At 61.4% G+C, this 57,671-nt stretch carries 38 protein-coding genes and 2 pseudogenes (1 of these 40 only partly in view); 29 read left to right on the plus strand and 11 right to left on the minus strand.

The annotated features are described in order from the left end of the window. The first annotated feature begins 193 nt into the window (after positions 1-193). From ABQJ48_RS12480 to ABQJ48_RS12490, 3 genes are all read left to right on the plus strand, one after another. Entirely contained in the window at positions 194-718 is a 525-nt protein-coding gene (locus tag ABQJ48_RS12480) for a PRC-barrel domain-containing protein (RefSeq protein WP_367838326.1), read from the plus strand. A gap of 57 nt (positions 719-775) precedes the next feature. Further along, positions 776-877, plus strand: a complete 102-nt coding sequence (locus tag ABQJ48_RS12485) for a tautomerase family protein (protein WP_367838327.1) — start codon at positions 776-778, stop codon at positions 875-877. 62 nt (positions 878-939) lie between these two features. Next, entirely contained in the window at positions 940-1,353 is a 414-nt protein-coding gene (locus ABQJ48_RS12490; protein ID WP_367838328.1) for a VOC family protein, read from the plus strand. 600 nt (positions 1,354-1,953) lie between these two features. On the opposite strand, the gene ABQJ48_RS12495 is transcribed toward ABQJ48_RS12490, so the two are convergent. Continuing rightward, entirely contained in the window at positions 1,954-3,735 is a 1,782-nt protein-coding gene (locus tag ABQJ48_RS12495; RefSeq protein ID WP_367838329.1) for an HAD hydrolase family protein, read from the minus strand. A 12-nt stretch (positions 3,736-3,747) separates the two neighbouring features. Then, a complete protein-coding gene (locus ABQJ48_RS12500) occupies positions 3,748-4,797 on the minus strand; it encodes a glycosyltransferase family 4 protein (protein WP_367838330.1) in 1,050 nt (349 codons plus the stop codon). A 745-nt stretch (positions 4,798-5,542) separates the two neighbouring features. Here ABQJ48_RS12500 and ABQJ48_RS12510 point away from each other — a divergent pair. Further along, positions 5,543-6,983, plus strand: a pseudogene (locus tag ABQJ48_RS12510) (PQQ-binding-like beta-propeller repeat protein); the annotation flags it as partial. A 2,634-nt stretch (positions 6,984-9,617) separates the two neighbouring features. Here the strand turns inward: ABQJ48_RS12510 and ABQJ48_RS12515 are convergent. Both ABQJ48_RS12515 and ABQJ48_RS12520 read right to left on the minus strand, forming a co-directional pair. Continuing rightward, the gene (locus tag ABQJ48_RS12515) at positions 9,618-10,595 is read right to left on the minus strand and encodes a ParB/RepB/Spo0J family partition protein (RefSeq protein ID WP_367838333.1); all 978 of its coding nucleotides are present in this window, start codon (positions 10,593-10,595) and stop codon (positions 9,618-9,620) included. Next, positions 10,592-11,800 carry a ParA family protein gene (locus tag ABQJ48_RS12520; protein WP_367838334.1) on the minus strand — a complete coding sequence of 403 codons (1,209 nt, stop codon included), beginning with the start codon at positions 11,798-11,800 and terminating at the stop codon, positions 10,592-10,594. The genes ABQJ48_RS12515 and ABQJ48_RS12520 overlap by 4 nt, the downstream gene beginning before the upstream one ends. Before the next feature lie 1,016 nt (positions 11,801-12,816). Here ABQJ48_RS12520 and ABQJ48_RS12525 point away from each other — a divergent pair. Beyond that, positions 12,817-14,175: a replication initiation protein gene (locus tag ABQJ48_RS12525; RefSeq protein WP_367838335.1), complete on the plus strand. Its 1,359-nt coding sequence runs from the start codon at positions 12,817-12,819 to the stop codon at positions 14,173-14,175. A gap of 304 nt (positions 14,176-14,479) precedes the next feature. On the opposite strand, the gene ABQJ48_RS12530 is transcribed toward ABQJ48_RS12525, so the two are convergent. Then, entirely contained in the window at positions 14,480-15,628 is a 1,149-nt protein-coding gene (locus ABQJ48_RS12530) for a branched-chain amino acid ABC transporter substrate-binding protein (protein ID WP_367838336.1), read from the minus strand. A 458-nt stretch (positions 15,629-16,086) separates the two neighbouring features. Here ABQJ48_RS12530 and ABQJ48_RS37835 point away from each other — a divergent pair, with 458 nt between their 5' ends. Continuing rightward, entirely contained in the window at positions 16,087-16,347 is a 261-nt protein-coding gene (locus tag ABQJ48_RS37835; RefSeq protein WP_473094130.1) for a hypothetical protein, read from the plus strand. Here the strand turns inward: ABQJ48_RS37835 and ABQJ48_RS12540 are convergent. Then, entirely contained in the window at positions 16,338-17,297 is a 960-nt protein-coding gene (locus ABQJ48_RS12540) for an AraC family transcriptional regulator (RefSeq protein WP_367838337.1), read from the minus strand. The genes ABQJ48_RS37835 and ABQJ48_RS12540 overlap by 10 nt on opposite strands. Before the next feature lie 176 nt (positions 17,298-17,473). Between ABQJ48_RS12540 and ABQJ48_RS12545 the strand changes: the two genes are divergently transcribed. The 13 genes and pseudogenes from ABQJ48_RS12545 to ABQJ48_RS12605 all read left to right on the plus strand — a co-directional run bounded on the left by ABQJ48_RS12545 (position 17,474) and on the right by ABQJ48_RS12605 (position 41,011). Continuing rightward, positions 17,474-18,883, plus strand: a complete 1,410-nt coding sequence (locus ABQJ48_RS12545; RefSeq protein WP_367838338.1) for a dihydrolipoyl dehydrogenase — start codon at positions 17,474-17,476, stop codon at positions 18,881-18,883. Positions 18,884-19,314: 431 nt separating this feature from the next. Beyond that, on the plus strand, positions 19,315-20,619 hold the full coding sequence (locus ABQJ48_RS12550; protein WP_367838339.1) for a cation:proton antiporter: 1,305 nt from the start codon (positions 19,315-19,317) through the stop codon (positions 20,617-20,619). 644 nt (positions 20,620-21,263) lie between these two features. Beyond that, positions 21,264-21,575, plus strand: a complete 312-nt coding sequence (locus ABQJ48_RS12555; protein ID WP_367838340.1) for a hypothetical protein — start codon at positions 21,264-21,266, stop codon at positions 21,573-21,575. A 960-nt stretch (positions 21,576-22,535) separates the two neighbouring features. Further along, complete coding sequence (locus tag ABQJ48_RS12560) at positions 22,536-23,306, plus strand: response regulator transcription factor (protein ID WP_367838341.1); 771 nt, start codon at positions 22,536-22,538, stop codon at positions 23,304-23,306. A 730-nt stretch (positions 23,307-24,036) separates the two neighbouring features. Then, positions 24,037-26,820, plus strand: coding sequence for a winged helix-turn-helix domain-containing protein (locus tag ABQJ48_RS12565; protein WP_367838342.1), 2,784 nt, complete (start codon positions 24,037-24,039; stop codon positions 26,818-26,820). Positions 26,821-27,537: 717 nt separating this feature from the next. After that, entirely contained in the window at positions 27,538-28,926 is a 1,389-nt protein-coding gene (locus tag ABQJ48_RS12570; RefSeq protein WP_367838343.1) for a class I SAM-dependent methyltransferase, read from the plus strand. A 22-nt stretch (positions 28,927-28,948) separates the two neighbouring features. Then, positions 28,949-30,283: a sensor histidine kinase gene (locus tag ABQJ48_RS12575; protein WP_367838344.1), complete on the plus strand. Its 1,335-nt coding sequence runs from the start codon at positions 28,949-28,951 to the stop codon at positions 30,281-30,283. A gap of 7 nt (positions 30,284-30,290) precedes the next feature. Further along, the gene (locus ABQJ48_RS12580) at positions 30,291-31,394 is read left to right on the plus strand and encodes an ATP-binding protein (RefSeq protein WP_367838345.1); all 1,104 of its coding nucleotides are present in this window, start codon (positions 30,291-30,293) and stop codon (positions 31,392-31,394) included. 17 nt (positions 31,395-31,411) lie between these two features. After that, on the plus strand, positions 31,412-32,407 hold the full coding sequence (locus ABQJ48_RS12585; RefSeq protein ID WP_367838346.1) for a response regulator: 996 nt from the start codon (positions 31,412-31,414) through the stop codon (positions 32,405-32,407). Positions 32,408-33,455: 1,048 nt separating this feature from the next. After that, a pseudogene (locus ABQJ48_RS12590) lies at positions 33,456-34,544 on the plus strand (aldehyde dehydrogenase family protein); the annotation flags it as partial. 135 nt (positions 34,545-34,679) lie between these two features. After that, a complete protein-coding gene (locus ABQJ48_RS12595) occupies positions 34,680-35,609 on the plus strand; it encodes a Gfo/Idh/MocA family protein (RefSeq protein ID WP_367838347.1) in 930 nt (309 codons plus the stop codon). Between the two features lie 259 nt (positions 35,610-35,868). Beyond that, positions 35,869-36,489, plus strand: coding sequence for a Tar ligand binding domain-containing protein (locus ABQJ48_RS12600; protein ID WP_367838348.1), 621 nt, complete (start codon positions 35,869-35,871; stop codon positions 36,487-36,489). A 466-nt stretch (positions 36,490-36,955) separates the two neighbouring features. Beyond that, entirely contained in the window at positions 36,956-41,011 is a 4,056-nt protein-coding gene (locus ABQJ48_RS12605; RefSeq protein ID WP_367838349.1) for an SET domain-containing protein-lysine N-methyltransferase, read from the plus strand. Between the two features lie 93 nt (positions 41,012-41,104). On the opposite strand, the gene ABQJ48_RS12610 is transcribed toward ABQJ48_RS12605, so the two are convergent. After that, a complete protein-coding gene (locus ABQJ48_RS12610; RefSeq protein ID WP_367838484.1) occupies positions 41,105-41,914 on the minus strand; it encodes a DNA-binding transcriptional regulator in 810 nt (269 codons plus the stop codon). Positions 41,915-42,032: 118 nt separating this feature from the next. Here ABQJ48_RS12610 and ABQJ48_RS12615 point away from each other — a divergent pair, with 118 nt between their 5' ends. The 10 genes from ABQJ48_RS12615 to ABQJ48_RS12660 all read left to right on the plus strand — a co-directional run bounded on the left by ABQJ48_RS12615 (position 42,033) and on the right by ABQJ48_RS12660 (position 53,821). Beyond that, complete coding sequence (locus ABQJ48_RS12615) at positions 42,033-43,853, plus strand: bifunctional 3-(3-hydroxy-phenyl)propionate/3-hydroxycinnamic acid hydroxylase (protein WP_367838350.1); 1,821 nt, start codon at positions 42,033-42,035, stop codon at positions 43,851-43,853. A 1-nt stretch (position 43,854) separates the two neighbouring features. Then, on the plus strand, positions 43,855-44,832 hold the full coding sequence (locus ABQJ48_RS12620) for a 3-carboxyethylcatechol 2,3-dioxygenase (protein ID WP_367838351.1): 978 nt from the start codon (positions 43,855-43,857) through the stop codon (positions 44,830-44,832). Further along, positions 44,825-45,634, plus strand: a complete 810-nt coding sequence (locus ABQJ48_RS12625; protein ID WP_367838352.1) for a fumarylacetoacetate hydrolase family protein — start codon at positions 44,825-44,827, stop codon at positions 45,632-45,634. Before ABQJ48_RS12620 ends, ABQJ48_RS12625 begins: the two co-directional genes overlap by 8 nt. Before the next feature lie 24 nt (positions 45,635-45,658). After that, on the plus strand, positions 45,659-46,600 hold the full coding sequence (locus tag ABQJ48_RS12630) for an acetaldehyde dehydrogenase (acetylating) (protein ID WP_367838353.1): 942 nt from the start codon (positions 45,659-45,661) through the stop codon (positions 46,598-46,600). Positions 46,601-46,613: 13 nt separating this feature from the next. Beyond that, the gene (gene dmpG / locus ABQJ48_RS12635) at positions 46,614-47,630 is read left to right on the plus strand and encodes a 4-hydroxy-2-oxovalerate aldolase (RefSeq protein WP_367838354.1); all 1,017 of its coding nucleotides are present in this window, start codon (positions 46,614-46,616) and stop codon (positions 47,628-47,630) included. Between the two features lie 118 nt (positions 47,631-47,748). Continuing rightward, positions 47,749-48,981 carry a 3-(3-hydroxy-phenyl)propionate transporter MhpT gene (mhpT, locus tag ABQJ48_RS12640; RefSeq protein ID WP_367838355.1) on the plus strand — a complete coding sequence of 411 codons (1,233 nt, stop codon included), beginning with the start codon at positions 47,749-47,751 and terminating at the stop codon, positions 48,979-48,981. Between the two features lie 70 nt (positions 48,982-49,051). Then, complete coding sequence (locus ABQJ48_RS12645) at positions 49,052-49,933, plus strand: alpha/beta fold hydrolase (protein ID WP_367838356.1); 882 nt, start codon at positions 49,052-49,054, stop codon at positions 49,931-49,933. A gap of 332 nt (positions 49,934-50,265) precedes the next feature. Next, positions 50,266-51,660, plus strand: coding sequence for a spinster family MFS transporter (locus ABQJ48_RS12650; RefSeq protein ID WP_367838357.1), 1,395 nt, complete (start codon positions 50,266-50,268; stop codon positions 51,658-51,660). A 68-nt stretch (positions 51,661-51,728) separates the two neighbouring features. After that, a complete protein-coding gene (locus ABQJ48_RS12655) occupies positions 51,729-52,871 on the plus strand; it encodes a porin (protein ID WP_367838358.1) in 1,143 nt (380 codons plus the stop codon). Between the two features lie 209 nt (positions 52,872-53,080). After that, the gene (locus ABQJ48_RS12660; RefSeq protein WP_367838359.1) at positions 53,081-53,821 is read left to right on the plus strand and encodes a GntR family transcriptional regulator; all 741 of its coding nucleotides are present in this window, start codon (positions 53,081-53,083) and stop codon (positions 53,819-53,821) included. Positions 53,822-53,951: 130 nt separating this feature from the next. Here ABQJ48_RS12660 and ABQJ48_RS12665 read toward each other — a convergent pair whose 3' ends face one another. The 4 genes in view from ABQJ48_RS12665 to ABQJ48_RS12680 are tightly spaced (at most 44 nt apart) and all read right to left on the minus strand, a layout consistent with a single transcriptional unit that may run on beyond the window. Beyond that, positions 53,952-55,286 carry a 3-hydroxyacyl-CoA dehydrogenase gene (locus ABQJ48_RS12665; RefSeq protein WP_367838360.1) on the minus strand — a complete coding sequence of 445 codons (1,335 nt, stop codon included), beginning with the start codon at positions 55,284-55,286 and terminating at the stop codon, positions 53,952-53,954. A 13-nt stretch (positions 55,287-55,299) separates the two neighbouring features. Beyond that, positions 55,300-56,103: a crotonase/enoyl-CoA hydratase family protein gene (locus ABQJ48_RS12670; RefSeq protein ID WP_367838361.1), complete on the minus strand. Its 804-nt coding sequence runs from the start codon at positions 56,101-56,103 to the stop codon at positions 55,300-55,302. Positions 56,104-56,147: 44 nt separating this feature from the next. Beyond that, positions 56,148-57,134 carry a PDR/VanB family oxidoreductase gene (locus ABQJ48_RS12675; RefSeq protein WP_367838362.1) on the minus strand — a complete coding sequence of 329 codons (987 nt, stop codon included), beginning with the start codon at positions 57,132-57,134 and terminating at the stop codon, positions 56,148-56,150. Between the two features lie 15 nt (positions 57,135-57,149). Continuing rightward, a protein-coding gene (locus tag ABQJ48_RS12680) for a Rieske 2Fe-2S domain-containing protein (RefSeq protein WP_367838363.1) crosses the window boundary here: on the minus strand, positions 57,150-57,671 show its final stretch. 717 nt of this gene lie beyond the right edge of the window; 522 of the gene's 1,239 nt are visible here — the last part of the coding sequence; the start codon falls outside the window, past its right edge — the gene reads right to left on this strand; it ends in the stop codon at positions 57,150-57,152.

Here is a 57,671-nt window from a genome sequence, read left to right on the forward strand (position 1 = left end):
CCGCAAAAGCGCAAGCCAGCACAGCGTCATGCAGGTCAGCGACCTGCAGACCAGGCATGTGTACGCTCGGCGGTGTCGCGTGGGCGGTCTCAGCCAGACGTCGGGAGTTCAGTCGTGGTTGCCGGATGACTTACGTCATGCACTGAAGCCGCGTAGTTTCATCGAGCATCGTCGATCAGCGAGGAGCCGTATCATGAACCTGGCCAATCAGTCCTCCACCCAGAGCGGCGCACAGATCGCCGGCACAACCAACGACCCCTCCGACGGACCGGGTCCCGATGTGATGGCCGCGGCGACGCTCCACGGCAAGACCGTGCTAAGCGCGGACGGCGACGACGTCGGCAAGATCAAGGAGATCATGCTCGACGTGCGCACCGGCCGCATTGCATACGCGGTACTGGCAAGCGGCGGCTTTCTCGGCATCGGGGGCAAACTCCTCGCAATCCCGTGGGACGCGCTGACGCTCGACACGTCGCGTGAATGCTTCGTGCTGTCGGCATCCTCGGAGCAGATCAGGAATGCACCGGGCTTCGACAAAGATAACTGGCCGGCGATGGCCGACCCGAACTGGGCCACTAGCATGCATACGTACTACGGCCGCAAGCCCTACTGGAAGCGCCGCACGGAATTGCCAGTCGACGAGCGTGGCGACATGCGGATCGGTGAAAGCCTTGGTGACTCACCGGCGTCGCCGGAGCGAGGGGACGTCAAACTTTGAAGAGCACGACGCTTATTATTGAGGATGTCAGCGTGAGGATGTCAGCGGCGCGCGAGCGTGCAGCCAACCTATGTGGTCATCCAGGAAGTGGACACGGAGCATTGGGGCTGGGGCGGTCTACCGACCGACGTGTATCGCAAGCAGCCAGGCCTGAAATAGGGGTGTTCACATCGCCGTAATCCGGTGGCGCCATCGTTTGATGACAAATGGAGAAAATGACAATGGACGGCAAGCCTCTAACGCAGGGAATCGACCATCTTGGGCTGACGGTTCCCAACCTGAGCGTCACGCGCGACTTCTTCATCGAGTGCCTCGGCTGGAAACTGGTTGGAGAGCGGCCCAGCTATCCCGCGGCCTTCGTGTCTGACGGCCACATCATGCTGACGCTCTGGCAGGTGGCGAACCCGGACAGGCTGGTCGAGTTCGACCGCAAGACGAATGTCGGTCTGCACCACCTCGCGTTACGGGTCGACAGCGAAGTAGCGCTCAACGAAATCTTTGCGCGCGTTTCTCGATGGCCCGGCGTCGTGCCGGAGTTCGCACCCGAGAACCTGGGTGAAGGACCGAAGCGGCACGCAATGGTGTACGAACCCGGCGGTATCAGACTCGAGTTCGATTTCGATCCGCGCAGATGACGGTCGGCCTTCATCGGCTCTACACATTGCTGGCCTTTGTCGCGGCGATGCCTGGTGCCACCGGCCCACCCATGTGAACGGCGAGGGCCGCCTGTCCCCGGCATCAGCCGTTTGCAACTGCAATTCTTCGCCTCGTCCTCCCCCGATAGATCCGTCCGTGCATCATTGGCGTCGCATCGAGCCGACCAATCCCGATAGTGGGCGCAATAATCAGCGAGTCTCCCGACACTCGCCGAGAGCGGCTGCGCCAGAAGAGACATGTCTTGAACTTGCTGTCGGCTGTCGCGAGCGGCGGCAAGATATGCGTATTGCCCCCAAGGCTAGCCACACTTCTCGGCGCATTCGTTACCTTATCGGTACGCGCTATCAGGCTGGTGAGCGTCGAACAGTTGCGAGAGGCCTTGACGGCACAGGACGAGAGGCAGTTGCCGCGGCCATCCGCAGAATGAAACGCGCCCTCGATCAATTTCTCGAGTCCCTTTAGTGTCCGCACCCGTCGGTACGTTCCGTAAACGCTTCGGTGTACTATCGAAGCCGGCTGCGCGGCTAATGCCGGGCGGCAGGTGCTGCTGCGCTCCGTTACAGGCTTTGCGCAAACCGCTATTGCTCACGCAGTCGCGGCAACGTGGGGTTCTCCGGCTGCGTATAGCGCTGGTATATCGCCTCCCGAATCCGCGCGAGACTGTCTTTTGCCGAGAGCGATTCATCCTGTTCGACCGCTCGCACCTCGCTCGCCAGATCGTCGTCGCCGATCGTGTTCTCGAACCAGCGCGAATAGTCGCCTTGTTTCAGGTGAAAACGCCACGTTTGTTCATCGACGCCTTCGGCAAGTTCGACGAACAGCACGAGGTTATGCGCACGCAGGTTGAGCTTGCCGTCGGGACCGCGGAAATAGAAACTGCGTTCGGGAATCAGCAGCCCTTCGGCATACTTGCGCTGATGGCGGCGCTGCTGCTTGCGCCCGCGCTCGATCTTCACCACGCAGGGTTGCGCATGGGCGGGCGTCGCGCCATCCTGCCCGCCTCCGAGCGGCTGCCAGAAGAGCGCCTCGCCACGGGCGATACGGCGGCTCGGCGCATCCGGGGCCGCAATGCCCACCGCGGCGGCGAACGAGTTTAGCTTCGCCGCTGCATCTTCGCCCGTCGCCATGACGACGTTGACCGTGCGTAGCAATGCAGGCGCAAGCTGTGCCGGGTCGACGCTAATGATCAACGCCGATTCGAGGCGCTGCGGGACCGCCGTGTCTGCGGAGGCCCAGTCCGCTGGAAACAGATGATGCGCCTCCTCGAAAGCCAGCCAGTTCGGCCGGCCCGTCTTCGCGCGCAGCGCCTGGAGCCGCAACTGCAACTGGGCGCCATACTGCGGACGATCGGCTGGCGCCACGCGCATCATGTTGATCGCGACGACGCGCTGGTGCGTCGATTGCAGCAGCTGCAGCACCTCTTCTTCGGCGGGAACATTGTGCGCACTGCCCACCACAGTCGTGCGTTCGTCGTTGCTCCAATCGCCTTCCGGATCGAAGATGCAAAGCTGGTAGCCCGCGTCGGCCAGCCTCTCCAGCAACGCAGAACTCGCGGTTGACTTGCCGGAACCGGAGCCGCCCACCAGCAGGATCACGCTGCCATATGCATCGACCGCAACGGGCGCGGCTTCGGGTGCATCGGGGCGCTTGCCCACCGTGAGCTTGCACTTGTCGAGCGATGCGGCGACGCGGTGCATATCGTCGGCGATCATCGTATCGATCAGCGACGCCACGCCGCGGCCATCGGGATACTTGGTGATGAAGTCCGCATGCTGCTTCAACGCAGGCAGCGCGTTTTCGACCGCCACCGACAGTCCGCATGCGCGTATCAACGCATGGTCGTTCTCGGCGTCGCCCACGCCCACTACATTGAGCAGCGACAGATGCAATGCGTCGGCTGCGGCGAGCAGGCCCGAGGCTTTGCTCACGCCGGGGTTCAGTATCATCACGGCGTCGCCATTGAAGACGACGTGCAGTTCGAGCCCAAGCTCGCGTATGAGTTCGAGTGCGATCTCGTCGTTCGGCTTCATCGTTGCGACGAGCGTCTGACTCACACTGAAGTGTTCGAGGCCGCGCTCGCGCAATGCATCGACGAACGCTGGCGGCGGCGGGTCCGTCAGCAGCGTTCGTTGTTTCGTCGCAGGGTCGTACAACACGCCGCCGTTTTCGGCGACCACGCGTGCGAACATGTCGGTGCGCGGACAGACCGACAGCAGATCGTCGAGTTCACGCCCGGTCACCAGAATCGCATATCGGCCCGAAGCGCGCAGTCGATCCAGCGCGTCCCACGTCGCCTGCGCGACGCGGCCATTTTCAGCGAGGGTGTTGTCATAGTCGGTCGCCAGAGCGAGGTAGCGCATAACACGTCTCCATCATCGCGCGCCGGACGCGTATAGCGTCTGCTGGCACAGCTTCGCGTAAATGTGCAGATAATCGTCGGCCATCCGCGAGGCCGTGAAGCGTTGCTCGAATGCGGCCCGGCAACGGGTCCGGTCGATATCGTCGATGTGCTTGATCGCCTCGACCGCTTCGTCGATATGGTCGACGACAAAACCGGTCACGCCGTGCTCGATGATCTCGGGCACGGACCCGCGACCGAACGCAATCACGGGCGTGCCGCATGCGAGCGCTTCGACGAGCACGATCCCGAACGGCTCGGGCCATTCGATCGGAAACAGCAGCGCGCGCGCTCGTCCGATGAATCCGTTCTTCTCGCAGTCTCCCAGCTCGCCGCGGTAGTGCACATGCGCTCGCGTGAACAGCGGTGCGATCTCACGCTCGTAATACGCACGATCGCTCTCGTCGATCTTGGCGGCGAATTCAATGCGCATGCCGACCCGTTGCGCGATCTCGATTGCGGCGGCGGGGCCTTTCGAAGGCGCGATGCGCCCTACGAACGCCAGGTAATTCAAGGGCTGCGCGCAAAAGCGGTACAGCTCGCGTGGCAGCCCGTGATAAACGGTGCCCTGCCATGCGAGGTCAGGCAACGGCAAGCGCTGCGCATTGGAAATCGACACGACTGGCATGTCGGCGAACTCGCGATACATCGTTTTGAGGCCAGGGATGTCGAGCCGCCAATGCAGGGTCGTCACGTTTGCGCAATGCAGGCGCCGCGCGAATGGAAAACTTGCATAGTCGGTATGAAAATGAACGATGTCGAATTCCCCGGAGTGGCGCACCACCTGTTCCAGCATTGCGACGTGGAACGCATGCGAGTCGGCGGTGTTCTCGATTTCGCACAAGGGTCGCGGAACGACGGAGACCAACCGCGCACGCGTGACGGAGTCGCCGCTCGCAAATAACGTGACGTCGTGCCCGCGGGCCACGAGTTCTTCGGTGATCCATGACACGACGCGCTCGGTTCCGCCATAAGCGACAGGCGGCACGCGTTCGTAGAGCGGCGATACTTGAGCGATGCGCATGGGGTTCGGCTAGCAGATGGGTCTGCGCTCAACCCAGCATCAACTGTTCCCGTCATCCGACGAAGGGTGGGGCCAGCCAAGGTGAGGCGTCGTCCGATGTCGGGGAGTCAATGTCGGACCATAAGCTCTTCCGTGGGGTAGGCATCGCGCCGGTATTTGCCGGCGGGACGAGCGCGCGCAGCGACCGTCGAAACGCGGGCACGCTGCCTGCGTGGTCGCGCGCAATTCACCCCTTTCGACCCGCCGATCGACCTACTCGTTCGTCGAGGTTCTCGCCATGCAGACGCCGAGTCGTCACCGCTTGCCCGCCGCGCTGGCCGTACCAGCGATCGTTTTGCTGGGCATCGGGCTCGCGCTGCTGCCTGGCGGCATCCGGCTCGCCATGCTGGGCGGCTCGTGGTACTACATGCTGGCGGGTGTGGGCATCGCGGCGACTGCCCTCCTCCTGGGGATGCGTCGGCGCGCTGCGCTGCTGCTGTTCGCGCTGATCCTGTTCGCGTCGGTGATCTGGGCGGTCGTCGAGGCGCGCTTCGACTTCTGGCAACTGCTGCCACGCCTGTGGTTGTGGTTCGTGCTCGGGCTCGGGCTGCTTGTGCCGCCCGTCACGCGCAAGCTCGTTTTCGGGCCGCCGTCCATGCCCCGCGAAGGTATCGTGCCGCTGGCATCCGCTATCGTGCTGACGGTCCTGCTTGGCCTCGTTACCCCTTTCAATCCTCCGTATGACCAGGCGGGTGACATCCAGGTGAGCGCAGCGAAACCGACCGCCACGGCGCTCGCTGGCGAGGCGAACCGGCAGGCGGGCGACTGGACCGACTATGGCGGCTCGCAGCTGGGCCAACGCTACTCGCCGCTCGCCCAGATCACGCCGGCCAATGCCGCTCAGCTGAAGATGGCCTGGCGATACGAAACCGGCGACAAGCCAGGATCCGGCGACCCGACCGAAACCACCGACGAGAACACGCCGATCAAGGTCGACAACAAGCTGTTCTTGTGTACGCCGCACAGCATCGTGATCGCACTCGATCCAGCGAGCGGCAAGGAAATCTGGCGCTACAACCCGCGGATACAAAGTCCGGTGGGCTTCAGGAATTGGGCGCATATGACGTGTCGCGGAGTGTCTTACCATGACGACGGGCTGTATCGGGCGGCACCCGCTGCGGCTGCGGCGGCAAGCAGCGCTGCCGGAGCCGGCAGCGCAAGCGAAGCGAGCCGCAAGGCAGCCAGTGGCAGCGCATCGCGGTCAGCCCACGCTGGTCGACCTGCCAACGGCGAGCGGTGTGCAGCCCGCACTCATCGCGTCCACCAAGCAGGGCAGCATCTACGTGCTCAATCGCGAGACGGGCAAGCCGATCGCTCCCATCACCGAAAGGCCGGTGCCGCAGGGTGCAGCGCCGGGCGATCACACATCGCCCTCACAACCGTTTTCCGCCCTGGATTTCGCCCCGCCGACACTGCGCGAACGCGACATGTGGGGTACCAATCCGTTCGATCAGCTGTGGTGCCGCATCAAGTTCAAATCGCTGCGCTACGACGGCATGTTCACGCCGCCTTCGGAGCATGGTTCGCTGGTGTTTCCCGGCAACTTCGGCGTGTTCGACTGGGGCGGCATCGCTGTCGATCCGGTGCGCCACGTCTTGCTTGCCAACCCCAGCTACATGGCGTTCACTTCCAGACTCGTGCCGCGCTCGCAGATTCCGTCGAACAACGGCGAGAAAAAGGGCAGCGAGACGAGCGGCATGAACCTGGCGCTCGGTACACCATTCGGCTTCGAACTGAGCGCGTTTCTTTCGCCGCTCGGCATTCCGTGTCAGTCGCCGCCGTGGGGCTATGTGGCCGGCGTGGATCTGCGCACCATGCGCATTGTGTGGCAGCACAAAAACGGCACGGTCCGCGATACCGCGCCGCTGCCGATTCCGCTGCCGCTCGGCGTGCCGAGCCTGGGCGGAATGATGACGACGGGCGGCGGCGTGGCATTCCTCTCGGGCACACTCGACTATTATTTGCGCGCCTACGACGTGCGCACCGGCGATCGACTCTGGCAGGGCCGCCTGCCCGCCGGTGGCGAGGCTACCCCGATGACTTACGCCGATAGCAGCGGCAAGCAATACGTGCTGGTGACGGCGGGCGGACATGGAACGCTGGGCACGAAGCAGGGAGACTTTGTGATCGCGTACACGTTGCGTTAGATCGTCGCAAGTTGAGGGGGGCGTGCTCGTTGACCAAGCGACACGCATTCCATTTCGTCCAAAAAGCGAGGACAGTGCAAATGGGGCGAAGGGGTGCGGCTCTAGCTACAAATTACGTAACGTTTGATACGCGCATCTCGAAATTACCGAAAATTCGCCGCGTGTCGGCTTTTCGGATCAAATGCGCCGCGCGACGTCGCTCATTTCGTGAAACATCACCCCCGTAATTCGCCAGACTCCGCGCCGGACAAGGGCTCGGGGTGGGTGGCAACGGTTGGCCCGATGTTTCACGGCGGCTAGCTGGTTGCGTGCCTGGATACATCCATATTGAGGCGTTCGCGTGTGGATGGCGCGAATGCCGCGGCTGTTCGTTAGGTTTCCTAAGTGACTTTGACTGCGGCGGCACCGTGGCCAGCGTTGGCAGCGGTCGCGCGAAGCATGCACGCGCGGACCTCTAACCTGTCGGTGGTTTGCGGCAAAGTGCGACAGAACGATGGTCACCGAATGACTCGCGGCTCGGGCGGGCCCGGGCGGTCTCCATAGGGGAATCGAAAGACAGGGCCCGATCACCCCGAACCGCACCGCCAGGACACGGAACGCCGCGCAGACAGCCCGGTGTGGGCGAGAGCTGAGAGGACAAAAGAGGACGAGCAGGCCCAAACCGCGAAGACGCGCGCTAACTCGCATCGGCGAGGTACGGACGCAACGGGAGTTCGCTGGCCGCGCCAGAACACCGCGCAGCTGCTCGTCCGGCAGGTGGTGGCGATCCATCACATGGCGCGCTCGTTGTCGACGAGCGGGAACGGCTATCTGTATCGCTCGGCTGGTTCGTCGCGTGGTTACGCGCGGGGATCACCGGGATGGGCAGGCCCGTCGCGACGATAAATGCCGTCGATGGTTGCTCGTACGGCAAGATGCCTGGCTCGGCGGAAGCGCGTTTGCGGGATCGACAAGTGCGCCGCATTACGGCCACGTCGACGCTCCTTGACCGATCTGCACGCCGACGCACGGTCCGGACCGGGTCTACCGAACGAGGGAGATCATCGGAGGCGCTGACCGGCTTCCCGGTGGTTGGCTGCTTCCGGGTCCCTGCCTGGGTCGCGGCGGCCGGGTCGCAACCGCGCGTCTGATCAAGAACCGCCGCGGTACCGAAAACGACCTACGGGTGATCGTGTCGTTACTTGCGCCCCGCCATCTGGCCGCCGCCCCGCACCGCAACCACAACACGTTTTTGCCAAAGCCATAGTGCTTAACCTGAGACAGCGCGACGCGGCGGGCAAAGAGCCCGGGAGCGCCGAGAACCAGCAGATCCAAACGGATATCGGCCAGAGAGAGAGGAGGCCGGGGCGCCTGTGCTTGGCGTGCTTGGCGTGCTTGGCGTGCTTGGCGTGCTTGGCGTGCTTGGCGTGCTTGGCGTGCTTGGCGTGCTTGGCGTGCTTGGCGTGCTTGGCGTGCTTGGCGTGCTTGGCGTGCTTGGCGTGCCGCCCGACTCTGGCTCGGCTGCCGCATCCCCTACACACTCGCCGCCGCGGAAGAACCGGTTCCGCCGCGGAGGTCTGCTTTCACCAGAATCTCACCTTCACTGCACCCATGTGCTTGGCGTAGCCTCCTGATGCACGTTGTTTGCAAGAGCGCGAGCCAACCCTCTATCGCACTCGCGTCGGCCGTGCTGGAAGCGCGTGGCGATATCTTTGACCGCGCACTTGACGCCCCTTCGCTTGCGTGACCAGTCGGCGCCTCGTCCATTCCGGCTTCTTGCCAGTGCAACTGCCGACGTTCGCCGTGGAGCGGCTGGGTCGGCTCGACAGCTGGCAGCGTTTGCCGCCCTCGCCCACCGTGTAGCCGGCCCACTTTCTAGCGCACCTTCGGCCGGGAAGGTGGTCTTGCTGTCGAGGCCTGTCGTTCGCGCTGCGGCGCGCCTCGGGCACGATCGGCCGTTCGACGGCTGACTTGCCTGTTGTTATCGCATGCGCTCGCCAACGCGATCAGCAGGAAAAGCCGCATGTGTTCGGACGCACGATGGCCTCGATCCGACATCTATCTACGGGACTGCCAACCGCCCTCGTGCCTTCCTGGGGGCAAATGGTTTCGAGGTAATTTGGCGAATCGGGTCGCGCCGGTCCTATGCGTGAGCACTGTTGGGCGCATCGCGGAAGCGCTCGCGTGATGTCGTTTTTCGTGCGCGTCACATTCATCGTCGGCTCGCTCGATGACTGTGCTACTAGCACAGTGTTTCAGCGTCTTCGTTAAGTGTTCGGCTAGGACGATTGGTCAAAGGCGGGTTAAGAAATGACACTGCATGGGAAGGCGGTCCGCGCGCCCACCCAGAATGCGCCGAAAAGTGTGCCTAGTAGCACACCTTGGCTGTCCCAAGTCGATGCAACGGCCGCTGCGGCCCGCGCCCAAAGCAAATACGGCTGGTTCCGAATGCCCATCAACCTCGTAGCCACCGTGGCTCGGGAAACAACTGTGCTACTAGCACACTCGCTCGCGCACCACAGTTGGCCGGGCGACCACAGCAGCCACGCGCTCGGAAGCGCATCCGCTCGCCTGCACGACCTCCGTACGCACTGAGTTCGTAGGCAAAAAAAAGCCCGCGGCAAGGCGGGCGTCACACATTTGCTACGACTTCACTTAAGCGGGATCGCCATTGAACAACTCGCTAATGACCTGACGAATCCGCACTTCCTGTGCATCGGACAGCACGCCCGTTTTGATTTTCACGGTAAAACTGTTGACGTCCTTGGTAATGCTTCCGGCGTGAGTATTGCCAGCAAAGAACTTCTCGATTGAACGCTCGCGTGCTGTTGTGCTCGACGCACGACGGCCGATCAGTGCCGCAATCGCCGGCGCGAACTTCCCTTGGTCCAGGCTTCCCGACACGACATCCGGCCAGAGTTCACGCGCCGCCGCTATGGCTTTCTCGCCGTGCTTCTTGATGACATTCGCAATTGCGTCTGCGGCGTTCCCACCAATCAGCGTCGGATTGATATCGAGGTCACTCGTGATGAACGCGGGCAGGGCGTCAAATGCAAGATACCTATATAGCCCACGCCGGCTCATGCCGACCGCCTCGGCCAATCGCGTTCGATTCGGAAATTCCTTTTCGGTACGGCGGATCGAAATGGAAACCTCGTAGTCAGCTAGATCGTCCCGGCCGATGTTCTCCACCAGAGCCAGCACGGCCATGTCCTGGTCCGTGCAATCCACAACGAGGACTTTGATTTCCTCAAGGCCAATCAGCTTGTGGGCGCGCCAGCGCCGTTCACCCGCCACGATCTGATAGGAGGACTCCGCTCGTCGAACCACGATGGGTTGCAACAGCCCGACCTCACGAATCGACTCGGCGAGTTCCGACAACTTCGCTTCGTTAAAAACTCTCCGCGGCTGCCAGGGGTTCGGCACGATCTCGGACACCGGCAGCACCGATTGCGCACCGCGCGATTCCAACTCCTGGATCTTGATATTGGCCGCAGCCAACGCGGCAGCCATGCCGGGCCCGGTCTTCGGTTTATCGTTGGGTTGGCGGGCGGCCGCGACCTCGTCCTTCGGTATTTCTGATGCGGCGCGCAGATTAGCGGTCTGCTCGGCCATTCGGGTACGGATATTCATTTGCCGAGCCTCCACTGTTCGACGTACATATCGTCAATCCATTTGCAGTATTCCCTGAGCGGCTGACGAACCCGCTCGACCGTCTTCGAACTTGCGTCCTTCTTACTCAGGTCGAATACCGTCGACAACGCGAGCGCGCCGCTGCTCATGGCCGAGCTTGCAGGAATTTCGGTTGTCGTGAGCCAGTCGCCGTACGCCCGCTGAGTCCATGGACGAACCACGGACGCCGATGAAGTCGGGCTGTTATCGACCTTCGAAAGGATCACCGAGATGAAGTCATACGCCTTGTTGGCCTCTTTCTCCATGAAGTTACGCGCGATGTCGGAGAACAGACCCCAGAACGACACCGAACTGATGAAGTCGAGGCTTTCCGGAACGAGCGGCATGACCATTGCATCGGCGGCCATCAACGCATTGAGCGTCAGGTAGGACAATGAAGGCGCCGTGTCGAGGATGATGTAGTCGTACTGGCTGCGAAGCGACGCAATACCTTCGCGCAGTATGGCCCAGAACTGAAAGCTGGGCTTGGACTTAAGCATCGACGGGATGTAGAACTCGGCACTGAACAGCGAGGGATGTGCTGCGATCACGTCCAGCCCGTCCCAGTATGTCTGCTTGATGAACGATGACAGCCCGCCGTCGATCGTCTGGTCGTAGATAAACGGCAAGACCGTCGAATCTTCATCGACCTCTTTCTCTGCATACAGGCCGCACAATTCGGAAAGTGAGGCCTGCGGGTCCAGGTCGATCGCCAGCACCCGGCGCCCGCGAAGCGACAAACCCTGCGCAAGACACATGGAGGTTGTCGTCTTGGTCGACCCCCCCTTGAAGTTGGCGACGAGGATGACCTTCCCATCCGCACCCCGCGAACCCGTGACCAGCGGCGACTGGTATATTTCGGAGAGCTGCTGCACGTAGGTCCGCGCCTCCGCCAGCGTGAAATGTCGGCTACGACCGGTGCCGGACGCCTCGCCCGCTGGCAATGTACTCCCGTCCCTTGTGGCCTGGTAATGGATCTTGCTGCGGTCCAGTCCGCACAGTTCGGCAACCTCGGCCGTTGTGAATGATGGCGCCGATTTCCGGGGCTTCGGCGTGAGGATACTGTTACGCAGGTCGTCCGTGAGCGTGCTAAGCGTCTCCGCGAAACCGGCAAGTTCACTCAAGGTTACTCTTCGCGTAATTGCGGGGAATTCTGCTTTGGACATGGATTTTAAGGTTTGGTCCGAAATTGTGACGAAGCGTAGAATACCGGAGAAATACAAAAAAGTGCGAGACAGGTTAAGGCGGTTTCTCAGAAACAACTGCTAAGTGCATATTTTCCCTAGAAAAAATCACCGGTGATTTCACATCGTGGGAAAACGCAGCGGGTAGCGCCCTACAGAGCGAGGCCACATTAATATGCTTCAACGGGGTCATGGTGAGAGAAATTGTTGAAATACGAGCCAGCAACTGTGCGAAGGTGGGTGAGAAGAATTGTTGAATCGTCGAAGAGAAAGGGCAAACGCGTCACCCTCAACGAAGCGCACGCCAAACGGGCTTATATCCGCTCACCTGCCAGACCGGTATCCACAATACTTCTCACCATCGCGCTAGCAAAACCGCGTCACAGGAAGGCGCGAGCATCGCGAGCCGTCGTCTTTTCTAGCGGTTTGAGTCCGTTGCCGCCGCGGGCCACACTTTTGCTCACCTAGCCAACAAAACACCTCACCACCCAGCAGCCCGGATAACCGCAAAGCGGCGCAGCATGGGCATTTTGGGGATCGCGGCCCACTTTCAACAATTCGTCTCACCACCGTTCGCGGCGGCAACAAGACAGCTCACTTTGATCGGGTAAACATTTCACCTTCCGGACGGAATTCTGTTCACCTTTGCCTACAAAAGGACTCACCTTTGACACAAAACGACTCACCTTCGTAGGCATAACCCTTTGTTTTTATGCGAATCTCAGCGGCCTGTATGTTGGTCAGTCTGTTCTTTTAAGATCTTTAAAAACACTAACCCACAGAGTGAGAGAAGCCCTCGCCAATGGTGTTGGTGAGCCAAATTGTTGATCCTTTTCTTGCCCCATGGTGGGTGAGCCAAATTGTTGAACTGGCGTTTCGATGGTGAGACTTTTTGTTTTGACATCTCACCTACGGATGTTAGAGTCTCCCGCGGCGACAACCACCAGAAGAGGGCCATGATGTCAACGGACGTATCGACGCGCGCCACGTCACGGCAGATGTCGCTCGAATTGTTTGAAGAGATGCTGGCGACCGACACGCCTATCCATAAGTCAACCAAAGAGATCGGCTATCAGCGCAACAACGTTTTCGTTGACGTCACGGACGTCGGAGTCACGGCGCGGCGACTGCTCGACGCCGCGCACTTCATCGTCGCACAGGAACCGACCACACCGAAGTACTATGACGTCGAGCTAAGCTACTTCAGGTGGCTCATGCGTTACGACAGCTACAACTATAAGCATTTGCGAGCCGTCGTATCGGAAGCACAAAAGGCGCTGATCCAGGTGTCCGCGGCTCCGCAGGGAAGCATCTCGCCGGAAAACGAGAAATGGGTCTCGGTGCAGTTGCTGGGCATTGTCGGTATCGACAAGGGGCGCATCACGTTCGAAGTCCCGCAACCGCTGATCCGCCACATTAAGGACCCCGAAAAGTCGCACTGGTTGAGCCTGCGCATCACGTCGGCCTTCACGCTCACTTACGCACGCGCAATCTATGACCACGTCATTGCGTACGTGATGGAGGGCATCACGGATTGGTTTGAAATTGATGTGATTCGAAACTGGCCAGGCAAAGCGGGTTCCAGCGCGACAGTCTTCAAGTATTTCAAGCGAGACAGCCTCGAGCCTGCGGTCAAGCAAATCAACGAGGTCTCCGACATCGAGCTGAGCTACGAGACGCGCACCGAAAGCCCCAAGTCCAAGAAGATCGACCGGATACGTTTCAGGCTTTCCAGGAAGGAGGGGGCAGACGCCGTCCGCGCGAGCCTGATGGGGCTGAAGGAGACGTACACGACGTTGAAAACTGAGTTTGGCTTCACCGAAAAGCAGTTCAATGTGATCTCGCAGAACCGGGCAATCTGGACCGATGAGCGCATCCTCGATGCAATCGAATACACCCGGGCAAAGATCGACGACGCGAAGGTCACGAAGAGTCCCGCGGGCTATTTGATGAAGGCCATCACTGAGGGTTACAAGCTTTCCGAGGCTGAACGTCGGATGAAAACCGTGCTGGCGCAGAAAGCCACCGAAGAGCAGGCCGAGGTCACTTCCCGAGCCACCACGAAAATTGCAGTCGAAGCGAACACCGCAGCGCGTGAAGAAGAAGTCAGGCTGCGCCTGGCCGACGAGGTCCGCGCCGGTCGCGAAGCTTTCGACCAGGCAGACGCACGGGCCAAGAAAGACTTCATGCGTGCGTACATCGGGTCTCCGTCTGGCAAGCTGGCCATCAAGCGTCTCAAGTTCAACATCGCGACCATTACGGAAGCGGACGTGCTGAACCACGCGGACCTTTCGTTCGCTTTCTACCATTTCGTGTATCTGCGCAACAAACCCAAGACAGCCCGAACGCGCGCCTGACTTTGCGGAAGGTGAGGAGAAGAGGGGTAGGGCTCGGGCGCGTCAACCAGGCGGTTGATTGGATGACTGAACGCGAGTTACGCCGATGGGGAGGGTCTTGGCATGCCGTCGGTCACGCGTGGTAGCCGTTGCTTGACCCCTTCGTAGAAGCGGCCATCATGCTGCCGCCTCACACGCCACCGGATGACGACCGAGACCGCATCATTAGGACTGCACGACAATCCGCAATGGGGGCAACGCTCATAACAGCGCGGCGCCCCAGAAGGCGCCGCGCTGTGGGGCTCGCGCGCAGGCGAACCGGCGATCAGAGGCCGCTCACCGTCTTGAGTGTCACCCACTGACCGTTCTTTACCTGATAGACGGTCGATGAGCCGTTTTTCAGCGAGCCGTCCGGATTGAACTCGATGTGGCCGGTGATCCCGTCGAAGCTGATGCTTCGCAGCTTCGGGCGATAGTCGTCGGGCTTGGTCGAATTGGCCGCCTGCATCGCCTTGATGGCGGTCCACGCCGCGTCATAGCCGAACGGCGCGTATGACAGAACATCCTCGCCGAACTTCTGCTTGAAGCGTTCGGCGAACTTCGCGCCTACCGGGGTGCTGTCGAGCGGACGGCCGTATTCCCATGCCATCGCGCCTTCGGACACATCGCCCGCGAGCTTGATGAAGTCGATGTCCTTCACGCCGCCTCCGCCCACGTACTGCGCTTTGATGCCGAGCTGGTTCATTTGCTTCATGATGCCGGCTGCCTGCGGGTTGAGAGCGCCCACGAAAATCAGATCGGGGTTCTTGCCCTTGATCGTCGTGAGCTGCGTCTTGAAGTCCGTGGCATGGTTCGTCGTGTATTCACGATCGATGATGTCGCCGCCGTGCGCCTTGACCGCCTTCACGAACTCGTCGGCTTCGCCCTGGCCGAACGCGGTGCGGTCGTCGATGACGGCTATGCGTTTGGCCTTCGTCGTCGTGACCGCATAGGCGCCCGCCGTGCCCGCGTTTTGCGCGTCGCTGGAGATCACCATGAACATGTTCTTGAAGCCGCGGCCGCTGATGACCGGGTTCGTGGCGGCCGGATCGATGTTCGGCAGGCCCGCCTTTTCGTAGAGATCGGAAGCGGGGATGGTCGTGCCCGAGTTGAAGTGGCCGACAACCCCCGAGACCCCTTCGTCCACCAGCTTTTGCGCGACTTGCACGCCGACGCGGGGGTCCGCCTGATCGTCTTCGGCGATCAGTTGGAACGAGACCGGCTGACCATTGATTTTGACGCCTTGCGACTTGGCGTCGTCGAGCGCCATTTTGACGCCGTTCTGCAGGTCCTTGCCGTAATTGGCGTTAGGTCCCGTGAGCGGCGCGGCAAAACCGATTTTTACGACCGTATCGGCACGAGAGGCGAGCGGTGCAACAGCGAGAAGTGCTCCAACTGCAACTGCGATAGGGGTCAAAGTCTTCACAAAGCGCATGTTGTTTCCTTTGTCGGCGAGCATGATTTCACTGGTATGGCGTGCATGCCGGCTTTCTGATCCGCTTCTCGCGCTGTGCGTGCTTGGAGCGGCGGCCGGTGCACGGCTCTTGTTCGTATCGACTGCGTGTGAGGCACCTCCTGAATAGGCGTGGTATCGATCGAACCGCTGCGCTTGGGACATGCCGCGACGATCGCTGGGAGCGACTATAGGAAGCCAATATCGATACGTCTTGGCCTTTCGCGGCGATTCCTATGCGCATTTCGGCACAGCAGCCCGGAATAGGCAATCAGGAGAAGTACGCGTGCCTGTGCGCCAGGCAACAATCCACTCCGTGGTTTTTTGCCGGGCAGCGGGGCTACGGCACGTTCATCGTCATGCCGGACAAGGTCATGCTCGCAGGTGTCATCGCGTCGGCCGTCAGGCGGTGTGCATGATCGGCGGGGTAGGACCTGTCATTGTCGCGTTCCCGTTCTTCTGGCTACTCGACGCGAAGGTCCCGTCGTCGCACGCCCGGTCGCAGGCACAGGCTAACCACGGGTAACTACTTCGAGATTTCGCTGCTGGCCGCCCTGTGCTTTTGCGGCGAGAAGCTCGACAACGAGCGTATCTACCGGGACCAGGCATCGGTGCTCGTCCAACCCGGTGGACTGAGCAAGCTCGTCGAGATGGGTAAGATCAGCAGTCCTGCGTATCCGCTCGAAGCGTCTCACGCATGAAGATTGCCGCCGGACGCACGCCAGCGAGCCGGCGTCACGCCGATCTGTCGCTTGAAGACCCGCTGGAACGCGGCGTCGGATTGGTAACCCACCGCTTCACCGATCGCGGCAACCGGCGAGCCAGTCTGCAATAGCATGCGACCCGCGAGCGTCATACGGACCTCCGTCAGCACGTCCGTCGCGGAGCGGCCGATGGCCTCCTGAAACTGCCGCACGAACGTGGCTTTCGACATATGGCACAGCGCTGCGAACCGTTCGAGGGTCCAGGCTTCGCCGGGCGTTTCGAACATCGCCGATATCGCCGGTTGCAAACGCGGTTTGCGCGCGAGCGCGAGCAAACCGCGCGGCGCTTGCGCGCCTTCAGTCGCGAAGCGAAGCGTCAGCGCAAAGAGTGCCGCCGACAGGTGATTCACCAGCATTTCGCTGCCCGGACCTGGGTCCAAAGCTTCCTGATTCATCAATTCGATCAGGCGCGCGAGCCGGGGGCGAACCAGAGATTGCCCGGTACCGTTGCCGTCGGCTCGCGCTTTCGATGGCGCGCTACGCACCACCAGTCGACCGGGCAGATGATCGCGCAATAGCTGATCCGGCACCGCGCCCAGCAGAAAGCGGCCGCACAGAAGGTCCGCGGTCTTGCCGGCTCCGTCGTTTTCGACCACGCCCAGCGAAGCATGTTGGCTTGTCGTCGCGGGCTTCGCGGGTTTGCCGCTGCCGTCGTGAATCAGGTGGGCGCCGCCGGCGGGGAAAAGAATGATGTCGCCCGCGACGAGCTTTTCCGGTGGCCCGTGCGCATCCTCCAGGATGGCGTGGCCTGAGAGCAGCACATGGTAGGGGATTTCGCGCACGCCCGCGACGCTCTGATCGATCTTCCAGGGCGCGCCGAAATGACATCGCAACTCGAGTCGCCCAGTGACCGGAATCAGCGAGAGAAGTCGACTTAGCAGATCCATAAATGAGCCGCGTGAGCATGTTTTTGCGTCGTTCGGGAATTCGCTTCGCGACACGCCGCACATACATTAGAGGTCAGCAATGAAGCCGGATTCTACTTGATTGACGTGCGGCGCTCGGCCTGACCTCTCCCAAGGCGGTCACTCTACGGGCCTCGCAAACCGTTTCGAGGTGTGGGATGAGAACAGTAAAGGTCGATGTCGCGGTGATCGGCGCGGGCAGCGCGGGACTGTCGGCGTATCGGACGGCCAGGGCGGCCGGTGCTTCGGTGGTGCTGATCGAAGGTGGCGCTCACGGCACGACGTGTGCCCGCGTGGGCTGCATGCCGTCGAAGCTGCTGATCGCGGCGGCGGAGGCCGCGCATGCCGCGGGGAGAACGGCGCCCTTCGGTGTGCACGTGGACGGCACGGTCCGGGTCGACGGGCGCGAGGTGATGCAGCGAGTCAAGAGCGAGCGCGACCGTTTCGTCGGGTTCGTCGTCGAGGGGGTGCAGAGCATGCCGGAAGCCGACCGTCTGACCGGTTACGCGCGATTCATCGACGATCGCCTGTTGCAAGTCGGCGATCACACCAAGGTCCAGGCGCGCAGCGTGGTCATCGCGACGGGATCGTCGCCGGTGGTGCCGAGCTTGTATCGGGCGCTCGGCGATCGTGTGGTGGTCAACGACGACGTGTTCGCGTGGACCGATCTGCCGCGCCGGGTCGCCGTGATTGGCGCCGGCGTGATCGGCCTCGAACTTGGACAGGCGCTGTCGCGGCTCGGCGTGGACGTGACGGTGATCGGCGCACGCGGAAAAGTGGGTCCGCTGAGCGATCCCGAGATCACGGCCTACGCCGCCAAGGTATTCGGCGAGGCATTGCGCTTCGAATCGCGCGCCGAGGTCGAAGCAGTGTCGCGTGAAGGCGATGAGGTGCATTTGCGCTATCGCACCGCTGCGGGCGAATCCCGCGAAGGCACGTTCGATTATGTGCTCGTGACTGCGGGGCGCAAGCCGAACGTCGGCTCGCTCGGCCTCGAGAACACCTCTCTCGCGCTGGATGACCAAGGCATGCCCCTCTACGATCCGCTGACCTTGCAGGCGGGCGCGCGTCCCGTCTTTATCGCCGGCGACGCCAATGGCGTGTTGCCGTTGCTGCACGAGGCGGCGGATGAAGGCAGGGCCGCCGGCATGAACGCCGCGCGGTTTCCCGACGTGACGCCGCTCGTGCGCCGCGCGCCGATTTCGGTGGTGTTTTCGGATCCGGGCATTGCGATGGTCGGCGCGCGCCATGCCGATCTGGCGCCGGGCGCGTTCGTGACCGGGGAAGTCAGCTTCGAGGACCAGGGCCGCAGTCGCGTGATGCTGCGCAACCGCGGACTGATGCACGTGTACGTCGACAGGGCGAGCCGTCAGTTTGTCGGAGCGGAGTGGATCGGGCCGGACGCGGAGCACATCGCGCATCTTCTGGCGTGGTCGCTGCAAATGAGATTGACCGTCGACGCGATGCTTGAAATGCCCTTCTACCATCCGGTCGTCGAGGAAGGGCTGCGGACTGCGCTGAGATCGGCTGCGCAGAGGCTCGGCGCGCCGCAGCGCCGGCCGGTATAACGGCGGTGCAGCACGCCGCCTCGTGGCTCACCAGGTCGGGCCCATCGACCGTACTGTACGGCGGCAGGTAACCTCCGCGATTGCCCATCGAGGCTTGCCGATCGCCTGCATGAACCCTCCGTCTATCGAAAGCTTTGCGCAGCAGCACCCTGGACTGCTCACCGGCGATTCCGCAACGCTCATGCCAGCGCGCGAGACACCCGCCGCGTCCCCCAGATATTTCTGGCGCCACGAATGCGCGGGGTGCGTTCTTCAAAGAGCGTGGAAATTTTTGCGACTGCAGGCATCAGCCGGCCCAGCGGCCCAAGGGCGAGCAAGTTGCCGAGCGCTGACGCGAACGACCGTTTGGACATAACATCGGCAGACGAGGGGCATTCGCCGTTTCGACGGTGTTTGCCAGCCGCCCGAAAACTGACCTCGAGGAGCCTGGTTTGACGATCGAAGCCGTCTGGTTCTTGATAGTCGGGGCGTTAATGATCTGCATGGCAATCGGCCGGAAGATCATCGAGCGCTTGCCGATGACTGGCGCGATGGTCTACCTCGGTGTCGGCTTCGTGCTCGGGCCAGCATGCGCCGGGTGGCTGAGAATCGACGTGGAGCAGCACGTCGCGCTCTTGCGCACGCTGACCGAGGCAGGTCTCGTCGTTTCGCTTTTCGCGATCGGCATGTATCTGCGGGTTCAGCTTTCCGATCCGCTCTGGCAATTGACTTTGCGCCTGGCCGGTCCGGCAATGCTGATCACCATCGCCATCATGTTCGTCGCGGCGCGCTGGGGCTTGGGGCTAGCCGTCGGCCCAGCGCTGGTCCTGGCGTCCTGTCTGGCACCGACCGACCCAGTGCTCGCCAACGAGTTGCGTGTTGAACACGCGGGCGACGACGAACCGCTTCGCTTCGCCTTGTCATCGGAGGGCGGGATCAACGACGGCGCGGCTTCCCCGATGGTCTACATGGGCCTAGCGCTTTGCGGGGTCGAGAGCCTGGGCAGCGGCAATCCGTGGACGTTTGGTCTGGCGATCGTCTGGGGACTGGCTAGCGCGTTCGTCATCGGATGGGCACTGGGCACAGGCGTCGTGGTCCTCGTGACCTGGCTGCGTACCCGCTATGACCATGCGCTGGGTCTAGAGGGCTTCCTCGCGCTGGGACTTGTCGCGCTCGCTTACGGGGCGACGCTGATCGTTGACGGCTACGCTTTTATTGCGGTGTTCGTCGCCGGCGTCGCACTGCGGCGTCGGGAGATGAAGGCGACCGGCGAGAAGCCGCCGAGCGAGACGCTGAGTTCGGTTCAACGTGGCGATGGGGAAGAAGCCGCCAAAGATCCTGAATTAGCGCACGCCTATATCGCCGAGAAGATGATGGGCTTTTCCGTCGAGGTCGAGCGATTCATCGAGCTGGGGTTGATGGTGATCATTGGCGGCGTCGTGTCGGCGCACTGGCGCGCGTTGCTTCACTGGTCGGCTATCTGGCCCGTTCTCGTTCTTTTCATCGTCGCTCGGCCGGTGGGGAGCAGTCTCTCGCTCATCGGCTCATCGATGGATCGGCACCAACGTGTCCTGTCGGCATGGCTAGGCTTGCGCGGTGTGGGCGCGTTCTACTACCTTCTCTTTACGTTGGAAAAAGCCGGAAGCGCATCGGTCGCCCCACTGATGCCGATCGTCCTTTGCGCGATCGTTCTTTCAGTGATTCTGCACGGAGCCACTGCGACGGTACTGCTTGACCGCTATCTGCGTACAAGATAATTTCACTTTAGCGGTGGAATTTAGAAGCCATCCGACAAGCGTTAGGACGGGAGACTTTCCCGTCGGCGATTGCCGTCGTTGAAACTCGCGGGGCGCTTTGTGTCAGCGGCGACGCAATCAGCACCGGCTGCGATTCATGCATCGATGTGCCGATTCACCTGGTTCAACTGATGAACGGTTGAATCGGCAAGGCGGAAGTTGCCCGAAATGTCGTTGCCCCATATGGTTCACAAACGTTGACAACCTGGTTCGTGTTGCGCTGATAGAGTATGCGCATTCGCGCGAGAGACGACTGCGCTTGATGACTCATCGACGGCCAGCGAGGCCATCGTAGCTTTGAAGAACACACGTAATTCCAACGTCAGCTAGCTTGCAAACTGAATTCGCTAGTCGGGTCTCGCATGCCATTGCCACATAGGTCGACTCGTGGCACCGGCGGGTTGGCTCGCGCCACTTTCCGTTACGGCAATCCCGCTTTCAACGTTGTTCGTCGTGTTTGCGAACCCGGTCGTTGGTCGTTAGTTGTTGCGATGCGTCTTCTTCGACCGTGCGATTCCGATTGCAAAGCGAGCGCGGATGCGGCTGACGAGGGACAGCATTGACTGGTCGTGGCTTGTCTGGAAGGCGACGGTTAGAAGCGCCGGATGATGACCGGCGAGCATTTCATCGGACCAACTGATGGAGGCTGGTATATGCGTATGGAAGCCCTTTTACATTCCGCAGTCGGCGGGGAGTGTCCCGCACGGGACGCGTGGCCGTTTTACTACGACTGCGAACAACAGGCGATGTTAAGTCAGATTCGGGCAGCATGGGGCGAGAGCTGCGTGATTCAGATCGTTGGTGGACGGCTGCGGATTTTCACCGACGACGGGCGGCTTGAACTCTGCAGCAACAGTGAACTGTCGGTCGCAATCGCTGCAAAGTTGCGGGGCAGGGTGAATCCGCGGCGTCAGTAGAGTAGCGCCGCGAGAACACTGGCCTTGCGCATTTAGGGGCTGGGTCCACGAGCGTTGTTTGATCCGCGCTCAGGGCCGCTCAATGAGCGCTGCCAGCGCATCGCTGTAGATCCGCATGTTCTCCTCGTTCTCGCGACCCGGTCCGCGCAGCAGAGCTTACGCCGTGGACAGCCGGTGTCTGCGCAAAGCGTCCGCGAAATGCGTCCAGCACATGCCGGCATGCGCAGAAAACACGCGCGCCAATCAATCTCGCTCGTGCCGGCGCGAACGTGCGCCCGGCCAGCGCCCCGAGGGCAATCGTCCAGCGACGATGCAAACTATGTATTAGGGTAGTCATTGCCGCCGCTCCGGGTGCCCCGCCATCCATCCTCATGACACACCAGCCAACACAAAAAGGCCGGCTACCCCACATGCCGTGATTCGCGGCCAAACCCGGCACGTCGACAAGCCCCGCAGCGCGGCCAATATCAATTCGTGCACCGGCATGAATCGGAGTGAACCGTTTCCGGATGATCGCAAACGTACGCGTGCAGCGGAATGTGTCGTATGCGTTGGCAGACGCTGTCTGACGATGGCCGGGTTAGGCTTTCGTGCCGCCGCGACAATGGGTGCGACCCGGGGGGGCCGATCGGCCAGGCCGTCGAAGCGAGCAGCCGTCTCCATCTTCACTACCGCTCGGCAACTCTTACCACCCGCCAGAAGTTCGGGAGCCCCCCATCCAGGGGGGCTGTGTTGCGGCACGATAACGCTTATCTTAAATTTACGAAGTTCACAAAATATCCGTGGACTACGTATCGAAGGCGCAAGCCTGATCATTTGTCAAATATCAGTCTTGCAGCGGCATCTAGCCCGTCTGACTCGGCTATCGGTATGACTGCGGTCCGAATCGAGCACTCCTTTCTATCGTTTGTCGGGTGCTGCATTCGCCGGGCTGCTGGTTTGGGAACAAAGAGGTTATAGATGAATATTTTGTTGGTTGAAGACGATCCTGCGCAAGCTGCCGCTGTCGAAAGAGCCATGCAGCATTCCGGACACAAAATCAGCAAAGCTGACCATGGGGAGAATGCAATACGTTTTCTCAAGGCTAACGAAGTCGATCTCGTGATGCTGGACTGGCAATTGCCTGGAATGACCGGGCTCGAGCTCCTGTACTGGATACGTGGCAATCAAGGTCGCCAACCCGCAGTGCTGTTTCTGACGAGCAGGGTGCTGGAGGTCGACATTGTGCGTGCGCTGGAGGCGGGCGCGGACGAATATGTCGTCAAGCCGTTCAGGACCGTCGAGTTAGTCGCTCGCGTCGGTGCATTATTGCGCCGAACGAAGCGCCATAAGGCGATCGAAAACACCCTGACGGTTGGGCCGTATGTTCTCGATAGGATGCGGCGCAGCGTAACGCTTCATGGCAACCCGATCGAGTTGACGGCGAAGGAATTTGACGTCGCCGCCCATCTTTTCGCCAACGTCGGGCGAGTGATTTCCCGAGATCTTTTGGCAAAGCTTGCCTGGGGGCGCGAACTGGGCAGTACGTCTCGTACGGTCGATACACATATCTATCGGCTCCGGTGCAAGCTGTCTCTACGTCCGGAGAACGGCGTACGACTGTGCACCGTCTATACGCACGGGTACAGGCTGGACGCGGTCGTTTCGACCCATGCTAAAAACGGAGCGTCGGCGGATCCTGATGCGGATGATTGCCTCGGGCAGACCCCTGCCCTGACGCGGGCGGTCTAAATCGATTCGGTTTGCACGCTCGCTTTCAGGCATTTAACGTTTGTGCCGACCGAATATCAATTGTGAACGGGACCGGCAACGGCATCGTCGCCTTGAAGTAATTACATCAGACGCATGACGTTAAAAGCGCCGGAAAATACCAGCGAACGCACCGTTGGAATGTGAACATCTGAAAACTCGATGGATATTTCATCCATCCAGTTGCGTCGATGCACACTGGCATTGCCCTGGAGCTGTCGCAAACGCTATTATTCGTGACCACCGCAAGTAGCAATTCGCGCAACTAACGATTTAGCGGCCTGGTCGCCGCACAATGGGCACTGACGGTTCCGGCCCAATTCGCTCAATGGGAACCTCTGATGGCACTGCTCCGAAACGCCCGTGAGGCGCGCGCCGACGAGTCTCCTGCGACCAACGTTTCTTTTAATCAGGTTATGAGGACCTTCCGCCATGCGTCGCTCCCCAACGTCTATGCAAATGTTGTGGGCAGTGCCGCTCTTCAAAATCCTGGGACATCACCCAATGGTGTGAATCGGGCATCGGTTTTACCGCTTGCTGATTCAGTACCCATCGCCGAAACAAAGGGTGGCACCACGGCTGAAGATGCGTTTCCTTACAAAAAGGGGCGCCGCCTTTCAGTGTTGACCAACAACAGGGTCCAGCGTATAAATACATGGCCACCCCAGAGACAGCGTCTCAAACGGGTGGTCGTCGGGTGGGCAGGAAAATAATGATCGACGCAAGTTCGGGCAGCACTGATCGCGAGTGGAGTGTATCGCTGATCAAGACCAAGATGGTTTCGCCACGTCTTCCGTCCGGCTGTGTGCAACGCGATCAATTGCTTGGCCGAATCTATGAGTCGCAGCCGTACAGCATAGTGGTTGTGAGCGCGCCTGCGGGTTTCGGGAAGACAACGCTGCTCGCAGGATGGAGCGAAGCGCTGTCGAAGCAGAACCACCCGGTTGCATGGCTCAGTCTTGACGAAGAAGACGATGATCCTCAGCAGTTCGTCGCGTATCTGGTGGCGGCTTTCTCCCAAGCGTCCGAGCACATCGCCTGGCAAGCGCAGAAACTCCTGAACAAGGATGCGATGCCGCCTTTGCGAACAGTCGTTTCAGTGCTGCTCAATGGGATCGCTGCGTATGGCAAAAGCGTCTTCCTGATTCTCGATGACATCGACCGCCTGGCCGATAAATCCGTTCTTGCAATTGCGTCGCGTCTGCTTCGCTATGCCCCGGAAAACCTGCACATTCTGCTCGGCGCGCGCAGTGAGCCTGCGTTGACGCTGGGTCAATTCATAGCACCCGAGAAGCTGATGCGCATCAGCGTCGATGACCTCCGTTTTTCGGTCGACGATGCACAGGCGTTTTTTGATCAGACGGGCACAGTGCCGCTCGACCGAACCAGCGTCAAACTGCTGAACGACGCGACTGAAGGATGGGTGGCGGGCCTGCAGCTGGCTTCTCTCGCGCTGCGACAGGTGGGTGATGCGGCTAAGGTTGCCAACAACCTTGCGGGAACCGGCGCGGGGATAGATCGTTATCTGAACGATACGCTGCTCGCGCATTTGCCGCTACCTATACTGAAATTTCTGCTGTGCACGTCGATTTTTGAACGGTTCTCCCCTGCGTTGTGCGATGCGGTCATGGGCGACGGAAATGGAAGCGGGGAAAAGATTGACTGGCTGGAGCGGCATAACGTCTTTATTCGGCCACTGGATCAGACACAGGAATGGTACCGTTATCACGCACTGATGGCCGACGCGCTGCGGCGGCGTCTTGTCCGTCAGTTACCGCAAAAGATTCCTGTGCTGCATCGTCGCGCATGTCAATGGTTTGCGGGCGCACGTCTTTGGCCCGAGGCCGTCCGACACGCTTTGGCCGCAGGAGAACTTGCGCATGCAGCGCAATGGGCTGAGAACTGCGCGATGGAGATGCTGGAACGCGGTGATCCCTATGCGTTGCAGCATTGGATCGGGAAACTTCCTCCAGATGTCGTAGAGGGGCGCCTACGTTTGCGCCTCGCGAAAGCATGGGCACTCGCGTTCTCGCTCCGAACGGCTCGCGCCGCGGAGGAAATCTCGGCTGTTGCTGATGAGTTTAGTCAGGCGCGTGGAGATGATGGTGACGAAGGCCAGCAAGCTGCATTGGCGGAAATTAACGCGATCAGCGCATTGATCGCCGCCATTACCGACGACAGCGAACGTGCTTTTGAACTCGGGCGTGCCGCGGAGGCCTCAACGGCGCGGGCATTACCGTGGGTCAAGCGTTACGCGCAAACAGCGCAATTTTTCGGCTTGATGTATAAGGGGAGGTTCGAAGAGATACGTCGCATCTGGGAGGTCGCTAGCGCGAAAGCGGAGCTGCGTCAGGAGCTGAACTACTCAGATATGCTTCGAGACGCAATGTACGGCCTTGCTGCACTTGTGCACGGCGAACTGCGGGAAGCAAGGCGGATTTTCGAGGTAACGTATCGGTGTGCCGAAGAAACGTTAGGTCACTCGTCAGCCGGTGCGGCCGCGGCCGCTGGCTGCCTTGCATCGATCTACTACGAGTATAACGAACTGCCGGAAGCGCGGAAAATCATCGCGGATCGTGCGACCATTGCTTTAGAGACGGCAACACTAGGCGCTCTAGTGCGATTTACGCTTTGCGCCGCACGCCTGCTGTGGCGCGACGGGGCGATGGGGCCGGCGCTGGCCATTCTTGAAGACGGTCGACAAGTCGCTATCAATCGGCAGTGGTTACGCCTCAAGTTGGCTTGTGACGCTGAGACGGTAAGACTCCTCATTCACAGCGGTAACGTTAGCAAGGCGAGGCAGATCGCAGATGAACTCAGTGCGAGCATGCCGATGCCATTCGAAGGACGCAGGGGGTCCGCCATGGAAACCTGGACAAGCTACTGTCTCGTCCAGGCCCGTGTTTTGATTGCCGAAGACCTGGCTGACGAAGCCGTGACTTTTCTCGCGCGTTCACTTGATACGCTTACCACGATGGGCTGGCGTCACTCCGAAGCCGTGATTTCCCTGCTGCTTTCGGTAGCGTTCGAACAATGCGGCGCGTTCGAAAAGTCGCTTGCCGCGCTCAAACAAGCGTTGCGTCTTGGGCGGGAAATTGGCCTGATCAACAGCTTCGTGGACGAAGGTCAGCGGGGGCGCGCATTACTGCTCAGATTTCGTCGAGCCTCAACGGACATCCCTAGCGCGGAAATCGCTTATGTCGACACATTGCTGGCGGCTTTCGATGCGCTCGACAATTCGCCGGGTGCATCTCTTGGCACCGTTCGGATGATGACAACGTCATCGGACGTTTTGAGTGCAAGAGAACTCGAGGTCGTTAATTACGTTGCCCGCGGTCTTTCGAATAAGGAAATTGGTCGGTCGTTGAAAGTCGCGCCCGAGACGGTCAAATGGCACTTGAAAAACATCTTCGAAAAGCTCAACGTTAGTTCGCGTACTGAAGCCGTTCAGATCGTTTTCGGCTCGGGATTAGGAGAGGGCCGCGCCGGGATGTAGAGCGGGCGAGGTCGAGCTTCATCGCCCGAAGGAAATTGCGATCCCGGACGGACCGTCGCAAACACGAACTGTGTTAAGCAGGTCGGATGCCACTTGTCTACCGGAAGAATTCGGACACGGCAGCCTTGATCAGTGCGGTCGAGGGTAGCGGCGGCAACCTGGATACACTCACCATCTTACCGGCGACGACACTCCGCAAACGTCGGCGGCGGCAACTTGCCAGCGTTCAACAGGCCGACGGTGCTGCGCTGGCAAGTGGAACACCAGACTACGGAAGTGTGCCAGTCGAGCGCGGCCGCGGAGCTTTTGTTGCCCCGCGCATTCGCCGAAAGCGACCGTTCGGCAAGCGCGAAACCTGCCGTTTCGACCGCAGTAGCACCCCGGAACCTGACCGGCGAACTACCGGCGCAATGCCGTCAAAGCCGACATTCATCAATCGGCGCTCAAATAGCCGTTCCCGCAGGTAGATACCGTGCATTGGCGGATGGGAGTCCCGCCGCAGGCGTGTCCTCGCGATTTTGTATGGTTCTGAAGCAATCATTGTTGATGTTACACTGCGACTCGCCAGAGCCGTCTGCCAAAGGTTTGGTGTTTCGAATTCATCACTGGCTCGAGCCATATCCACGGCTCAAAGCCGATGTCGTACGTGCGGTAGCCAACTATGGGTCTTGATTTAATACCCAGCTGCGTTTTTCAGATTCCTCAGGTTCTTATACCGTGTACTCTCAAACGCAAATCGATCCGGTGGTCAGTTTTCGTAACTCGCAGCGCGAGCAGGTGCGTGGGACAATCATTAACCTCCAGAGAAAGTCTTTGGTGATGGAGGTTTATAACCCATACTCCATCGTGCAGGTCAGCGAGGTGTTGAGCGAACTCAGCGTGCGTATGGGCAGCAAGAACGCGTATCTGGGTAAAGCGGTGGTCGTCAGCCTGGTGAATACCGGGCTCACTGCGGTGGTTTCCGTGGCGCTGATTGACGAGTGGCGCGAGCTTAGCGTACTGTCGAATGAGCCAAGGTCGGTCGGGCGAGAAGCCGAACTCTTCGTCAGCGATTGGGACGCGCGCTTTAGTATCCGGCGCGACTATCAGATCGTCGTCAACGAGATGCGCGCGTTCCTTTCCGAAGTATCGCGCTGGGTTGAACAGGTCGATCTGACCGAGAGCCTGCCAAAGACCGACGGCAAGTTGCGCGAGGATCTGTTCTACGAACTCGCCACACCCATCATGCACAAGGTCAAGTCCTACCTCGTGCGGCTCGAGGATGAGGCCGAACGTGTCGATGCCGAGATTGCGCCCATGCATCGTACCTATGCTCAAGCGGCACTACATCCGTTGCTACTGCGCGCCCCTTTTGTCTACCGGACGTTCACGAAGCCGCTGGGCTATGCCGGCGACTACGAGATGGTCAACCAGATCTTGAGCGATCCGCAACAGGGACCGACCACGTACTTTCAGATCGTCAATACGGCATTCCTCAAGGCGGCCGTGGCGAGCGCACACCGCAACCGGATCATACTGCTGATCGACTTCCTGACGCGTCAGGCCGAGGCGGCGCGCACTGCCGGCAGGCCATTCCGGATACTCAACGTCGGTTGCGGACCGGCATTCGAGATCCAGCGCTTCGTGCGCGAACATCCGCAGCCCGATTTACTGTCGTTCCAGCTGGTCGACTTCAGCGAGGAAACGCTGGCTTTCACTAAGGCCGCAATCGAACGCTCGGCGGCAGAGAAAGGGCACAAGGTCGCGGTGGAAATGGTGCATCAATCGGTGCACGACCTGCTCAAGCGCAAAATCTCACCTAACGCGGCTTTGCGGGAATTCGACGCAGTGTACTGTGCGGGTCTGTTTGACTATCTGTCGGACAAGGTCTGCGCGCGCCTGTTGAGTTATTTCGCCGCGCGTACGCGACCCGGTGGCCGATTGCTGGTCACCAACGTCCATTCTGCGAACCCCGAGAAGTACGGCATGGAGCATTTGCTCGAGTGGTATCTGATCTATCGGAACGAGAGCAGTATGCGCTCGCTGCTGCCCGCGCAGTCCGCCGAACCGAAACTCTACGTCGACGAGACTGGTGTGAACGTGTTCGCCGAAGCCACGATCCTCTGAAACGTCAGCAGACCACTCATTCATGAGCACCAGTCAACTGCACACAGGCTATCAAGCCGAACTGGCGGACTTCCGCATTGCGTTCAGCCGCGGCGGTGCCTATACGGCGATTGTGCTGGTCCTGCTCGGTGTGGGGCTGGACTATGCGCAGTATCCGCAACTGCAGGCATCGTTCGCGGTTGCGCGTGGGCTCGTCTCGGTGCTGATCGGTGGCATCGCGATCGTGCTGGGCAGCACGCTGGGGCGACGCTTGACCCCATGGTTGACGCTGTCGTGGCTGCTGCTACCGCAGGCCATGATTTCGTGGATGATCTGGCAGACCGATGGTGTTCGATCGCCATACTACATGGGTCTGAATCTTGCCATCTTCGCTTCCGGCATCGCATTGCCATTCGGCTTATGGCAGAACCTGGTTTTCGGCGTATTGTCCTGCTGCCTGTACCTGCTGGCCTGCCTGCTGCCTCCCCATGGCGCCGTGCCGTTCGGCACGATGACCGTCAACGCATTGCTCCTTCTTTTCGCCGCTGCTGCGAGTGCTGTTTATACCTTCTTCAACGAGCGGGTGCGCTTCATGCTGTTTCGGCTGAAGGCAGAAGTATCCGAGAAAAATGCCGAGCTCGAGGCGATCAACCGCAAGCTGCTCGATATCAAGGGCCAACTGCTACAGCAGGAAAAAATGGCGGCCGTCGGCACACTTGCAGCGGGCTTGTTGCATGAAGTCAATAACCCGGTGAATTTCTGTCTGATGGCGATCGAGGTCGCGTTGGAGGAACCCGTGGCCAAAACGGAACCGGCGCTGCAGGAATGTCTCGTCGACGCGAGGCAGGGCATGCAGCGGATCCAGCATATCGTTTCGGACCTGAAGACGTTCGCCTACCGCAAGCCCGGCGCGGAGGCAGAAGCGGGGACTCCTTTCCTGTTCGAAAAGGCACTGGATTCGGCAATCCGGCTTATCGCGCATGAATTGCGTGGCGTGTCAGTGACGCGTGAGCTCCCCGCGGATACGCTGGTCCAAGGCGACGAAGCCGCCATCATCGGCGTGTTGATCAACCTGCTCTCCAATTCGGTGCTCGCCATGCGCAATGCGGGCACGTCCGGGCCGGCGATCCACATCTCGGTGAAGTGGACGGGGCAACGGCTGCACGTCGCGGTGCGGGACAATGGGCCGGGCATTGCGGACGAGCATCTTGCGCGCGTGTTCGAGCCGTTCTTTACCACTCGTGACGTAGGGCAAGGCTTAGGGCTGGGCCTGTCGATCAGTTATGCCGTCATCGAGCGCCATGGCGGCCTGCTGTACGCCGAGAGTCAACTGGGTAGCTGGGCGTCGTTCAGCTTCGATCTGTCGCGCGCGCCGTGAGAAAGCAATGAACGACCTCAGGCCGACGCAGCCCGCGATTCTCTACGTCGACGACGAAGAACTGGCCCGCAAATATTTCGGTCGCGCCGTCGGTGGGGACTATGAGGTCCTGCTCGCTCAAAGCAGTGACGAGGCGATGGCGATGCTGCAACAGCATGGCGATCGCCTTGCCGTGCTGGTCACCGATTTCCGTATGCCGGGCCGCGATGGTGGTGAGCTGCTGCGGCAAGTAGCGCAGCAATTTCCGCACATCGTTCGCATTCTCGTCACTGCTTACGCAGACGTCGACGTGTTGCTGCAGATGGTGAATAACGGCGACGTGTACAGCATCCTCGAAAAGCCGCTAAGGCCGGCCTCCGTGCGCGAGACGCTGAGAATGGCGATCGAGCGCCATCGCGGACCGGGCTTGCAGAATCAGCGGCTGATGGCAAAAGATGCGGCGTTAGCCTCTGAGACGCACGAACTGAACGCGCCGTCCGCTGCGACCGGTGTGAACGCGAGCAGCATTGAAAATCGCGGCGACGTGCAGCAGGATTCGCCGTTGCTGGCCACGGCAGCCGGCGAGTCGCTGCGTGAGCGCGCGCAGCACTGCATGGCGGCGGCCTCTGCCTTCTGGCGATCGGTCCACAATGGGCAGCGGAAAATGGCCGGGGGTGATGCTCAGAGCGAGATCACCGCGCACGCACTGATCTCCGCTTTCCTCGAGACCTATCCGTTCACGACGGCACAGCGGTCCTGGGTACACACCGAGATCATTGGCGACTTTCCTGTCGTCGTGCAACCCGATTGCGTGGCGCTCGTGCTCTCCTGCCTCTTGTCCAACTCGCTACGCGCGCTTGCTGATGTGCGCGCTGCGTCGGTGCGATTTACCGTGATAGCGGAACCCAACCCCCGCATCCGCATCTGCGACAACGGCCCGGGAATTCCGCCTGAGATGAAGGCCCGCCTGTTGACGGACCCGTTGACAACCGACGCTCAATCCGGCGTGAGCGGCTCGGGCCTGATTCTATGCAAGCGCGTCATGCAGTCCTGGGGCGGCGGCCTCGAAATCGAGTCGGACTCGGGGGTTGGCACGACTGTCATGCTGCATTTCCCCCATATCAAAGGTTAAACGCACAGGAGTTGCTGATGAACGAAGCGAAAGCCACACATGAGTCGTCGGCGGCGATCATCTTCGTCGATGACGAGGCCACGGCCGTGAAGTACTTCCAGCGTGCCATCGGAAGCCTTGCGCCGGTCCTGACTGGCGGCTCGGTGGAAGAGGGCAAGGCGCTCCTGGACGCACACGGTGATAAGGTGGGCGTCCTCGTCTCCGATCAGCGCATGCCCGGGGAGTTCGGCAACGAATTGCTCCGCTATGCAAGCGAGCGATACCCGCATGTCGTGCGGATATTGACCACCGCCTATTCGGAGATCGACCAGACCGTCGCTGCCGTCAACCTCGGTCATATCCACCGTTACATCAAAAAGCCGTGGGACATTGCAGCGTTGCGAATGGAACTGAAACAGGCGCTCGAGCTGGCCGATCTGCGCAAGGAGCGGGACCAGTTGCTGCGTGAGAAACTGGGCGTGCTGCAAAAGCAGACGCTCGCCACGCGGATCGGCCTGATCGGCACGCTGGCCGGCACTCTGACTGCGCCCGAGCGTTTCCAGCCGGTCGAAACGTACCTGGCCGCAGCCCTACTCGCCGATGTGCAAAACTCGGAGCCAGACTGGCTGTTGCTCGACTACTCGGATCTTGTCGCGGCTGAAAGCAGCCGGGGCGCAATGTTCGGCAATATGGTGGCGGCGAAGCTTGCAGAACTGCGTAACCGACATGTAGGTTCTGGCGACGCGGTGGCGGCGATGGCGCAGACATTAGAGGAAGGCGGCATCAAGGTCCGGCGCGAAGCCGATGCGCTGATTTGGGACGAGCTTGCCGTACTCGCTGAATTCCTGGGCAATCCGTCTAGCGAGGCCGTGTCGACCCGGCACGCCGTATGGTTGGCAAGCCTGCTTTGGCTGGACACGAACGACTTCGCGCTGGAACCGGTCCGTGAGGGTAATGCCATCGCATTCCGGCCCACTCAATATAGAACGGTGTTCCCCGCTGATCGCCTCGCGACATGGATCGAGCAGTTTTGAGCGCCGCAGCGCAAAAAGTGGCGTTGTTCGTCCATGCGGACGCAACGCTGGGACACAGCGCAAGCTGAATACCTTACCGACCTCGCGCCGCAGCCAGTCCACGCACTGCCGGTTGCCGTGACCGCAGGCAGCACGCCTGATCCCGCTGTCATTCTTTGGTCGTTTTCTTTTGTTCGGGCTGCGGCTCGCTGCCTCGCTGAGTGGGCGCCCGGGTGCACGCATCTGGTGGCGTCACGGAGGTGACGTCGTCGCAGCAGCAGGCATACACCGGAAACCCGTATGCATTCGTGCGGATGATGGTCGTTGGTCCGTGCAGCGGACACACCGCGTTCGCGTTCATGTCGCCTCCCGAAACTCATGCGCTACCGCTTATATCGTACACGGGCGGAGTCCGTTCGGCTGGAGTGAAACGCTGGTTCAACAGATAGAGACGACGGAAAGACTTGGCGGTACGTTCGACCGGATCTGCTCAATATCAACGCGGTGCCACCGTCGGCCACGCCAGGCAAGTTGCTTCTGCTTCTGCTTTTGCTCTGCCTTCGGTTCGTTGGCGATCTCTCGGCGCGACGAAGTCTGAAGCGCGTCCGCTCACTGGCCTTTGCAACCTCGAAAAGCTCCCTACTGAGGGGCGACCCGCCCCGACAAAGCGCAACTAACGGTCAACCACAAGCGCCTACGCCTCAACCTCAAATCAGCTTTCCATACCGCCTGCGGTGCAATCGCAATGGCTTCTTTGCCAGCGGCCAGTCGCCGACGCCGCCCTTCGAAGGACCGACTCGCTCATGAAGAACTAAACGTTATTTTCGGCGTAAGTCCGGGCCGGCATTGAACGTCAAGCTGCATCGTCAGGCACGGTACTGAGCCTATCCGGGACCCGTTAGGCGTTTACACCGATATCCGAGCAGGTATGTCAAACAGCCAAACTTTCATTGGTAGGTTATCGGCCCGGTCCTTAAACTGCACGCAAATCTGGCGACGGGGATATTCTCGTGGGCAAGCCCGGCGCAGCCGTGCTGCGCCACGTGCACTAATTGGAGTAAAGAAAGGCATGACGACGCAACTGACGGGAGAACTGCTGATCGCGGGCTCGACGAGGCGCGGCGCGGGCGCGCCGTTCCAGGCGCTGGACGCCGCGACGAACGAGCCCATCGCGCAGCCGGTTTTCCATAGTGCAACGACCGCGGATGTCGATGCGGCCTGCGAACTCGCGGACGAAGCGTTCGACCTGTATCGCGCACTGCCCACCGAAAAGCGCGCGCAATTCCTCGACGACTGCGCAGCACGCATCGAAGCATTGGGCGATCCACTGATCGAACGCGCGATGCGCGAAAGCGGCCTGCCGCGCGCGCGGCTCGAAGGCGAGCGCGCCCGCACCGCTCATCAACTGCGCATGTTCGCGACGCTGGTGCGCAGCGGCGACGCGCTCGACGCGCGCATCGAGCCTGCGCTGCCCGAGCGCCAGCCGCCGCGCACCGAGCTGCGCTTCTGGCGCATCGGCGTGGGCCCCGTCGCGGTGTTCGGCGCGAGCAATTTTCCTCTGGCATTTTCGGTGGCCGGCGGCGATACGGCCTCGGCGCTAGCCGCGGGCTGTCCCGTCGTCGTGAAGGCACATCCCGCGCATCCGGGCACATCCGAACTCGTCGCGCGCGCGATTCAGGAGGCCGTCGCGGCAGCCGGGTTGCCTGCGGGTGTCTTCGCGCTTCTGTTCGACGCAGGCCACCGAGTCGGCAGCGCGCTGGTACAGCATCCGGCGATCCGCGCGGTGGGCTTCACCGGTTCGCGCGCGGGCGGCCTCGCGCTCGTGCGGCTTGCCGCAGCGCGTGCCGAACCCATCCCGGTCTACGCAGAAATGAGCAGCGTGAATCCGAATCTGCTGTTGCCCGGCGCGCTAGCCGCGCGCGGCGAAACGCTCGCGCGCGAATTCGTCGCGTCCGCGACGCTCGGTTGCGGCCAGTTCTGCACGAATCCGGGCTTGATGGTTGGCCTTGCGGGCGCAGCGTTAGACGCCTTCGCCGCACAAGCCGCGCGCGAATTCAGCGCCGCGCCTGCTGGCGTAATGCTCTCGGCAGGCATTCTGCGCGCATATGAGCACGGCATCGAGCGTCTCATGGCTGTTGCCCGACGCGCTGCGCGACGGCAATCCGCTGAACGTCAGGCGCCGCTTTGCGGGCAAACCCGAAACGCCGCGCGCACTGTAACGCCGCGCCGCAGGCCGACACAACTGCCTGTCGTGAATCGCGCCGGCTCGGCAAACATTTGACGGAGAAACACCATGAAGTCGACTTTCACGCTGGCCGTTGCCGGCATCGGCAAGATCGCGCGCGACCAGCATCTGCCTGCTATCGCGGCGAACCCGGGCTTCGCACTGGTCGCGTGCGCGAGCCGCAGCGCGCAGGTAGAGCACGTGCGCAACTACCCGGACCTCGATGCGCTGCTCGCGGCCGAGACCGATCTCGACGCCGTTTCACTGTGCACACCGCCGCAGGTTCGCTACGCGCAGGCCCGCGCGGCGCTGGAAGCCGGCAAGCATGTGATGCTCGAAAAACCCCCTGGGGCGAGCGTGAGCGAGGTCGAAGCTTTGCGGGTGCTGGCGCGCGAGCGGGGATGCACGCTCTTTGCCACGTGGCACTCGCGCTATGCAAGTGCCGTGGAGCCGGCGCGCGCCTGGCTTCGGGAACGCACGATCCGCTCCGTGCACGTGCGCTGGAAGGAGGACGTGCGGCGCTGGCATCCGGGCCAGCAATGGATCTGGGAGCCGGGCGGCCTTGGCGTATTCGATCCGGGCATCAATGCGCTGTCGATCGTCACGCACATTATGCCGCGCGAAATCATGCTGCGGGGCGCACAACTGTTAGTGCCACGCGATGCGTCGACGCCCATAGCGGCCGAACTCGATTGCGTCGACACAGAAGGCGTAACTCTGCGCGCCGAGTTCGACTGGCGCCACGGTCCGGTCGAACAATGGGAGATCGACGTCGAAACCGCCGATGGTTTGCTGTCGATCGCGGAAGGCGGCAAACGTCTTTCGATTGCAGGCGAACCCGTCGTGCTGGAAAGTGAGCGTGAATATCCGGCGCTCTACGAACGCTTTCACGGATTGATTGCGCATGGCGCGCACGACGTGGACGTGCGCCCGTTGCGCCTCGTCGCCGATGCGTTCCTGCTCGGACGGCATGTCGAAGTCGAGGCGTTCGGTCGGTAGGCGCTGACGCCGCAAACCAAAAACGAGCGTCACCGCAATACCTACGCAACGGTTCAGTACAACGAAGCAGTACGCATCCATTGGTTCCAAGCTGGGTGTTCGTCGCGCCCAGCGAGAGTTCGCTCCGGTTTTGGCTGGCGTCGCGGATCGCCCGCTCGTGTTTATTCACAACAAGAACTTACCGCAGTAGGACAGGCGCGGTGAACGATTCTGGCCGAGCCGCACAGGATCTGCCAGGTCGCTACATAACGGGGCGTGCATGTTCAAAGGTTTGACTATCCGTGCGGGTATGACGCTCGTGATCGCAGGGTTCGTCATCATCCTCGCCGTCGGGAGCGTTGCAGGCATCGTGGCGTTGAAACTGGGCAATGACGCCCTGCGTGAAATGTACGAAACAGATACGAGTGCTTTGGTCGCGCTCAAGACCAGCGATGCACTGCTTCAGCGCGCACGTGTCTCGCTCAACAGCTACCATGCGTTGTACGGCTTAGTGGATCCCGAACCCGCGCTGCTGGATGCAGCACGCCTGGACATTCGCGACTCCGATCGCCAGTTCGCCAGTTTTCTTTCGCTGCAGTCGCAATACACGCAATCACCGGCCGCCACGCAGTTGAAGAAACAACGTCGTACAGTCCTCGACAACGCGGTGCTGCCGGGACTCGAGGCGTTCGAGCACATGAACTTCGGGCGCTTCAAGGAACTGCAGGGCAAAGAAACGCAGAACCCACGCTTCGACTCCCTTCAACACCCAGATGAGGGAACCCCGCGACTTCTTCGTGGCGAGGTTCCGCCTGCGGCCTTGCCAATAACTTTGGTGTGGGGTACCTCGGAGGGGAGAGGTCAAACTGCACAGGCGGGCCACCAGCCACATTTCGCGTAACGGGATATCGCAAAGACCCGGGAACGAGAGACTAGACTCTCTCTGACGGCCTGAAGAAGCTCAGGTTCTCAGTATCGCAATGGAGGCATGTCGTGGAAAACACCGTCATCTTTCAATCTCTGGTTACCTCATTGCCAAGCTGACGATGGCTGCCCTTCAGGCGGCACCGTCATCTGCTGACCCGGCATGAGACCCGCAAAAGCCCAACACTACGCCTGGTCAATACGACGTCAATTCAACGCGTGATACAAATCGCTTTGAAGGAGGTAGCATGGCAAGTCTTTCCTGAACGTTTGTTCAACCGATAGCAACAACTGGCATCACCGAACGGTCAGTGGTACTGAATCGAGCCTGAGTCGTCACTGTAACCATCATTCAAAAAACTGTTTGTTCTAGAAACGCCTCAGCAAAAGGAAGTTGAATACCCAGACCGAACAACCGAATATTGATTGACCCGGAGCGTATCATGGAAATAAAAAATAACGGTTCTGTGACTCAAAATTACGCCTGTGCCGACTCCAATGACGACAAGGCGAAAAAGCCTTCCCCGCAACCCGCGCGCAGCCAACGAAGTCTATCTGTTTCTCCCAAGCCTGATATCCCTGCAAAACAGCAACAATTAACGATGCGAGACACGTCCGCGAACCAAAGTGCCCAATCGCCCGACAGGCTGGGTACAGCACAGAAACTTTCCTATCTATCGCCCGGCGCGAACGCTTCCCCCTTTCCTGGAGCTCGCAATACCACTGGAGAGAATGGTGCCCAAAACAGGATGATTCCTTTATTCACCTTTTCAGATCGGGACAAGCCGGGTTTGCAGGGTTCTCTTCATCCGCAGCCGCCGGGGGCCGATAAACCCGCATTCCTGAATACCAGCATTGTTTCCCGTAACAGGAGAGAGGCCGATACAACTGTTCCTTCACTCACACATAGCATTGAGCCCGGCAGCATCGATCATGCCCATCCCCCACTCAATCAGACCAACGAAACATCTGTCGCCAGCGGAAATACCCAGACATTCACGATCTTTGGGACGAACGAGGTATTGCAACCCAGTTCGAGCTACTCTTTGCCCCAACGCGAAAAGCGGGTAGAGGACTATACCCGACGCGTGAAGACACGGATTGCCGAGATAGAAAGCGGCAGCGAAGCGCAAAGAAACGTCAATTTCCTGAACGCTCGCGCTTTCTTGACACCCTTGGGTTATTTCAGCGGCGGCTTGATGGCTGCCGGCTACGATCCTCACGAAAGAATTACAGTAGCATTTCCTCACTTCGTCCACCCTCCGGGAGGATTCAAACATCAGGATCGGGTTGATGAACGCACCTACGAGGCATGGGAAATCGCCGCAGGGGTTCTCGAACACGACAGGCCAGAAAAGGGCGGCATACTCGCTTCCTCAGACACGAAAATCGCCGCAGCAGACCACGCCAGGATCAAGGACCTGGAATCCCTTGGCACCAAGCTGCAGGCTCACTGGGAGCAGGATGTCTCTGAACCCATGCGGGGCTATCAAGTGTTGGCGATACGCTCCGGAAAAGCGGATGCGTATGCTGTTCGGGCAACGCTGCAAGGCCTGCAGTCCGACCGGGCCGCTTTCAAACAATTGAGCCCCGAAGGCCAACAGGCCATAAGTCGAACGCTGGACAAAAATGGGCAAGTCATTATTCCCAACGTATACGGCTATCCGTTGGCAGGGCATGCATTTATCCCTTACAAGCCGTATGAAGGCAATGACGAGAATCGTCCCAATCAAGGCTTGATGATGGATCTGAATCGAGGCAGCGTCAGTGAAATCCATGGGGACGACGACTTTGCATGGTGGGCTAAAAACAACCGTGGCAACCTGCTTCAGAGTTTCAATGATAGCGACAGGCAGGGAGGCAGGGATGCGCATTGGCCTAAAGCGGACGAGGCTCTCGACAAACTGATTGCGGGGAACGAAGCCACTTACTATGGATATAAGAATCTGGTCTCCGACCAAAGAATTCCTGTCCGGGAATTATTTAATTACACTCGATCGCGAGGCGGCGATTATCAGCTGAAGTATGGCAATTTAACAGCAGGTGCCGGCGACAACGATGAGACTGGCATTGCATCCCAATATCAGGTTGTGAATGCCAATAACGCCAGATGGGCAGATCAAACAGAGGTATTCGGCGCTGCACAGCGAAACTGGAAATCGGCAAAGGAGTTTTGGGGTAACACATTCAGCTACCTACCCATTGTCGGCGGCGTTGGCGGTCTTGTCTTCGGAGTTCATGACGGCCTCCATGGCCTGACAGAGCAAGATCGCGTTGGCGGCAATGCAGGAGCGATCATATCGGGCTTGAACGTGGTGCACGACTTGGCCCCCGGCCTGGCGGAATCAACGTTTGGCAAATCGCCTTCCGTATTCAATTCATCCAGTATCCGTGATACAGAATGGAAACTTAATCCGGGAACGAGTGAATTCAAATTTACACCACCACAGCGTGTCAATGGGCAGGTCGGCTATCCTTTGGGACCAATAGAACCCCCCAGAATTCCTGGCCCGGGTGGAACAGAAATGAACGTCCCTAACGCTGGGAATCGGTCACCACAGCCCGGACCGTCAGGTATCAAGAGGCCTGCGCCGTCTGGAGATAATGCATCCGGGCCCGTCGATGCAACAGAGGCGTCACCGCGTACTAAAATATCCCGTCCAGACAACATTCCTGGTACTACAGCCAGCTCCAGCAACAGTTCAATTTCGAAGGCCGGTCCATCGAGCCAGAGCCAGGGGAACGCGAAGAAGTACAGTCCCGTCACTGCCGACCACATCAATAAGTGGTGCGATATGCCGCAGGCGGAGCGCGATAAAATTGGCATGGCGGAATTTGCCCGCCGTAACAATCTCAGTTCAGGTAGCTGGGTGGGCGCCGTTACTGCCAACGGAAAGATCAGAGCGCGAGGGCAGGCAATTCGGGACTGCGACCATGCCACCCGAGCCCACTACAGTCCCATCACCACCGAACTCATCAATGAGTGGCGCACTATGCCGCAGGCGGAGCGCGATAAAATTGGCAGGGTGGAATTCGCCCGCGATCGCAATCTCAGTTTAGAAAGCTGGCAGCGCTCTGTTAATGCCGATGGGACGGTCAAACCGCGAGGGCAGGCAATTCTGGACCGTGACCGTGCAACCCGAGCCCAATACAGTCCCGTCACCGCCGAACTCATCAATGATTGGTGCGCTATGCCGCAGGCGGAGCGCAATAAAATTGGCAGCTCACAATTCGCCCGCGATCACAATCTCAGTTTAGCTAGCTGGCAGCACGCTGTTAATGCCGATGGGACGGTCAGACCAGGAGGGCAGGCCACTCTGGACCGAGCCACCGGAGTCCAACACCGTCGCCCCACCGCCGACCTCATCAAAAAGTGGCACGATATGCCACAGGCGGAGCGCGGTAAAACTGGCATGGCGAAATTCGCCCGAGATAACAATCTGAGTTTCAATACCTGGAGGAGCAGCGTGGGTGCGGATGGGACGATCAGACCACAAGGGCAGGCCATTCTGGACCGTACCACCGGAGCCCAATACGGTCCCGTCACCGCCGACCTCATCAATAAGTGGTGCGCTATGCCACAGGCGGAGCGCGATAAAATTGGCATGGCCAGGTTCGCCAGTGATAACAGTGTCCGGTTCATTAGCTGGCGGAACGCCGTTGCTGCCGATGGGACGATCAGACAGTATGGACAGCTAGTTCTGAATCGTAAGCTTAAAGAAGGACCCTCTGTGGGTGAAAATATCACCATAAAAACAGAGCCTTATGATCCCGGATTCATTCGCCACGAAATTGATGACAACGGCCCGATACTTAGGAGTCCGGCCGATCCAGCGCGCAGTGTACTTCAAGAGGCTGAGGGGCCGATCGACCGTATTGCGGTGACCAACTGGGCCGATTTGCGTGAAGAATTTGCAAATCTTCCAGCGTCCGAACAGAAGCGGGTAAAACAGGAGATAGTCCGGGAGGTGCATGAGTGGCTGAGGAGCGAAGGCAATCATAAGGGTAAGTTTGAGGACCTGATTGATTTGCGCATTCCTTTGGATGATGGCCCAAACAGGGGCATGTCGGCTTACGCCAGGCGCGATATCAGGCAATTCGAGGTAATAGGTCCCTATGCCGGTGTACTGCACGATACCGACGCGTCGTTGGCAGCGGAGATGGCTAAACTGGGCGATGAGCGTGTGCTGACGTATCTGTGGTCGACAAATTCGGGCCGGCGGTCTGTGAGTGGGTTTACGCATGGCAATACGTTGAGTCTGATCAACACAAGCCAGCTGCCAGGCGCGTCCGCGGAGGCGTCCCTGGCGAAGAACAACCTGGGGGCAATCAGGGTGGGGAAAAATCTGACCTTTTATGTCGCTCTCAAGGAAATCAGGGCGGGAGATGAGCTCTTGGTGAACTATGGGGACGAGTACAACCCGAGTGGCTCCTGGCGAGCGGCAGACGAACCTGTTTCCGAAGGGTCGAGGTCCGGAGACGAACCTCACGCAGATTGAACGAGATCAAGAGGAAATAGAGCAGATGAGGGCTTGACTGGCCGACTTAGCCTGACAGCTTGCCAATCACATGCGACATGCGATGCGAACAGTTCAACCCTCATCCTTGCCTGCCGCTTCTTCACTGTCCAGCGCCTCGACCATTTCCTGCGCGGCACGCTGAAGGTGCGGCACGAAGCGCCGGTTTGCTTCCGCGAGGGTCACGGCTCGAGAAAGAAACACTACATTCAGGCTTGCGAGTACGCGTTCGTGCGAGACGATCGCGACCGCGACCGCACCGATCTTGCTCTGAGCGGCCCAATCGCCATGGTTGGAGCCGAAGCCATCCGCTCGGACACGGCGCACCAGCCTTTTAACCAGCGCATCGTTTGACGCAATCGCTTTTTGCTCTTCGCCGCCAGCACCCGAGCGCAGCAGATCGAGAATGTCCTCTCGCTCACCGTCAGGGCACATCGCAAAGTAGGCCCGCCCCGCTGCTGTCAGCAGAATGGGCAAGCGCCGCCCCACCATGGAGCGGTGAAACGACAGCGGACTGAAGCGGTGCGTGGTCTCACGGATGATCATCGCGTCGCCATCCGGCGTGGTCAGATCCGAAGGCCATGCCACGCGCTGCAAAAGCCGCCCCATGACGGGCGGTGCGATGGTTGCGATTCGTTCGCTGTCGGTAAAGCCCTCGCTCAATGACCGAACCTGAAGCGTCAGACGAAAGCTGTCGTCCGACGCACTGCGTCGCACGAACCCTTCCTCCATCAACGTTTCGAGCAGCCGTCGCACGGTGGTTCGATGCAGCCCCGTCATCTCGCTGATCTGCTGGCTGCTGGCACGGCCACTCTCCATCTCATTGAGCGCCCGAAGCACTTGCAGGCCGCGTGCGAGTCCTCGCACATTCGTGTACTTGGCCATGAAAACCTTAGTCGAATCAGACATGTGCATTCTATGCACATTTTTCACAAAATGTTGAGCCGTGGCTTTCGCGGCCATAGACTGCCTGCAAATCAAACGATTCAAGGAGACGCGAACCATGCTCGCACCTATCAATCCGTCGGCCGCTAGCGAAGAGAGCGAGTCGGTGTCTGCTGACGTTGCGATTATCGGCGCGGGACCCGTCGGCCTGATGATCGCCAATTATCTGGGCTTGCAGCGCGTGCGCGTCGTCCTCGTCGAGAAACTCGACGAGATCATCGACTACCCGCGAGCCATCGGCCTCGACGATGAAGCGTTGCGCGTATTCCAGTCCGTCGGGCTCGTCGACGCGCTGTTGCCGCATACCACCCCCGACCACTGGATGCGTTTCGTCACGCACACCGGCCACTGCTTCGCCTCGATCGAACCGCGCACCGACGAGTTCGGCTGGTCGCGCCGCAATGCGTTCATTCAACCGCTTGCGGATCGTGTGTTGTACGAAGGGCTGCGCCGTTTCCCGCATGTCGACGTGCTGTTCGGTCACAGCCTGACTTCATTGACGCAAGACCCGTCGGGGGTGACGATCGAAGCCGAACGCGCGAGAGGCGGCCTGCGAACGATTCGCGCGAAGTACGTGGTCGGCGCGGATGGCGGCAACAGTCTGGTTCGCCGCATGCTCGACGTGCCGTTCGAAGGGCGCACGAAGCCGAATCAATGGATCGTGGTGGACGTGCGCAACGACCCGGTCGGCTCGCCGCACGTCTACCTGCATTGCGATCCGAAACGGCCTTATGTATCGGCCGCTTTGCCGCACGGTATCCGTCGCTTCGAGTTCATGGTGATGCCTGGCGAAACCGAAGAGGAACTGTCGAAGCCGGAGAACATGGCCGCGCTGATCCGCAAGGCAGAGGCCGATCCCGGCAAGGTCGACTACATCCGCAAACGCGTTTATACCCACAACGCGCGCCTTGCCAGCACGTTTCGCATGGACCGCGTGCTGCTTGCGGGCGACGCCGCGCACATCATGCCGGTCTGGCAAGGGCAGGGTTACAACAGCGGCATTCGCGATGCAAGCAACCTCGGCTGGAAGCTGGCGATGGTGGTCAAGGGACTCGCGGCCGACGCGCTGCTCGACACATACACGGCTGAACGCCGCGCGCATGCCCGGTCGATGATCCATCTGTCGGAAGTGGCGGGCGATATTTTCGCGCCGACGAGCCGTTTCGGGATCAGGTTCCGCGACGCTTTCGTGCGGACGTTCAACCTGTTTCCGGCAGTCAAACGCTACTTCGTCGAAATGCGTTTCAAGCCGATGCCGCGCTATGAGTCCGGCGTGGTGCTGCTCCCCGAACGCAAACACCAACATGGCGTGCTGGCGCGCGTGCTCGAACGATCCGGTCACTCGGCGCCCGGACGCCTGCTCGGACTGATGAGCGAAAAGCGCGAGTCGCTTCTGGGCCGGCTCGTGTACGGCCGCGATCCGCTGTGTCACTCGCTGGTGGGCCGCATGTTCATCCAGCCACGGGTGCGCACGGTGGAGGGCAACGTGGTGCGCCTCGACGATGTGTTGGGAAATCGCTTCGCCATCATCGGCTGGGGTTCTAATCCGACGTTCGGCCTGACGCCTGCAGCGCGTGAAATCTGGCAGCGGCTGGGCGGCTGTTTCGTGCTCGCCAAACCCGACACGCAACTGGGTTATCACGATGATGTGCCCGATGGCGTGATCGCCCTCGGCGACGTGAACGGTCGCATGAAAGAGTGGTTTGCGCGCGTGCCCGAATCTGTCGTGCTGTTGCGTCCGGATCGGTTTGTTGCGGGCATGTGTACACCGCAGCAGGTGTCCGCGTGTATCGGCGAGCTCGCCGGAAAACTGTCGTTGGTGACTGCCGACGCCACTGCCGTATGCGAAAGCGGCGTTGCAGCAGCGGCGGGAGCCTGATATGGCGATGCTGCTCGAATGTCTGTCGCACACGCCGCTTACCGGCTACTACGACCCCGCACCGCAGATCGTCGCGGAAGTGGAGCGCATCCAGGCGGCGGCGCGTGCGCGGGTCGTGGCCTTCGATCCCGAACTCGTCGTAGTGTTCGCTCCGGACCACTACAACGGCTTTTTCTACGACGTGATGCCGCCGTTCTGTATCGGCGCGTCGGCGAGCGCGATTGGCGACTTCAAAAGCCTGGCCGGTCCGCTCGCTGTGCCCGCCGATACCGCGCTGGAACTTGCCGAGTGCGTGCTGGCTAGCGACGTCGACGTTGCGCTGTCCTACCGGATGCAGGTCGATCACGGTTGCGCACAGGCACTGGAGATTCTCACGGGCGGCCTCGATCGTTATCCGGTTGTGCCGATCTTCATCAATTCAGTCGCTGCGCCAATGGCCTCGTGCCGCCGCGCGCGGCTGCTCGGCGATGCAGTGGGACGCGCGCTCGCGCGCTCGAACAAACGCGTGCTCGTCATCGGCTCGGGCGGCATCTCGCATGAGCCGCCGGTCCCGGAACTCGCGGGCGCGAGCGAGGAAGTCGCGGAGCGCCTCATTGCCGGCCGCAATCCTTCCGCCGAATCGAGGGCGGCGCGGCAGGCGCGCACGGTGGCCGCCGCGCGCGCATTCACCGCGGGCGACAGCCCTTTGCATGCGCTCAATCCAGAGTGGGACCGTGCCTTCCTGAAGCTGCTCGAGGAGGGCGAGCTGACCGCGCTCGACGGCCTCACCGACAACGCCATTACGCGCGAGGCCGGCAAGTCCGCTCACGAGATCCGCACCTGGGTCGCGGCCTTCGGTGCGCTGAACGCGTTCGGGCCGTATCGCGCGACGCTCGACTATTACCGGCCGATTCCCGAGTGGATCGCGGGCTTCGGCGCGATGCACGCGTCGCCCGTTGCCGGAACCGTCCAACTGAATCGGGGAACACACCATGAATGATCGAAGCTACGTCGAAGCACTGGCGCTGCGCTTGCGCGAATCCGAACTCACGCGTCGAACCGTCGCGCCGCTGCGCGATGACGCTGGCCTCGCGCAAGCCGCGAACGCCGCAAAGGCGGCCGAGCTTGCCTATGCCGTGCAGCAAGTCAACGTCGACGCGCGGGTGGCGGCGGGCGAGCGCATCGTCGGGCGCAAGATTGGGCTGACCTCGCCTGCGGTGCAACGCCAGCTCGGCGTCGATCAGCCGGATTTCGGCGCGCTGTTCGCGTCGATGGCATACGGCGACAACCAGCCCATTGCGCTCGGCGAATTGATTCAGCCGAAAGTAGAAGCGGAAATCGCGCTGGTGCTCGAACACGATCTCACCCACGAAAAACATACTTACGCCGACCTGATCCGCGCGACGGCCTATGCAGTGGCATCCATCGAAGTCGTGGATAGCCGTATCGAAGGCTGGAATATCCGCTTCGTCGACACCGTCGCCGATAACGCATCCAGTGCGCGCTTCGTACTTGGCAGCCGTCCGGTGCTGCTGCGCGACATCGATCTGGCCGCCTGCACGATGACGCTGTCGAATGAAACCGAGGTGCTGTCGCGCGGCAACGGTTTCGCGTGCCTTGGCAATCCGCTGAACGCCGCCGCGTGGCTCGCGGACCGGATGGTCCGGCTCGGCACACCGCTGCGAGCCGGCGACGTGCTGATGACCGGCGCCCTCGGTCCAATGGTCGCGGTGACTCAGCCGGGCACCTTCGGCGCGCAGATCGACGGCCTCGGCAGCGTTCGCGCGACTTTCTCCGCATAAGCAAGCACTCGTTCGAGGACTGACATGGCAAGCGAAAAACTCAAAGCCGCGATCATCGGCTCGGGCAACATCGGCACCGATCTGATGATCAAGATCATGCGCAACAGCCAGCATCTGCAAGTGGCGGCAATGGTCGGTATCGACGCCGCCTCCGATGGCCTGGCGCGCGCCGCGCGTCTCGGCGTGGCGACCACACACGAAGGCGTCGAAGGACTGACGCGTCTGCCCGTGTTCGACGACATCGATTTCGTATTCGACGCGACCTCGGCCGGCGCGCATGTGAAAAACGATGCATTCCTGCGTGCGCTCAAACCCGGCATCCGCCTGATCGACCTGACGCCCGCGGCAATTGGTCCGTACTGCGTGCCGGTGGTGAACCTGGATGAACATCTCGACGCGCTCAACGTGAACATGGTGACCTGCGGCGGGCAGGCGACGATTCCGATGGTCGCGGCCGTGTCGCGTGTGGCCAAGGTCCACTATGCGGAGATCGTCGCGTCGATCAGCAGCAAGTCCGCCGGTCCCGGCACGCGCGCGAATATCGACGAATTCACGGAAACCACCTCGAAGGCCATCGAAGCGGTCGGCGGCGCGGCGAGAGGCAAGGCCATCATCGTGCTCAATCCGGCCGAGCCGCCGGTGATGATGCGCGACACCGTGTACGTGCTCTCCGAACTCGCGGACGAGGCGCAAGTGGAAGCGTCGATCGAGGCGATGGTCGGGGCGGTTCACGCGTACGTGCCGGGCTACCGCTTAAAGCAGAAGGTGCAATTCGACGTGATTCCCGCCGATGCGCCGCTGACCCTACCCGGCCTTGGCCGCTTCAGCGGATTGAAAACCTCGGTGTTCATCGAGGTGCAAGGCGCCGCTCACTATCTGCCCGCCTATGCCGGCAACCTCGACATCATGACCTCGGCCGCGCTCGCGACTGCCGAGCGCATGGCGCAATCGCTCGTGCAGGCTTAAGGAGACTTTTCGTATGGACAAGAAGCTGTATATCTCCGACGTGACGCTGCGCGATGGCAGTCACGCAATCCGCCATCAGTATTCGATCGACAACGTGCAGCAGATTGCCCGCGCGCTCGACAAAGCCAGGGTGGACAGCATCGAAGTCGCACACGGCGACGGACTGCAAGGGTCGAGCTTCAACTACGGCTTTGGCGCACATAGCGACCTCGAATGGATCGAGGCGGTGGCCGACGTGCTCACGCATGCGCAGATCGCGACACTGCTGCTGCCCGGCATCGGCACGATCCACGATCTGAAGGCGGCCTATCAGGCAGGCGCGCGGATCGTTCGCGTCGCCACGCATTGCACCGAGGCAGACATCTCGAAGCAGCACATCGAATACGCACGCGAACTCGGCATGGACACAGTGGGCTTCCTGATGATGAGCCATATGACCACGCCGGAAAACCTCGCGGTCGAAGCAAAAAAGATGGAAAGCTACGGTGCCACCTGCATTTACGTGGTCGATTCGGGCGGAGCGCTCACCATGAACGACGTGCGCGCACGTTTTCGCGCGTTGAAGGCTGTGCTCAAGTCCGACACGCAGACCGGCATGCACGCGCACCACAACCTGTCGCTGGGTGTGGCGAACTCCATTGTCGCGGTGGAGGAGGGCTGCGACCGTATCGACGCGTCGCTCGCGGGGATGGGTGCGGGCGCCGGCAACGCGCCGCTCGAAGTCTTCATTGCGGCGGCCGAGCGTATGGGCTGGAACCACGGTACCGATCTTTACACGCTGATGGACGCCGCCGACGACATCGTGCGTCCGTTGCAGGACCGTCCGGTGCGCGTCGATCGCGAAACGCTTGCGCTGGGTTATGCCGGCGTGTATTCGAGCTTTCTGCGCCACTCGGAAGTGGCCGCCAAGAAGTACGGTCTGAAGACCGTGGACATTCTCGTCGAACTCGGCAAGCGCCGCATGGTCGGCGGGCAGGAAGACATGATCGTCGACGTCGCGCTCGATCTGAAGCGGACAGCGGGCGTGTGACGTTCCTGTTGAAACGGACGGCGCCTTCGGTGGTGTCAATGCCACCACAGCGCCACCACAGCGCCACCACAGCGCAATCGCCATCAAGAGCGATGCTGAAAACACATCGGAGACTTTTATGCAGCGATCAATCAACACTCGGACAAGCAGTGCCGTCACAGTTGGGTTATGTCTCATCGTCGCGTTGCTGGAGGGACTGGATCTGCAGTCCACCGGCGTCGCAGCGCCGCGCATGGCGCGCGAATTTCATCTGGCCGTTGCGCAAATGGGCTGGGCCTTCAGCATCGGCGCGCTTGGCTTGCTGCCCGGCGCGGCGATCGGCGGACGACTCGCCGACAAGCTGGGCCGCAAGCGCGTCTTGATGCTTTCGGTGGCCCTGTTCGGCATTTTCTCGATTGCGACCACGCAGGTATGGGATCTCAACAGTCTGCTGACGGCGCGGTTTCTGACGGGTCTCGGTCTCGGCGCGGCCATGCCGAATCTGATCGCGCTGTGCTCGGAAGCGGCGCCGCCGCATCAGCGCAACACCGCTGTCGGGGCGATGTATTGCGGCATGCCGTTCGGCGCGGCGCTTGCGGCGGTCATCGGCATTGTCAGTCCAGGCGATGAAGGCTGGCGGCATATCTTTTACGTCGGCGGCGTCGGGCCGCTGCTCGTGCTGCCGTTACTGGCGATCTTCATGCGCGAGACGGCGCATTTCGTGGCGGTGCGCGCGAATATCGGCGGATTGCGCGACGCGTCGCCCGGTGTGGCGCAGGCGCTGTGGAAAGAAGGCCGCGCCGGCACGACCGTCGCGTTGTGGATCAGCTATCTGGGCACGCTGATCGTGCTGTATTTCCTGATCAACTGGCTGCCGTCGCTTGTGTTGAGTCGCGGCCTCACGCGGGTGCAGTCCGGCGTCGTGCAAATGATGTTCAACATCGGCGGTGGGATCGGCGCGATTGTGATCGCCAGCATGATGGACCGGATTGGCCGCCGCCGGACAGTGGCCGGCATGTACCTGGGCATTGCGGTGGCGCTGGCTGCGCTCGTGGGTGCGAGCGGCGGTACGTCGATGGCATGCGGCGGATTGCTGGCGGGTCTGTTTCTCGTCGGCGGGCAATCGGTGCTGTATGCGCTTGCAAGCAGCATCTATCCGACAGAAGTGCGCGGCACGGGTGTTGGCGCGGCCGTCGCCGTCGGGCGCATGGGTTCCATTCTCGGGCCGCTGGTCGCCGGCCAGCTGCTCGCGATCGGGCAGAGCGCCACCGTGCTGCTGAGCGCGAGCATTCCGCTGATCGCGCTTGCGGCGATTGCCGCATGGCGCGTCGTGAGCAAGTCTGCAACTGCTTATGGACCGGCGACGGCGTAAAAGGGCAGCGCGAGCTTACTGTTAAGAGAAGCACGCGGCCAATCAACTCTTCACGGAAAAGGAATTCGACATGACCTCAAATGCACCGGTCGTCACCGAAGCGTCGACCAGCAGGTCCGTGCGTATCAAGCAAGATGACAAAGACGGTCAGCTCGACGTGCAGTTGCACTACAACGACGCGGGCCAGGGCGCGGAAACGGTGGTGATGTTGCACGGCTCGGGTCCTGGCGCGAGCGGTTGGGCCAACTTCAATCGCAATGTCGAGCCGCTCGTGAACGCCGGGTATCGCGTCATCCTGATGGACTGCCTCGGCTGGAGCAGGAGCGATCCGATCGTGTGTGACGGCTCGCGCTCCGAGCTCAATGCGCGCTCGTTGAAGGGCTTGCTGGATGCGCTGGATATCGAGCAGGTACACATCATCGGTAACTCGATGGGCGGGCACAGCGCGGTTGCATTTGCGCTGGAAAACCCGCAGCGCGTCGGCAAGCTGGTGTTGATGGGCGGCGGAACTGGCGGGCCGAGTCAGTTCGTACCGATGCCGACCGAGGGGATCAAGCTGCTTCAGGGCTTGTATCGCGAGCCGACGATCGAGAACCTCAAGCGCATGATGAATGTTTTCGTCTTCGATACGAAGGCGCTGACGGACGATCTCATGCAAACGCGACTCGATAACATGCTCGCGCGGCGAGACCATCTGGAGAACTTCGTTAAGAGTCTGGCGGCGAATCCGAAGCAGTTCAATGACTTCGGCCCGCGACTGGGAGAGGTTTCCGCGCAAACGCTGGTGATCTGGGGGCGGGACGATCGGTTTGTTCCGCTGGACGTCGGGCTGCGCCTGGTGGCTGGCTTGCCGCACGCGGATCTGCATGTGTTCGGGCGATGCGGGCATTGGGCCCAGTGGGAGCATGCCGAAAAGTTTAATCGGATGGTGCTGGATTTTCTCTCTCATTGAGCGAAAGGCGTGGCGCATTCAGCGGGTCGGCGCGCTTGTGCACGACGTGGTGCGAGCGTGTACTTGCCGTAACTGGGCGGGAGAAGACCGTCACACCCGTACAGCTGGCCGCCTGGCCGGCGTCCTGACATTCATTCAAGCCGGCCGGTGCGCCGGTTTTTTTTCGCCGTTCGTCTGCACCATCGCGATAGGGAAAACGATGACCTCTTGGCTGCAGGTTATTCTTGCGCCCCTCCCCGTTATGCTAGAAAATCAATAAAAAATCCCACAGACAGTTTCGTGGCATACAAGTCGCCGCGACATCATACGAAATAGGCACTGGAGACAACCAAATGAAGGAACTGACGGCCCGTAACGTCTCAGCTGGAACGAGCGCCGGCTGGTATCGGAGCTGGTTCTTGCTGCTTCTGGTGCTCATCTATGCGTCGAGCTTCGTTGACCGCATCATCATCGCGGTCGTCGGGCAGGCGATCAAGGTTGAGATGAACCTCAGCGACCTGCAACTCGGTCTGCTTGGCGGCCTGGCTTTTTCGATCTTCTACTCCCTGCTCGGGCTTCCGATCGCGCGGCTCGCCGACCGCTTCAACCGGGTCACGCTAATCGCGCTGTCGATTGCGGCGTGGTCGGTGATGACCGCGTTATGCGGCACAGCCGGGGCGTACTGGCAACTGCTTGCGTACCGTCTGGGCGTTGGCATTGGCGAGGCAGGCAGCACGCCGACCGCGCACTCGCTCATTGCCGACCAGTTCGGCCCCCGCCGCCGCGCGAGCGCGCTCGCGATCTACGCGCTCGGGCCTCCGCTCGGCGTGCTCGCCGGTGCGCTTGGCGGCGGCTGGATGGTTCAGCACATGGGCTGGCGGCCCGTGTTTTATGTGGTCGGCCTGCCTGGGCTCGCGTTCGGCCTGCTCGCCTGGATCACGCTGCGGGAACCGGTGCGCGGCGCGGCCGAAGAAGGCGGCGCGCTGACGAGTGCGCGGGTGCCCTCGCTGCGCGACGTGCTGACGGTGCTGATGAAAAGTCGGGCATTCGTCCAGATGCTACTCGGCACCGCGATCGGCGCGTTCGCGCAGTTCGGCATCAACCTGTTCATTCCGGTTTACCTGACGCGGGTCTACGGCATGGGCTATGCCCAGGCCGGTCTGGTCTTTGGCCTCGTGATCGGTGTGGGCGGCATCGCCGGCAATATGCTCGGCGGGCTGTCAGCGGACTGGGCGAGCACCAAGGACCGCCGCTGGTATGCGTGGATTCCCGCGCTCGGCACGGCGATCGGCTTCCCGCTGATTGCGACCGCATTCACGGTGAACGAGTGGCCGGTTGCCGTCGGGCTGCTGCTGGCCGCCACGATTGCGCTGAACACCTGGAACGGTCCCACTTTTGCGGTTGTGCACGGCATCGTCGAGCCGCGCATGCGCGCCACGGCCACGGCTTTTGTGTTCCTGCTGATGAATCTGATCGGCCAGGGGCTGGGCCCGGCGGCGATCGGCTTCCTGAGCGATCGCTTCGCCGACCACCTGTTCACGCTGGGCAACTTCCATCGGGTTTGCGCGGCGACCGGTGCGCATGGCACGCATGCGCTGCCAGTGGCGCCGCAGGGACAGCTCGCCGCTGCCTGCCATGACGCGTCGGCCCATGGCATCCGCTACGCGATGCTGGCCGTGAGCGTGGTGCTGATCTGGTCGTCGGTCCACTACTTTCTCGCGTCGCGTCACATGCGTCGCGGCAATTGACGCAAACGGTTCTGAGCAAACGGGAACGAAGCGGGCGGCACGGCCCGCGATACATCAAGGAGACGGTTTTGAAGAAGAAGCTGATTATCGGTGCGGTGGCCGCGGCCATAGCGGGCACGGCGCAGGCGCAGAGCAGCGTGACGCTGTACGGGATCATCGACGACGGCATCACGTATGTGAGCAACGCGGCCGGCCACTCGCTGTGGCGGCTCGACGATGGCATCAATCAGGCATCGCGCTGGGGCTTGCGCGGTGTCGAGGACCTGGGTGGCGGCCTGAAGGCGGTCTTCACACTCGAAAACGGCTTCTCGCTGAACACCGGCACGGCAAGCCATGGCGGCGCGCTGTTCGGGCGGCGTGCGTACGTGGGGCTGTCGAGCGCGACCTTCGGGACGCTGCTCGCCGGCTATGACTACGACTTCATCTACGACTACGTCTCGTATTACACGAATGTCGCGCAGTTTGCGCCTTCGTATGCGTTCCACGGCGCTTATGACATCGATCGTCTCGCGGGCGAGCCGGTCAGCAACATGGTGCGCTATGAAACGCCGAACTGGCATGGCTTGGCCGCGGGGGTGATGTACGGTTTCAGCAACGTCCCGAACGGTTTCGCAGGCACGCCGACGGGTAATCCCCGCGTGATGAGCGGGGGCATCAAATACAGCCCGACTGGCAGCTTCGACGCGCCGTATTCGATGGCAGCCGTCATCACCAAGACCGACGGCGGGAACGCCGCGCGCGGTGTCGGCACGATGGCCCAGGTGGCACTGAACGCGAAGTCGATCTATACGGTCGCGGTAGGCGGCCAGGTGAAGGTGACCGACGCGCTTTCGCTGAACGGGCTGTACACCTATACGAACGCGTCGCAAAGCCCCCTTGGTGTCGTCACCGTGGGCGCGTACGAGGTCGGTGCAAGTTACCGGTTCTCGCCGTTCCTGACCGTAGGCGGAGGTTTCACCTACGTCGACCAGCACAGGCTGGGCAAGTACGACCTCTACAGCCTGGGGGTCGATTACCGCCTCTCCAAGCGTACCGATGTGTACCTGTTCGGGACCCTGCAGCATGCCTTCGCAGGCCAGAAGTTCGCGGACAACTTTCTGGTTTCGACGCCGTACTCGGTGCCGGGCCCTGGCGGTTCGCTGTACGGCAACCTTGCGTCCACCACTTCGAACCAGCTAGCCGCGCAGCTCGGCATTCGCCACGTCTTCTGACGGACCTCTTCTGCGGCACGCGGCGTGATGCAGCGCTGTGCTGTGTGCCCGCCTCCCAGCGGCGTCGCGTGTGGTGCGACGCCGTTCTCTCTATCCGCGGTGGACCTGACTAGGCGCGTGGTATACCTACGGGTATCATATCGAGACCTACGCGATGACGCCGTTCCCGGTCGCATCGCGGCCCTCGACAACCCATTGCATTCCATCCGATGAGTCAGCCCCCAAAACTGAGCCGGTCGACCGAAGTCAAGGCAATCCTGGAAGCGGAAATCGAGCGAGGCGAGCTCATGCCCGGCGCGGCGCTCGACGAGCGCGCGCTTGCCGCGCGCTTCAACGTTTCGCGCACGCCGATCCGCGAGGCACTGCAGCAGCTCGCTGCCCAGCAGTACGTGCAGATTGTGCCGCGCCAGGGTGTGTTCGTCACGAAGATGACGGTGCCTCAATTGCGCGACATGCTCGAACTGCTCAGCGAACTCGAGGTCGTTTCGGCGCGGCTTGCCGCGCGTCGCATGAACGATGCGCAGCGCGCCGAACTGCAACGCACCATCGACGAGGGCGTCGATGCGCTGAATCAGGGCGACGCGCGCCGTTTTGCGCGCATCAACGTCGATTTTCACGAAGTGATTTGCGAGGCCTGTCATAACGACTATCTCGCCGATCAGATCCGCTCGATTCGCCGCCTGATTTCGCGTTACCGGCCCAAGCCGTTCCTTGCGCCGAGCCGGCGCGAGAAGGTGATCGCCGATCACAAAGCGCTCGCGCAGGCACTGCTTTCGGGCGACGAGAGCGCCGCCGCCGAGATCATGGCGCAGCATTCGCCAGGCGGTGAGGCGGGTTTCTCGGAGTTTCTTGCGACTTTGCCGGCGGAGTTTTTCAACGACACGCCGGTCACGCTGTCGCGCGACTCGAGCGCGGCCGAGCTGGCGGATAACAAGCAGGGCACCGACTGACGGACGGGTCGCCGGCAATGAATCGGCAATGAAGACGCATTGAATTGCAAATGGGCCGCGGCATTGCCGAGGCCCATTTGCGCATCTGCGTTGTGGGGCCTGCAACGTCGCTTGCAGGCCCGCGCTCTGGTTAGAGATCGGCGAAACGCCCATTCGTGGCGGCCAGTTTTTGCAGCAGCGGCGCCGGCTTCCACCAGTAGCCGTACTCCTCATAAAATCGTTGCACGTCGCGGTAGACGTTCGCGACGCCAATCTGGTCCGCGTAGTACATCGGGCCGCCGCGATGCGCAGGAAAGCCATAGCCTGTCACGTAGACGACGTCTATGTCGCTCGCGCGCAGGGCAACGCCCTCTTCGAGCAGCTTCGCGCCTTCGTTGATCATCCCGTACACGCAACGCTTGATGATTTCTTCCGCCGTGATGGCGCGACGCGTGATGCCCAGGCGCCCCGATTCCGCGACGATGAACTGCTCCAGTTCGGGATCGCGCTGCGGATCGCGGCTGCCTGGGTCGTAACGGTACCAGCCCTTGCCGCTCTTCTGACCGAGACGGCCCATCTCGACGAGTTTCAGGATCAGGTCGTTCCAGCGGCGGTCGGTCGGACGCGTCGCCATCTGCGCCTTGCGGGTCTGATAGCCGACGTCGTTGCCCGCCATGTCGTGCACCGCGAAGATGCCCATCGCGTAGCCAAAGTCTTTGAGCGCCTGGTCCACCTCGTGCGGCAGCGCGCCGTCTTCCACGAGGAAGTGCGCCTCGCGGTTGTAGCTGCGAAATAGCGCGTTGCCGATGAAGCCCGGATAGATGCGTGCGAGGACCGACACCTTCCCCATGCGGCGGCCGAGATCCATCAGCGTGACGATGACATCGTCGGCAGTCTGCGCAGCGCGTACGACTTCGAGCAGGCGCATCACGTGCGCTGGGCTGAAGAAGTGCGCGCCGACTACATCGGCGGGGCGCCTGGTGACCTTTGCGATTTCGTCGATGTCGAGGCCCGACGTGTTGGTGGCGAGCACGGCGCCTTGCTTCGCGTACTGGTCCAGTTCGCGGAAAACGCCTTGCTTGAGCGCGAGGTCCTCGAACACTGCTTCGATCACGATATCGGCGTTCTTCACGTCGGCAATCAAGAGTGAGCCCGTGATGCGCGCGAGCCGTTCGTCGCGCACGGCGGGTTCGAGCTTGCCACGCTTGACGCTGTTCTCATAGTTGTCGCGGATGCGGGCAAGACCCTTCGCCAGGCCACCCTCGTCCGCGTCGATCAGTGTGACCGGAATGCCGGCGGCCGCGAGCGCCATTGCGATGCCGCCGCCCATCGTGCCGGCGCCGATCACGGCCGACCGTGCGATCGGCCGCGGCCGCGCGTCGCCGACGGGGATCTGGGCGGCGGTCTCTTCCGCGGCCTTCACATGGGCGAGCGCCTGCTCGCGCGAGGCCGCTTCCTGCGGGTTCAGTTCGTTTGCTGCATTCATGGTTCGTGGCACCTCAAGCGGGGGTCTTAGGCTGGTCGGGACGCTCGAGCGGCTTCGCCTTGCCGTCCACGAATTCCTGCAGGCGCCTCGCGGTCTCAGGCGAGCGCGCCATGTTCGAGCTCATGTACTCGAGAAACAGACCATCGTCGTGCGAGAGGTCGTTCACGCGGGGCAGCAGGTTGGTGATGCGCCAGTTCGTGTCGGGCGCGTTCTGCGCGATTTTCGCCGCGAGCTGTTTCGCCTTCGCGAGCGCCTCGCCGGCGGGAGTCAGGTAGGTAATCACATGCTCACGCAGACCTTCCTCGGCTGACAGCAGGCGCCCGGTGAGCATCAGGTCGGCCATCATGCTGTAGCCGATCACGCGCTGGATTCGCACGGTGCCGCCACCGCCCACGAAGATCCCGCGCTGGCCTTCGGGCAGGCCGAAAAACGCCGTTGCGTCGCCCACGCGTACGTGGGCAGCGGTCGCCAGTTCAAGTCCGCCGCCGACCACGGCGCCGTGCAGCGCCGCGACAAACGGAATCGGACCGCGTGCGATGATATCGAACACTTCGTGCCAGGAGTGGCGGCGACGCTTGCGCGGTGGCGCGCTTTGGGCGGTGGCGCGCGAAAGCGCCTCGCGCAGGTCGAGACCCGCGCTGAAATTGCCGCCGTGCCCGAACAGCACGCCGACATCGGCTTCTTCGCCGGCGCGCACGACAGCGTCGCGCAGTTGCGCGATCACGTCCTCGTGGATGGCGTTGCGCTTGTCGGGCCGGTTCAGGCCGATCAGCGCGACCGCGCCGTCGAGTTCGTAAGTAACGAAGGTTTGGCTCATTGAGGGTTCCGTTGGTTGGATGTGCAGGTCGCCGACGCAGCGCGTTACAGGTCGAGTACGAGGCGCCCGCTGGTGCAGCGCGACACACAGACCTGCATGACCTTGCCGCTCTTCTTGTCCGCGTCGGACAGATAGGTGTCGCGGTGCTCGATCTCGCCGCTGCAGACGCGCGTCGAGCACAATCCGCAGTAGCCCGCGCGGCAGTCGTACATGACATCGGCGCCGTTTTCGATCAGCGTGTCGAGCAGCGACCGGTCGGCCGGTACGGTGAGCCGTTTGCCCGACTGCATGAGTTCGACCTCGAAGGCTGCGTCGCCATCCTGCGGTGCGGCCTCGGTGAACAGTTCGTAGTGCAAATCGCACGGGTGCCAGCCGCGCTTGCGAGCGGCGCCAAGCACCGCGTCGATCAGGCCCGCCGGGCCGCACACGTAGATGGGCTGATTCACCTGCGCGTGATCGAGCAGCGCCTCTACCGACAGGCGCGCGTTGGGGTCGTCGTCCGCCCACAGCACGAGGCGTTGGCCCGCAAGCTCCCGCAGTTCGTCGACGAACGGCAGCGAGTCACGCGTGCGGCCGCTGAAATGCAATTCGAAGTCGCGTTGCTGCGCCGCGAGTTCGGCGGCCATCGAGGCGATCGGCGTGATGCCGATGCCGCCCGCGATGAGCAGCACGCGTGCCGGTGCGCAGAGCGGGAAGTGGTTGGCCGGAGCGCGCACGTTGAGCGTCTGGCCGACTTCGAGTGCGTGCATGTGACGCGAGCCGCCGCGGCCGTCGTCCTCGCGCCGAATGCCGAGGCGGTACGCCGGTACGCCGGCGCGCGGATCGACAGACGGCTCCAGGTTGACTAGCGAATAGGAGCGCCATTGCGGCGCGCCAGTTGCGCCAGACGGAATTTCGACCTGGATGTGCGCGCCCGGCTCGTAACCGGGCAGCAGCCCACCGTCCGCCGCTTCTAGCGTGAACAGCCTGATCAGCGGGGTAAGCGTGTCGACCGCGGCGACGCGCAGAGTAAGCAGCGAAGGGGCAAGCATCGAAGTCATTCCGTATCAAGCGGTTTCGGTGAGAACGCGCCAGTCGGCGCCCGCCGGCAACACACCGCCGACCGAGATGGCGCGCGAGTAATCGAGCTCGGGACTGTCGGCGAGCGTTGGCGTGTGGCCCGCCATGAACTCGCGCGCGGATCTCAGCAGCAGCGTGCGCACGCGCAGCACGGCGCCGTCGGCGGAACAGAGTTGCTCGTTGGTGCGGTCCGCGATCGGTCCCTGACCGAGGAACATCGCGAAGTCTTCGGTGCCGAGATGCTGGTGGAAGCCTGTCGCGTGACCGCGCTTCATCAGATCGCGGTTCTGTCCGAAGCTGTTCTTGCGTGTGCCGGGCGGCAACGGCGGGAAATTCCACACATCCGGCGTGGCCGACATGACGGTCATACCGAGCTTGCGGGTCGGATTGAAGTGCACGAACCACGCCCGGTGCGTGACGTCGTCGACCGGTGTCGAAAAGAACACCGTGCTCGGGCCAGTCGCGTCCGGCGCGCAGATGATGCCGTACCACGGCATCACGAAGTTGTT

It is taken from the genome of Paraburkholderia suaedae (genome assembly GCF_040812055.1).
Classification (GTDB): Bacteria; Pseudomonadota; Gammaproteobacteria; order Burkholderiales; family Burkholderiaceae; genus Paraburkholderia.

Bases quoted from the DNA above. Each gene is read 5' to 3' on its own strand.
- ABQJ48_RS12560 (WP_367838341.1), top strand. From the start codon at position 22,536: ATGAATATTTTGTTGGTTGAAGACGATCCTGCGCAAGCTGCCGCTGTC.
- ABQJ48_RS12660 (WP_367838359.1), top strand. From the start codon at position 53,081: ATGAGTCAGCCCCCAAAACTGAGCCGGTCGACCGAAGTCAAGGCAATC.
- dmpG (WP_367838354.1), top strand. From the start codon at position 46,614: ATGGACAAGAAGCTGTATATCTCCGACGTGACGCTGCGCGATGGCAGT.
- ABQJ48_RS12675 (WP_367838362.1), bottom strand. From the start codon at position 57,134: ATGCTTGCCCCTTCGCTGCTTACTCTGCGCGTCGCCGCGGTCGACACG.
- ABQJ48_RS12600 (WP_367838348.1), top strand. From the start codon at position 35,869: ATGTTCAAAGGTTTGACTATCCGTGCGGGTATGACGCTCGTGATCGCA.
- ABQJ48_RS12530 (WP_367838336.1), bottom strand. From the start codon at position 15,628: ATGCGCTTTGTGAAGACTTTGACCCCTATCGCAGTTGCAGTTGGAGCA.
- ABQJ48_RS12670 (WP_367838361.1), bottom strand. From the start codon at position 56,103: ATGAGCCAAACCTTCGTTACTTACGAACTCGACGGCGCGGTCGCGCTG.
- ABQJ48_RS12595 (WP_367838347.1), top strand. From the start codon at position 34,680: ATGAAGTCGACTTTCACGCTGGCCGTTGCCGGCATCGGCAAGATCGCG.
- ABQJ48_RS12490 (WP_367838328.1), top strand. From the start codon at position 940: ATGGACGGCAAGCCTCTAACGCAGGGAATCGACCATCTTGGGCTGACG.
- ABQJ48_RS12495 (WP_367838329.1), bottom strand. From the start codon at position 3,735: ATGCGCTACCTCGCTCTGGCGACCGACTATGACAACACCCTCGCTGAA.
- ABQJ48_RS12500 (WP_367838330.1), bottom strand. From the start codon at position 4,797: ATGCGCATCGCTCAAGTATCGCCGCTCTACGAACGCGTGCCGCCTGTC.
- ABQJ48_RS12650 (WP_367838357.1), top strand. From the start codon at position 50,266: ATGAAGGAACTGACGGCCCGTAACGTCTCAGCTGGAACGAGCGCCGGC.
- ABQJ48_RS12610 (WP_367838484.1), bottom strand. From the start codon at position 41,914: ATGGCCAAGTACACGAATGTGCGAGGACTCGCACGCGGCCTGCAAGTG.
- ABQJ48_RS12545 (WP_367838338.1), top strand. From the start codon at position 17,474: ATGAGAACAGTAAAGGTCGATGTCGCGGTGATCGGCGCGGGCAGCGCG.
- ABQJ48_RS12625 (WP_367838352.1), top strand. From the start codon at position 44,825: ATGAATGATCGAAGCTACGTCGAAGCACTGGCGCTGCGCTTGCGCGAA.
- ABQJ48_RS12615 (WP_367838350.1), top strand. From the start codon at position 42,033: ATGCTCGCACCTATCAATCCGTCGGCCGCTAGCGAAGAGAGCGAGTCG.
- ABQJ48_RS12565 (WP_367838342.1), top strand. From the start codon at position 24,037: ATGATCGACGCAAGTTCGGGCAGCACTGATCGCGAGTGGAGTGTATCG.
- mhpT (WP_367838355.1), top strand. From the start codon at position 47,749: ATGCAGCGATCAATCAACACTCGGACAAGCAGTGCCGTCACAGTTGGG.
- ABQJ48_RS12480 (WP_367838326.1), top strand. From the start codon at position 194: ATGAACCTGGCCAATCAGTCCTCCACCCAGAGCGGCGCACAGATCGCC.
- ABQJ48_RS12515 (WP_367838333.1), bottom strand. From the start codon at position 10,595: ATGAATATCCGTACCCGAATGGCCGAGCAGACCGCTAATCTGCGCGCC.
- ABQJ48_RS12665 (WP_367838360.1), bottom strand. From the start codon at position 55,286: ATGAATGCAGCAAACGAACTGAACCCGCAGGAAGCGGCCTCGCGCGAG.
- ABQJ48_RS12620 (WP_367838351.1), top strand. From the start codon at position 43,855: ATGGCGATGCTGCTCGAATGTCTGTCGCACACGCCGCTTACCGGCTAC.
- ABQJ48_RS12630 (WP_367838353.1), top strand. From the start codon at position 45,659: ATGGCAAGCGAAAAACTCAAAGCCGCGATCATCGGCTCGGGCAACATC.
- ABQJ48_RS12575 (WP_367838344.1), top strand. From the start codon at position 28,949: ATGAGCACCAGTCAACTGCACACAGGCTATCAAGCCGAACTGGCGGAC.
- ABQJ48_RS12520 (WP_367838334.1), bottom strand. From the start codon at position 11,800: ATGTCCAAAGCAGAATTCCCCGCAATTACGCGAAGAGTAACCTTGAGT.
- ABQJ48_RS12645 (WP_367838356.1), top strand. From the start codon at position 49,052: ATGACCTCAAATGCACCGGTCGTCACCGAAGCGTCGACCAGCAGGTCC.
- ABQJ48_RS12555 (WP_367838340.1), top strand. From the start codon at position 21,264: ATGATGACCGGCGAGCATTTCATCGGACCAACTGATGGAGGCTGGTAT.
- ABQJ48_RS12525 (WP_367838335.1), top strand. From the start codon at position 12,817: ATGTCGCTCGAATTGTTTGAAGAGATGCTGGCGACCGACACGCCTATC.
- ABQJ48_RS12580 (WP_367838345.1), top strand. From the start codon at position 30,291: ATGAACGACCTCAGGCCGACGCAGCCCGCGATTCTCTACGTCGACGAC.
- ABQJ48_RS12540 (WP_367838337.1), bottom strand. From the start codon at position 17,297: ATGGATCTGCTAAGTCGACTTCTCTCGCTGATTCCGGTCACTGGGCGA.
- ABQJ48_RS12605 (WP_367838349.1), top strand. From the start codon at position 36,956: ATGGAAATAAAAAATAACGGTTCTGTGACTCAAAATTACGCCTGTGCC.
- ABQJ48_RS12585 (WP_367838346.1), top strand. From the start codon at position 31,412: ATGAACGAAGCGAAAGCCACACATGAGTCGTCGGCGGCGATCATCTTC.